The 55595-nt window shown below is 59.2% G+C and carries 58 protein-coding genes and 4 pseudogenes (2 of these 62 cut by a window edge); 34 read left to right on the forward strand and 28 right to left on the reverse strand.

What is annotated here, in order from left to right; translation table 11 throughout:
• From FQ320_RS15645 to FQ320_RS15700, 13 genes and pseudogenes are all read right to left on the reverse strand, one after another.
• Positions 1-418: the 5' end (the start) of an Ldh family oxidoreductase gene (locus FQ320_RS15645; RefSeq protein ID WP_148473892.1), read on the reverse strand. The gene continues 629 nt to the left of window position 1, outside the view; 418 of the gene's 1047 nt are visible here — the first part of the coding sequence; the start codon lies at positions 416-418; its stop codon lies off the left edge, out of view.
• 7 nt (positions 419-425) lie between these two features.
• The gene (locus FQ320_RS15650) at positions 426-1697 is read right to left on the reverse strand and encodes a TRAP transporter large permease (protein ID WP_255509547.1); all 1272 of its coding nucleotides are present in this window, start codon (positions 1695-1697) and stop codon (positions 426-428) included.
• A 19-nt stretch (positions 1698-1716) separates the two neighbouring features.
• Entirely contained in the window at positions 1717-2283 is a 567-nt protein-coding gene (locus FQ320_RS15655) for a TRAP transporter small permease (protein ID WP_148473896.1), read from the reverse strand.
• A 131-nt stretch (positions 2284-2414) separates the two neighbouring features.
• Entirely contained in the window at positions 2415-3398 is a 984-nt protein-coding gene (locus FQ320_RS15660; protein WP_148473898.1) for a sialic acid TRAP transporter substrate-binding protein SiaP, read from the reverse strand.
• Between the two features lie 488 nt (positions 3399-3886).
• Positions 3887-4710 (reverse strand): annotated as a pseudogene (locus tag FQ320_RS26850) (hypothetical protein); the annotation flags it as partial.
• Positions 4711-4866: 156 nt separating this feature from the next.
• Positions 4867-6003 (reverse strand): plasmid replication protein RepC, encoded by a 1137-nt coding sequence (gene repC, locus FQ320_RS15670; RefSeq protein ID WP_255509537.1) that lies wholly within the window; start codon positions 6001-6003, stop codon positions 4867-4869.
• Positions 6004-6154: 151 nt separating this feature from the next.
• A complete protein-coding gene (gene repB / locus FQ320_RS15675) occupies positions 6155-7123 on the reverse strand; it encodes a plasmid partitioning protein RepB (protein WP_255509538.1) in 969 nt (322 codons plus the stop codon).
• Positions 7123-8322: a plasmid partitioning protein RepA gene (repA, locus tag FQ320_RS15680; protein ID WP_148473902.1), complete on the reverse strand. Its 1200-nt coding sequence runs from the start codon at positions 8320-8322 to the stop codon at positions 7123-7125. The genes repB and repA overlap by 1 nt, the downstream gene beginning before the upstream one ends.
• 450 nt (positions 8323-8772) lie before the next feature.
• A pseudogene (locus FQ320_RS15685) lies at positions 8773-9046 on the reverse strand (recombinase family protein); the annotation flags it as partial.
• Between the two features lie 187 nt (positions 9047-9233).
• Positions 9234-9404 (reverse strand): hypothetical protein, encoded by a 171-nt coding sequence (locus FQ320_RS15690; protein WP_187393917.1) that lies wholly within the window; start codon positions 9402-9404, stop codon positions 9234-9236.
• A 538-nt stretch (positions 9405-9942) separates the two neighbouring features.
• Positions 9943-10072: pseudogene (locus FQ320_RS26855) on the reverse strand (IS630 family transposase); the annotation flags it as partial.
• A gap of 211 nt (positions 10073-10283) precedes the next feature.
• Complete coding sequence (locus FQ320_RS15695; RefSeq protein WP_148473905.1) at positions 10284-11693, reverse strand: dihydrolipoyl dehydrogenase; 1410 nt, start codon at positions 11691-11693, stop codon at positions 10284-10286.
• On the reverse strand, positions 11690-13081 hold the full coding sequence (locus FQ320_RS15700) for an NAD-dependent succinate-semialdehyde dehydrogenase (RefSeq protein WP_148473907.1): 1392 nt from the start codon (positions 13079-13081) through the stop codon (positions 11690-11692). The genes FQ320_RS15695 and FQ320_RS15700 overlap by 4 nt, the downstream gene beginning before the upstream one ends.
• A gap of 184 nt (positions 13082-13265) precedes the next feature.
• Between FQ320_RS15700 and FQ320_RS26780 the strand changes: the two genes are divergently transcribed.
• From FQ320_RS26780 to FQ320_RS15715, 3 genes are all read left to right on the forward strand, one after another.
• Positions 13266-13742 carry a MarR family winged helix-turn-helix transcriptional regulator gene (locus FQ320_RS26780; protein WP_305080835.1) on the forward strand — a complete coding sequence of 159 codons (477 nt, stop codon included), beginning with the start codon at positions 13266-13268 and terminating at the stop codon, positions 13740-13742.
• Between the two features lie 243 nt (positions 13743-13985).
• Positions 13986-14903 carry an acetamidase/formamidase family protein gene (locus tag FQ320_RS15710; RefSeq protein ID WP_222861616.1) on the forward strand — a complete coding sequence of 306 codons (918 nt, stop codon included), beginning with the start codon at positions 13986-13988 and terminating at the stop codon, positions 14901-14903.
• 121 nt (positions 14904-15024) lie between these two features.
• Positions 15025-15321, forward strand: a complete 297-nt coding sequence (locus tag FQ320_RS15715; protein WP_148473909.1) for a PRC-barrel domain-containing protein — start codon at positions 15025-15027, stop codon at positions 15319-15321.
• A 183-nt stretch (positions 15322-15504) separates the two neighbouring features.
• Here the strand turns inward: FQ320_RS15715 and FQ320_RS15720 are convergent, their stop codons facing one another.
• The 4 genes from FQ320_RS15720 to FQ320_RS15735 form a co-directional block, all read right to left on the reverse strand.
• On the reverse strand, positions 15505-17691 hold the full coding sequence (locus FQ320_RS15720; protein WP_148473911.1) for a xanthine dehydrogenase family protein molybdopterin-binding subunit: 2187 nt from the start codon (positions 17689-17691) through the stop codon (positions 15505-15507).
• Complete coding sequence (locus tag FQ320_RS15725; protein ID WP_148473913.1) at positions 17688-18671, reverse strand: xanthine dehydrogenase family protein subunit M; 984 nt, start codon at positions 18669-18671, stop codon at positions 17688-17690. The genes FQ320_RS15720 and FQ320_RS15725 overlap by 4 nt, the downstream gene beginning before the upstream one ends.
• Positions 18668-19177 (reverse strand): 2Fe-2S iron-sulfur cluster-binding protein, encoded by a 510-nt coding sequence (locus FQ320_RS15730; protein WP_148473914.1) that lies wholly within the window; start codon positions 19175-19177, stop codon positions 18668-18670. The genes FQ320_RS15725 and FQ320_RS15730 overlap by 4 nt, the downstream gene beginning before the upstream one ends.
• Before the next feature lie 129 nt (positions 19178-19306).
• Positions 19307-19570, reverse strand: a complete 264-nt coding sequence (locus tag FQ320_RS15735) for a DUF2934 domain-containing protein (RefSeq protein ID WP_148473916.1) — start codon at positions 19568-19570, stop codon at positions 19307-19309.
• Positions 19571-19862: 292 nt separating this feature from the next.
• Here FQ320_RS15735 and FQ320_RS26465 point away from each other — a divergent pair.
• Positions 19863-20018 (forward strand): annotated as a pseudogene (locus tag FQ320_RS26465) (IS6 family transposase); the annotation flags it as partial.
• A 171-nt stretch (positions 20019-20189) separates the two neighbouring features.
• Here FQ320_RS26465 and FQ320_RS15745 read toward each other — a convergent pair.
• From FQ320_RS15745 to FQ320_RS15760, 4 genes are read right to left on the reverse strand one after another with little or no spacing between them, the layout of a single operon-like run.
• On the reverse strand, positions 20190-20978 hold the full coding sequence (locus FQ320_RS15745) for a heme ABC transporter ATP-binding protein (protein WP_148473918.1): 789 nt from the start codon (positions 20976-20978) through the stop codon (positions 20190-20192).
• Positions 20978-22042 (reverse strand): iron ABC transporter permease, encoded by a 1065-nt coding sequence (locus FQ320_RS15750; RefSeq protein ID WP_148473919.1) that lies wholly within the window; start codon positions 22040-22042, stop codon positions 20978-20980. The genes FQ320_RS15745 and FQ320_RS15750 overlap by 1 nt, the downstream gene beginning before the upstream one ends.
• A gap of 4 nt (positions 22043-22046) precedes the next feature.
• Positions 22047-22916 (reverse strand): hemin ABC transporter substrate-binding protein, encoded by an 870-nt coding sequence (locus tag FQ320_RS15755; RefSeq protein ID WP_148473921.1) that lies wholly within the window; start codon positions 22914-22916, stop codon positions 22047-22049.
• Positions 22913-23968 (reverse strand): hemin-degrading factor, encoded by a 1056-nt coding sequence (locus FQ320_RS15760; RefSeq protein ID WP_148473923.1) that lies wholly within the window; start codon positions 23966-23968, stop codon positions 22913-22915. Before FQ320_RS15760 ends, FQ320_RS15755 begins: the two co-directional genes overlap by 4 nt.
• A 225-nt stretch (positions 23969-24193) precedes the next feature.
• Between FQ320_RS15760 and FQ320_RS15765 the strand changes: the two genes are divergently transcribed.
• From FQ320_RS15765 to soxA, 19 genes are all read left to right on the forward strand, one after another.
• Positions 24194-26233, forward strand: a complete 2040-nt coding sequence (locus FQ320_RS15765) for a TonB-dependent receptor domain-containing protein (protein WP_148473925.1) — start codon at positions 24194-24196, stop codon at positions 26231-26233.
• An 8-nt stretch (positions 26234-26241) separates the two neighbouring features.
• Positions 26242-26658, forward strand: a complete 417-nt coding sequence (locus FQ320_RS15770; protein ID WP_148473927.1) for a hypothetical protein — start codon at positions 26242-26244, stop codon at positions 26656-26658.
• Positions 26655-27344, forward strand: coding sequence for a MotA/TolQ/ExbB proton channel family protein (locus FQ320_RS15775; RefSeq protein ID WP_148473928.1), 690 nt, complete (start codon positions 26655-26657; stop codon positions 27342-27344). The genes FQ320_RS15770 and FQ320_RS15775 overlap by 4 nt, the downstream gene beginning before the upstream one ends.
• A gap of 28 nt (positions 27345-27372) precedes the next feature.
• The gene (locus tag FQ320_RS15780) at positions 27373-27717 is read left to right on the forward strand and encodes a biopolymer transporter ExbD (RefSeq protein WP_255509539.1); all 345 of its coding nucleotides are present in this window, start codon (positions 27373-27375) and stop codon (positions 27715-27717) included.
• A complete protein-coding gene (locus FQ320_RS15785) occupies positions 27714-28100 on the forward strand; it encodes a biopolymer transporter ExbD (RefSeq protein WP_148473930.1) in 387 nt (128 codons plus the stop codon). Before FQ320_RS15780 ends, FQ320_RS15785 begins: the two co-directional genes overlap by 4 nt.
• A gap of 449 nt (positions 28101-28549) precedes the next feature.
• Complete coding sequence (locus FQ320_RS26860) at positions 28550-28999, forward strand: cell envelope integrity protein TolA (RefSeq protein WP_370513078.1); 450 nt, start codon at positions 28550-28552, stop codon at positions 28997-28999.
• 339 nt (positions 29000-29338) lie between these two features.
• Entirely contained in the window at positions 29339-29503 is a 165-nt protein-coding gene (locus FQ320_RS15795) for a hemin uptake protein HemP (RefSeq protein ID WP_148473934.1), read from the forward strand.
• Positions 29504-30058: 555 nt separating this feature from the next.
• Positions 30059-30553 (forward strand): TRAP transporter small permease subunit, encoded by a 495-nt coding sequence (locus FQ320_RS15800; RefSeq protein ID WP_255509540.1) that lies wholly within the window; start codon positions 30059-30061, stop codon positions 30551-30553.
• The gene (locus FQ320_RS15805; protein WP_148473938.1) at positions 30550-32097 is read left to right on the forward strand and encodes a TRAP transporter large permease subunit; all 1548 of its coding nucleotides are present in this window, start codon (positions 30550-30552) and stop codon (positions 32095-32097) included. Before FQ320_RS15800 ends, FQ320_RS15805 begins: the two co-directional genes overlap by 4 nt.
• A gap of 39 nt (positions 32098-32136) precedes the next feature.
• On the forward strand, positions 32137-33204 hold the full coding sequence (locus FQ320_RS15810; RefSeq protein WP_148473940.1) for a TRAP transporter substrate-binding protein: 1068 nt from the start codon (positions 32137-32139) through the stop codon (positions 33202-33204).
• An 81-nt stretch (positions 33205-33285) separates the two neighbouring features.
• Positions 33286-33564 carry a hypothetical protein gene (locus tag FQ320_RS15815; protein ID WP_148473942.1) on the forward strand — a complete coding sequence of 93 codons (279 nt, stop codon included), beginning with the start codon at positions 33286-33288 and terminating at the stop codon, positions 33562-33564.
• Between the two features lie 28 nt (positions 33565-33592).
• A complete protein-coding gene (locus FQ320_RS15820; protein WP_148473944.1) occupies positions 33593-34042 on the forward strand; it encodes a (2Fe-2S)-binding protein in 450 nt (149 codons plus the stop codon).
• Between the two features lie 14 nt (positions 34043-34056).
• A complete protein-coding gene (locus tag FQ320_RS15825) occupies positions 34057-36231 on the forward strand; it encodes a xanthine dehydrogenase family protein molybdopterin-binding subunit (protein WP_148473946.1) in 2175 nt (724 codons plus the stop codon).
• A 72-nt stretch (positions 36232-36303) separates the two neighbouring features.
• Positions 36304-36579, forward strand: coding sequence for a cytochrome C (locus tag FQ320_RS15830; protein WP_148473948.1), 276 nt, complete (start codon positions 36304-36306; stop codon positions 36577-36579).
• 5 nt (positions 36580-36584) lie between these two features.
• Positions 36585-37841 carry an NAD(P)/FAD-dependent oxidoreductase gene (locus FQ320_RS15835; protein ID WP_222861617.1) on the forward strand — a complete coding sequence of 419 codons (1257 nt, stop codon included), beginning with the start codon at positions 36585-36587 and terminating at the stop codon, positions 37839-37841.
• Positions 37842-37860: 19 nt separating this feature from the next.
• The gene (soxX, locus tag FQ320_RS15840; RefSeq protein ID WP_255509541.1) at positions 37861-38262 is read left to right on the forward strand and encodes a sulfur oxidation c-type cytochrome SoxX; all 402 of its coding nucleotides are present in this window, start codon (positions 37861-37863) and stop codon (positions 38260-38262) included.
• Positions 38259-38705 carry a thiosulfate oxidation carrier protein SoxY gene (locus tag FQ320_RS15845; protein ID WP_148473954.1) on the forward strand — a complete coding sequence of 149 codons (447 nt, stop codon included), beginning with the start codon at positions 38259-38261 and terminating at the stop codon, positions 38703-38705. The genes soxX and FQ320_RS15845 overlap by 4 nt, the downstream gene beginning before the upstream one ends.
• A 4-nt stretch (positions 38706-38709) precedes the next feature.
• The gene (gene soxZ, locus FQ320_RS15850; RefSeq protein WP_148473956.1) at positions 38710-39030 is read left to right on the forward strand and encodes a thiosulfate oxidation carrier complex protein SoxZ; all 321 of its coding nucleotides are present in this window, start codon (positions 38710-38712) and stop codon (positions 39028-39030) included.
• Positions 39027-39785, forward strand: a complete 759-nt coding sequence (gene soxA, locus FQ320_RS15855; RefSeq protein WP_148473958.1) for a sulfur oxidation c-type cytochrome SoxA — start codon at positions 39027-39029, stop codon at positions 39783-39785. The genes soxZ and soxA overlap by 4 nt, the downstream gene beginning before the upstream one ends.
• An 83-nt stretch (positions 39786-39868) precedes the next feature.
• Here soxA and FQ320_RS15860 read toward each other — a convergent pair whose 3' ends face one another.
• The 3 genes from FQ320_RS15860 to FQ320_RS15870 all read right to left on the reverse strand — a co-directional run bounded on the left by FQ320_RS15860 (position 39869) and on the right by FQ320_RS15870 (position 42381).
• Positions 39869-40822, reverse strand: coding sequence for a glutaminase (locus tag FQ320_RS15860; protein ID WP_148473960.1), 954 nt, complete (start codon positions 40820-40822; stop codon positions 39869-39871).
• 197 nt (positions 40823-41019) lie between these two features.
• A complete protein-coding gene (msrA, locus tag FQ320_RS15865) occupies positions 41020-41682 on the reverse strand; it encodes a peptide-methionine (S)-S-oxide reductase MsrA (protein WP_148473962.1) in 663 nt (220 codons plus the stop codon).
• A 147-nt stretch (positions 41683-41829) separates the two neighbouring features.
• Positions 41830-42381, reverse strand: coding sequence for a cupin domain-containing protein (locus FQ320_RS15870; protein WP_148473964.1), 552 nt, complete (start codon positions 42379-42381; stop codon positions 41830-41832).
• A gap of 394 nt (positions 42382-42775) precedes the next feature.
• Between FQ320_RS15870 and FQ320_RS15875 the strand changes: the two genes are divergently transcribed.
• The 4 genes from FQ320_RS15875 to FQ320_RS15890 all read left to right on the forward strand — a co-directional run bounded on the left by FQ320_RS15875 (position 42776) and on the right by FQ320_RS15890 (position 46969).
• Complete coding sequence (locus FQ320_RS15875; RefSeq protein ID WP_148473966.1) at positions 42776-43762, forward strand: SIS domain-containing protein; 987 nt, start codon at positions 42776-42778, stop codon at positions 43760-43762.
• A 6-nt stretch (positions 43763-43768) separates the two neighbouring features.
• The gene (gene kdsA, locus FQ320_RS15880) at positions 43769-44599 is read left to right on the forward strand and encodes a 3-deoxy-8-phosphooctulonate synthase (protein ID WP_148473968.1); all 831 of its coding nucleotides are present in this window, start codon (positions 43769-43771) and stop codon (positions 44597-44599) included.
• The gene (locus FQ320_RS15885; RefSeq protein ID WP_148473970.1) at positions 44599-45402 is read left to right on the forward strand and encodes a 3-deoxy-manno-octulosonate cytidylyltransferase; all 804 of its coding nucleotides are present in this window, start codon (positions 44599-44601) and stop codon (positions 45400-45402) included. The genes kdsA and FQ320_RS15885 overlap by 1 nt, the downstream gene beginning before the upstream one ends.
• A gap of 244 nt (positions 45403-45646) precedes the next feature.
• A complete protein-coding gene (locus FQ320_RS15890) occupies positions 45647-46969 on the forward strand; it encodes a 3-deoxy-D-manno-octulosonic acid transferase (RefSeq protein ID WP_148473972.1) in 1323 nt (440 codons plus the stop codon).
• Positions 46970-47001: 32 nt separating this feature from the next.
• Here FQ320_RS15890 and FQ320_RS15895 read toward each other — a convergent pair whose 3' ends face one another.
• Positions 47002-47886, reverse strand: coding sequence for a glycosyltransferase family 2 protein (locus tag FQ320_RS15895; RefSeq protein ID WP_148473974.1), 885 nt, complete (start codon positions 47884-47886; stop codon positions 47002-47004).
• Positions 47887-48211: 325 nt separating this feature from the next.
• Here FQ320_RS15895 and FQ320_RS15900 point away from each other — a divergent pair, with 325 nt between their 5' ends.
• Positions 48212-48928 carry a hypothetical protein gene (locus tag FQ320_RS15900; protein ID WP_148473976.1) on the forward strand — a complete coding sequence of 239 codons (717 nt, stop codon included), beginning with the start codon at positions 48212-48214 and terminating at the stop codon, positions 48926-48928.
• A 160-nt stretch (positions 48929-49088) separates the two neighbouring features.
• Here FQ320_RS15900 and FQ320_RS15905 read toward each other — a convergent pair whose 3' ends face one another.
• Positions 49089-49829, reverse strand: a complete 741-nt coding sequence (locus tag FQ320_RS15905) for a glycosyltransferase family 25 protein (protein WP_148473978.1) — start codon at positions 49827-49829, stop codon at positions 49089-49091.
• Positions 49830-50564: 735 nt separating this feature from the next.
• Here FQ320_RS15905 and FQ320_RS15910 point away from each other — a divergent pair.
• The gene (locus FQ320_RS15910; protein WP_148473980.1) at positions 50565-51140 is read left to right on the forward strand and encodes an MTH865 family protein; all 576 of its coding nucleotides are present in this window, start codon (positions 50565-50567) and stop codon (positions 51138-51140) included.
• Between the two features lie 191 nt (positions 51141-51331).
• Here FQ320_RS15910 and FQ320_RS15915 read toward each other — a convergent pair whose 3' ends face one another.
• A complete protein-coding gene (locus tag FQ320_RS15915) occupies positions 51332-51550 on the reverse strand; it encodes a hypothetical protein (RefSeq protein WP_148473982.1) in 219 nt (72 codons plus the stop codon).
• An 18-nt stretch (positions 51551-51568) separates the two neighbouring features.
• Here FQ320_RS15915 and FQ320_RS15920 point away from each other — a divergent pair, with 18 nt between their 5' ends.
• The 3 genes from FQ320_RS15920 to FQ320_RS15930 are packed head-to-tail and all read left to right on the forward strand — an operon-like array spanning position 51569 to position 53541.
• Positions 51569-52231, forward strand: coding sequence for a hypothetical protein (locus FQ320_RS15920; protein ID WP_187393920.1), 663 nt, complete (start codon positions 51569-51571; stop codon positions 52229-52231).
• Positions 52228-53265 carry a prenyltransferase/squalene oxidase repeat-containing protein gene (locus FQ320_RS15925; RefSeq protein WP_187393921.1) on the forward strand — a complete coding sequence of 346 codons (1038 nt, stop codon included), beginning with the start codon at positions 52228-52230 and terminating at the stop codon, positions 53263-53265. The genes FQ320_RS15920 and FQ320_RS15925 overlap by 4 nt, the downstream gene beginning before the upstream one ends.
• The gene (locus FQ320_RS15930; protein ID WP_148473988.1) at positions 53266-53541 is read left to right on the forward strand and encodes a hypothetical protein; all 276 of its coding nucleotides are present in this window, start codon (positions 53266-53268) and stop codon (positions 53539-53541) included.
• Between the two features lie 19 nt (positions 53542-53560).
• Here FQ320_RS15930 and FQ320_RS15935 read toward each other — a convergent pair whose 3' ends face one another.
• Positions 53561-54364 (reverse strand): IclR family transcriptional regulator, encoded by an 804-nt coding sequence (locus FQ320_RS15935; RefSeq protein ID WP_148473990.1) that lies wholly within the window; start codon positions 54362-54364, stop codon positions 53561-53563.
• Positions 54365-54477: 113 nt separating this feature from the next.
• Between FQ320_RS15935 and FQ320_RS15940 the strand changes: the two genes are divergently transcribed.
• Positions 54478-55149 carry an amino acid ABC transporter permease gene (locus FQ320_RS15940; RefSeq protein WP_148473991.1) on the forward strand — a complete coding sequence of 224 codons (672 nt, stop codon included), beginning with the start codon at positions 54478-54480 and terminating at the stop codon, positions 55147-55149.
• On the forward strand, positions 55146-55595 hold the 5' portion of the coding sequence (locus FQ320_RS15945) for an amino acid ABC transporter permease (protein ID WP_148473993.1). The gene runs 201 nt beyond the window's last position; only the first 450 of its 651 coding nucleotides appear in the window; the start codon lies at positions 55146-55148; the stop codon falls past the right edge of the window. Before FQ320_RS15940 ends, FQ320_RS15945 begins: the two co-directional genes overlap by 4 nt.

The raw sequence follows: 55595 nt of genomic DNA on the forward strand, positions 1-55595 counted from the left end.
AGGTGACCAGCGCCAGCATCCCCCGTTCGGCGGCGCGCATCGCATAGGCCCCCGCAGGCCCGAAATGCGACGAATGGGTGATCCCCACCGCGCCGATCCCGGCCTCGGACGCCAGATCGCAGGCGTGATCCATCGCCGCATAGGTCGCGCGCGCGCCTTGCGCATTGTCGCCGTTCAGCATTCCCGATCCGGCGCGGGTGCGGGTGAACTGCAACTGCGGTGCCTTGTTCAGCCGCCCGCCCTGCAACGCCTGAGCATAGTGGCCGAGCAGCCGCACACCATGGCTGTCCACCCCGTGCAGCGTGCCGTGCATCATCGAGGCCGTGCAATCACGGGCGGTTTCGGTGTCGGCGCCCACGCCCGACAGGACAGCGCGGCAGAAGTCGGCCAGCGTTTCGGCAGGTACAGTCAGTGTCATGGAACCTCTAGCGATAAATCAGATTGGGCAACCACATGGTCAGACCCGGAACGAAAGTGACCAGCAAAAGCACGATCACCAGCGGAATAAGGAAAGGCGCAGTGCCGACGACACATTCTTCGAATGGGATCTTCGCCACCCGCGCCAGCACATAAAGAACCATGCCCACCGGCGGTGTCAACAGCCCCAGCATCAGGTTCAGCACCATGATCACCCCGAAATGCACCGGGTCGATCCCCAGCACGATGGCAATCGGCAAAAGCACCGGCACCATGATGGTGATCGCGGCGACCGTCTCCATGAAACAGCCCACGGCGAGCAGGATCAGGTTCATCAGGATCAGGATCACCCAGGGCTTGTCCGACACGGTCAGCAATCCGGCGGCGAACTGTTCAGGCACCCGGTTCGACGTCAGGATCCAGGCAAAGATCGCCGCGGCGCCGACCACCAGCAAAACCACCGCCGTGGTTTCGATCGTGTCGAAACTGACCCGCAGAAACCGTGGCACGGTCAGGGTGCGATAGACGACCACCCCGAGGAACAGCGCCCAGGCACAGGCGGCGACCGCCGCTTCGGTCGGGGTGAAGGCGCCGGTCAGGATGCCGCCAACGATGATCACCGGGGTCAGCAGCGACAGGAAAGCGCGCTGGAACGTTGACCACAGAACCGACCAGTAAAACTCCTGATCGCGGCCAAATCCACGGGTGCGCGCCATGATCGCGATCATGATCATCAGCGACACCGCCATCAGCATGCCGGGGATGAACCCCGCGACGAACAACTGGCCAATACTGGTGCCTGCGACGACTCCGTAGATCACCATCGGCAAGGACGGTGGAATGATCGGCCCAATGGTCGAGGACGCAGCAGTGATCCCCACCGCGAACTTGGTGTCATAGCCCGCGTCGCGCATCGCCTTGATCTCGATCGCGCCCAGCCCCCCAGCATCGGCCACGGCCGCGCCCGACATGCCGGCAAAGATCACCGAGGCGCCGACGTTCACATGCCCCAGCCCGCCGCGCATCCAGCCGACCATCGCCAGCGCAAAGTTGAAAATCCGCTCGGTGATCCCGGCGGTGTTCATCAGGTTGCCGGCAAGGATGAAGAACGGCACAGCAAGCAGCGGGAAACTGTCGACGCCGTTAATCATCCGGTGCGCCACAACCATGGTCGGCGGCGTGCCGTTGGCAAAGATGAAAACCGCCGAGGATCCGGCCAGCGCCACGGCCACGGGCACGCCGAAAACCAGCATCCCGAACAGCATTACGAAAAGCCACATGATGTCCAAAGGGGCGCTCCTAGTCGATTGCGCGGATATGATCCGCAAATTTTTCGGGATCGATCAGCTTGGACGTTCCGTCACGCAGGTGCACCCAGGTGTTCCAGGCGGAATAGAGCGCCATACAGACAAAGGCCGCGACAACGATCCAATAGACCGAGGATTTCGGGAACTCGATCGACACCATCATCTGCCGGGTGCGCCCGGCGATCTGCGCGCTGAGAACCGCGAGCATGATAAAGAACGAGGTGGTGATCACGTCGATCAGGAACTGTCCGATCCTGCGCCCGGTGCGCGGCACCCAGCGATAGATGAATTCAACCGCGATATGGCTTTGCTTGCGTGTCGCCATGATCGAGCCGATGAAGGTGACGCCGATCAGCAGGAACCGGGCGATCTCCTCGGTCCAGGCAACGGAGTCGTTCAGCACATAGCGGGTGAAGAATTGCAGGAACACGACTCCCGCCAGCACCCAGAACAAGATCAGGACGATGCTGTCATCCCATCGCTGATCTGACAGGTCGATCTTTTCTTCCTCAAGCACGACAGGCGCGGTGAGATGATGATCGTCGGGCGGAGTTTTCATCGCGTATCCCTGTGGGTCGGGTCTTGGAGATCGGAACCGGGCAGATCGGAATCAGGCTGGTCGAAATCGGGCATAACAAGATCGGGCAGGACGCATGACGCGCCCTGCCCCAGTCTTATAGTGACAAACCGTTATTCGATGGCTTGCAACCGGTCATAGGTTGCCTGATCCCAAGTCGCCGCCGGACCGTTGTGCAGCTTTTTCACCGCTTCGATGAACGGACCACGGTCAACTTCATTCACCGTCACGCCTTCGCCACGGAACCACTCGGCCAGCTCGCTTTCGGCCTTGATGATCGCGTCGGTGGCACAAACCGAAGTTTCCTGTGTCACCTTGGTTAGCGCCTCGCGGTCGGCCTCGTCCATGGTATCCCAGGTCGGACCACCAACGATGGTCAGCAGCGCATCGGTGATATGGCCGGTCAGGTTGATGTCCGACTGGACCTCATAGAACTTCTTGGCCTGAATCGTCGGCAGCGGGTTTTCCTGTGCATCCACGGTGCCCTGCTGCAACGCCAGATAGACCTCGGCAAAGGCGATCGGCGCGGGGTTGGCACCGACGGCCTCGGGGAACATCATGTAAAGCGGTGCGTTCGGCACGCGGATCTTCATACCCTTCATATCCTCGGGCACGAGGATCGGCTTGTTCGACGTCACATGCCGCGCGCCGTAATAGGTCATCGCGGTAATATGGTTGCCCGATGCCTCGGAATAGCCCTGCGACATTTCGGCGAACAGATCCGAATTGCGGAACTTGTCCCAGTGATCATAGTCACGGAACATGAACGGCGCGCCACCAATGGCGATCGGTCCAAAGGCGCGGCCAGCAAACAACTGTCCGGTATAGATGATGTCAACGGTGCCGAAACCCAGCCCCTCGTTGATGTCCACTTCCTTGCCCAGTGACGAGGCCGGGAACACTTCGATCCCGTAACGGTCATCGGTGGCGGCTTTCAGCAGGTCATTCGCAGCAACGGCGCAGGTGTGGTAAGGCTCGCTCGATTCATAGACATGGGCCCACTTCAGCGTGGTCTCGGCCTGTGCCAATGCAGGCATCAGGCCCAGCGTCACAGCCGCGGCAGCCGTCGCACACAGATAATTTGTCGTCAGTCTCATGGTGTCCTCCCCGGGATCAGTCTTGGCACCGGTTTGTTCTCCGGCGCTCAGATGTGTACACTGTATAAGTTGCGGGGGAGGTGGCAAGCGTGACCTTTAACGTGCGGGCACCTTTTTTGACCACGCGCGGACCGGAACAGCCGGGCAAGGGTCAGGCAGCGGGCAGAGCAGATCGGCCCCCTGCCCCGACGTGTCATTTTTTATTCTTTTATATCAAGTATTTGCGATATTATTATGCAATAACTTTTCCCGTGGGGAAGATCGCCGCCTTCCAGCACTTCGCGGGGGTCGCAGCATAGACATGTGCCAAGATGGACGCCTTCGTGGCTTTTCGAAGTTGCGACACAACCGGAACATCCGCCCCCGGCGGGTTGATCTCCCTCAGCGGCCTGTATCGATGCGCTTTCAGCAGGCCGATCATCCATGAGAAAGGCAGGAAGGTCAGAGTCGCTGACGCTCTCATTCACTTTAGCATCCACCCCCCCCTACCCTTCCACACTGCTTTCGCCGTGCTGTACCACCAGATCGCCTTGGCGCAGGACCTCGGGCAACCAACCGCTGCTCTTCCGCAGCCGCTCGGCCTTGGTCGCTATATCCCCTTTCTTGAGGTGATCCAGGAGCTGTTCAGTCCCCTCCCCTTTTGGCCTCGCGCACGGCCTCAATGATGCGGGCCTTGGATACAGGGTTCCGATAAGTGTCCACGAAGCAATGAGCCAACAGCGACAGTCGCGGCGCCTGATCGAGTTTCGTCAAATAGTTCCAGAGGCCGCGTCGTCGCCAAGCGGCAGATCGGCCTCCCAGACGGCGTGCCGTTCGTCCGCGCCCAGTGCCACCGGACTATTCAGATCGGCAACTTGCGCGGACCGTGTCCCCCCCAAGCAGCCCCGGGGCGCACCCGTCGATTGGAACCTATCGGTCATCAGCTTTGACAAGAGCAGCGTCAAAGCAACATCGGCAGAGCTCCCGATGGCCTCCCCGGAGGCGAGTTTCAGTCGCTGTTTGACGATCTGCGGCGTGACGAAGATGGCAGCTGCGATTTTCTCATCACCCTGCCCGTTCGCGCGCAGCGCAGCGAAGGTATCGAACTGGTCGAGCGGGTGCAGGGCTACACACCGCATGCTCTCGGTGAAAGTGTCGTTCTCGGGCAGGATGTCAGCCTGCGTCCCGGACGATGCCGGGGATGGGTGTTGTTTTAGTCAAACACTCCTGCTCAACAGCAGCGACAGAGCCGGAGGCGTCGCCCGCCAGCCGGGATCTCAAACTTGCCAGTCTTGATTCCGTTATCGTCGAGCACCGGCAGCACGCTCAGGTTCGGCGAAGGGGGCTGGATTAGTTTCTGGACTATTTTCGCCATCGGTTGTTCTCCACGATGGGTGTTAAACGCCACTCTCCGGTTCTCACTCACCGTCAAACCGTTCGAAATCACTCTCTTCCTCAAGCGATTGTTAGATGTCCACCGCGGTGGACGTCATGCCGGGACTCCTTCTGAGCGTGCCAGCTTTTCGAGTAAAAGAGATGGGTTGAACTGATGTACGCGTTTGCCGAGCGTAATGCTGTGAAAATACGCTCCAAAGTTCCGAATGCGGTTGCCGAGTTGGAGCATAATGAAGATCGCGCAAGAAGCTTTTTGACCACCGATGGCTGTCTTGGCTTTTTCGAATGTCGTGGGGTGTATGCCCATCATTGGTGCCAATGTCCCTGCATGATGTTCTACGTCTTCCCATGTCCTGAGACTGTTGGTTGCGAGTGCAGTTGCCTGGTCGCAAATGGCGGTCATGGTCTGAACTTCTGGTTTTGGCTCTCGTTCTAGATCTTTATCTTCTTTTTCTGACTTAGATAGATGCCGGTCAATATGCCCGTCGTTGGCGGACATATTGGTTGCGTCAGGCGCGTCCACCGTGGTGGACATGAGATCATATTCGGCCTCTGTCGTAGTGAGCAAGGCGCGATACTCGACTAAGGAGAGTTTTCTTCTAAGAGTTTTCCTGACCTCGGATGGAAAGGAGCTTTCAGGGCGAAACTCTTCTAGTTGGGCAAGTTTTGTCAGGATTTGTTTGCGAATAAAGATACAATCACGGCGTCGGTTCTCTACCTCTTGGGCCATTGCCATAAGCTCGTTCGCACGTTCGAACAAAGGTGAGAGAGACAGGCCATAGCTGATGCATCGGCCGTCTGAGGACCGAACACGATAGCGTTTGCGGTTTGGGCTGTCATGCCGTGTCATGAAGCCGAGATCGAGAAAGCGATCAATGTGTCTGCGAAGTGATCGCTCATCAATACCTCCGACACGACGGCAGATCTCAAAGTTTGAGGCAAACACTGTCTCACCATGGCCTGGCTTTAAAAAGCTGAGCATAGCTTGAAGTGTTTGCATGTGGTGTGGCCGAAGCCCAAACTGGGTGTGGGAGTCTCGGAGAGCGCGGAATATCACCCAGACGTCAGTTTCAGTCGTGGACGTTGCTTTACCAATGGCTTGGTAAGCCTCGCTGCGTTTGATGGACAGTTTTGTGAATGTCATGTTTTTATGAACGAGGGCGGTTTTGCCCACAACTTCCCCATCTCTTCCCGCAATTTGCGCGTGAAAAGGCAATAAAAAGACGTCCACCGAATCGGTGACTCTTGACTGCATTGTTGGAGATTGCTACATCATAGGTGCAAAACTGATGATGAGGGCTCTCCAGGGGAAACTTTGGGGGGCTCTTTTTTTATTGGCCTTCGTCTCTCTCCTCTGCTCGTGTTTCTCGTTGTAGCCGGGGTTAGGACCCCGGGCCTCTCTCATTCCGCCATTGGTTGAAGATCTGGCGAAGCATTGCTTCGGCGTTCTCTTCGACCCATTGACCGAATTCTGGGTTGTCCTTCCGCGTAATCTTGATGGCGACGGATCGACCATCGATGGCAAGCGTGGCAAGCGGAGTGCCGCTTTCATCTCTGACCACACTGGACTGACCCGGGATTTTTCGCTTAGCGACGCCACGCGCCATGCTGGAGGCCGCATCGAAGACGGCCTGAAACTTTTCAGGGCTTGTCGTATCGTTTTTCACCAAGGAGAGCGTCTCCCTTGCAATGTCCACCAAGGAAGCTTTCTTGGACAGCGCGGCCAGATCCCCCCATTGGCGCCGCCCGATGCCATGTGCCGGCCCAATGAGACGAAAGAGTTCGTCTGGCATTTGCTCAATCACCACGCGATGATTTGAGACACCTTGCCGTGTAAGTCCCAAAGCGTCCTGAATAACACCTGGCTTGTATCCCGCTTCCTGCATCTCTTTGATAAAGAGCGCCTTTTCGATGAAAGAGGGGTCGAGGCGGAGGTTGTTCTCTTGGCCTTGCGCGATCAGGGACGCGTCGTCGTCCAACGTTCGTACAATCGCTTTGACTGTCCCGCCAACCTTTCGGATGGCAGCGAGTCGGCGGCGACCATAAACGACACGATACCGGTCTGGCTGGTCCGAAGGCCGGACCATGATCGGCACCTGCTGACCATGCTTTCGAATACTTTCAGCAAGCTCATTTATACTGTCGTCTTCAAGCCCGAGACGGTCTCGCAGGCCCTCGATGTCAATCCGGTCAGGATCAATGTCGCGGATCGAATTGGCTGTGATCTCGCGCAAAGAGTCACGCAACCCGCCGACGGATCCGGGAAGTCTGGAAGATTTTACCGGGGCAGGGATGGAAGCCGTGACTTCGGGTTCCTCTTTCGGAGGCTGATTGAAGATATTGCGTGCCATCAGCGACGCCCCCATGCCATCTGAATCGTCTGCTCCAGCTCATCTGCGACGCTGTTTATACTCGTCAGCGCACGATCGAGCGTCTTTCGGATAAGCTGGTTCGGATCAACCTCGTAGATGGTCTGTTGTGTCATGCCGGCGTCAGAGATCGCGGTGGATTTCAGCATCGGTTCCGTCATGACTTGCCCCGCCAGAATCGACCGAAGGTATCCGGCCATCTGTGTCTGGGGGCCGTCGGACGGCTCATATCGTGTGACGAGGAACTTGACGAAGTCCCATGTCACGCGTCTCCCAATGGCTTCTTCGACAGCTTTTATTGTCTCGGACGCCAGTTTGAGGAATTGGCTCATCGAAGCAATGTCGAGCATGCCTGGGACGACAGTGACAAGCAGACCGGTCGATGCAGACAGGGCCGTCAATGTCAAAAAGCCCAATTGAGGTGGGCAATCGATCAGAACGATGTCGTAGTCGGCATCAACTTCTTCCAAGGCCAGAGCCAGGCGCTCAGCGAAAATCGGTTGGGCTCTGCGGGCAAGTGCATTCGCGGTCTCGGTTTCGTACTCGGAAAGCATCAACCCGGCCGGAACCATGTCGAGCTTGTGAAAATAGGTTTTCTGAATGACCTCAGAGAGCGGAACCTGATCTTCATACCGCAAGGCGTCGTAAATGGTGCCGCCGTCGGCGAACTCCAATTCAGGACGGATGCCAAAGAAAGTAGTCAGGCTGGCCTGCGGGTCGAGATCAAGTACGAGCACGCGATAGCCACGCAAAGCATAACGCTGCGCCAGGTGAATCGTCGCCGTCGTCTTGGAAGATCCACCCTTGAAGTTGACCACCGAAATCACCTGGAGGCGATCACCCTCGCGACGCCCGGGACGATAGGCGTCCGCGTTCTTGCCGGTGCGACCGAGGATGTCGCGCAGAGTATCTACTTCCTCGGCGCTGTAAAACCTATGGCCACGATTGTCGGTGTGAACGTCCGGGAAGCTCCCGTCTTTATGGCGATTGCGCAGGTTCGATGTGCTGACGCGGAGCACACTTGCGACCTCAGTCGAACTGAAGCGTCGTAAAGCTTTGCGCGCCTCGGGCTCAAACGCGATTTTCATCTGCCGATCGAGCGACTCGGCCAAATTGTCCGCGAAGGCTCCAATATCAGCTGAGCCAATACCTTGCGCAAATCCAGCGTTTCGATCATCCATGTTCTGCCGCCTCTCGTGGCCTTTTCGAAGGCTCTTTATCATTCTGACGATCGAAAGCACGCCTGACGCATTCCGTCGTCAGAATGGAAATGCCATGAACGCGGGCATCCGGCAAGAAGAATCTAAATGTAGTTCAGAAGTTATCCACAGGGCCAATTGTCTGCGCCCGTTCCGCGAAGATATAAGACCTTGAAACCATTATATAAACGGATTTCTGGGCACGCTGCAACCGGTACGAGGAATTTGACCCGGTGACAGCGTAACCTCCCTTCGTTGTTGAGGAATCTGAGATTTTATGGCTCAGGCGATGATGATTCTGGAAACGTGACGTGGTCTGTGGCTCTACGCACATCGATAATCAATCGACTACAGCAACCCCAGCTTTCTGGCAGGCTCCAGCAGCATCTTTACAGGCCACGCCGGGCGCATTCGACGGACATGTGGCACTCAATCCAGAGCTGTTTTGTTCAGTCGCTCCCATATAACCGTCCTGACGCGCCAGACGGACCTTGCGCAATGCTGCAGGATCCTTGGCTCGCTGACCAGAGCTTCAACCGACGCGGCCCTAGGTGCGCGCGCTGGCGAGCTCCTCTTTGGCACGATAACGGATTTGCGCGCGTTCGAACTTGGCCGCCGAACCCAGAACCTGGAGCGTGAACTTGCCCTGCAGGGGCGCAATATCGGCCGGGTCCAGCAGCAAGCGGAAGAAGGCGCCGCCTATTTCAGGACCTGCGATTGGGGCACGGGGGTCTGATCCTCTGTCGATACGCGGCAAAGCCGATCAGGGGCATGAAAACTGGCTATCTGCAAATCAATCAATGGGTACTAAACGACCGCTTAGTGGTGGTGGAGACTTATAATGCCGCTGCCTTTATCAAGCTCACTAGGAATCGGTCCCGTCGCATTTGGCATCAGACGTTCATTTTGACGCTGGTATGGCCGAGCTGTTTCAGAAGGGTTCCATCATCAACTGCGGCGCTGCTGGCAATGCCCGCGCGCCGGGATTGGCCGAAGAATATCGCAAGGCGATCCCGGTTCCCTACGAGATACTGCGGTTTCGCTGCCCTGTTTGCAGCGGCCATCTGAAGGCTTCGTTCTGGATGCGGGATGGACATCTGTGCGCCCAATGCCACAGATGCGATGGGTTGCTCAACGGCAGGGGAGGACGGTGGATCGCTTGTATGCAGACTTGGGCGGATTCTTTTCCTCCAAAGTAAGGCCTGAAAGATCATTCTTGACAGCCTCGACCACCACTCGCACCTTGAGCTTCTACCTTTGAAACTAGAGCGACAGTTCATGCGCGCAAGCATCCGCTCTCTATGTCCGATAAGGCAAGATTATAGGACATAGAAGAGATATACGATGTGGGGCGGTTAGCTATCTAATGTGTGGCTCAAAGCGCCGTGCATGAGGCCGGAACAAGAACCAGCAGCCACATTGTCTCAGGGCCCGCGTGGGCTCTTATGGGTGGATAGGTCGTCGCGACTAACGACGGTGCCAAGGTCGAGCACCGGTGCGAGCTGTGTTTCGATATAGGTGTCAAATGATGAGCCGTTGTTGCACCATTGGTTCAAGCACAATGGCGAATGCCGTTCATAGCACGAGTGATGACCAGCGCATTTTGCGTCAGTCCGGCGATGAACGTCTGTGTCTTCCATTTGCCGAAGGGTGCAGTTCCGTAAAGCCGCTCACCAGCCGACGCACGACCCCGAAGACGGGTCAGGTTCGTTTGGACGGCTGTCTCGTCCATTGCCCGGCAGGCGATTGCGGAGCAATCTGCCGAGAGGGGATGAAGCACTCCCCAAGCCAGTTTTACCAGCTTGGGATTCTGTCTGACGTTGAGAAGACCTCCCACACGCGTGTCGCCCCGAATGTTCCAGAATGCGTCACTCAGCTGGATAATGTCTTCAGCCGTGGTTCAACTGCTGTGATCGTATTTTAGTCGACCGCACCGAGTGCAATCAGGCACCCGGCGGATCATTGGATGCGCGTCCCGTCGGCAAGGCGACTGATGTCGCGGCACAGATTTCACGCAGCGCAGGCTTCAGCCCTTCCTCAAGTGTAGGATGATAAAACGGTATCTCCAAAAGAGCGCTTGCAGTTTCACCGCGCTGGATCGCTTGGACAAGAAAATGCGCCAGGTGATCGGCACCTGGGCAGAACAAATCTGCCCCGACCAGACGTCCATCAGATGCTGAGGCGTAAAGCTTGACCAGACCCTTTGCGCGCGCTTCGACCTTGGCGCGGCCCTGATCGGCATAAGAAGCGTGACCGGTGATTGTGGTGTCGTCCGGTCTTTCTCCCAATATCGCCAGCGGCGGATCAGTAAAGGTCAGCGCAAAAGCCGGTGTGCGCGTGGACGCCTCGACCGCCGGATAAGCGGCGGCGTTGCGCCCGGCAACGCTGCCCTCGTTTGACGCATCGTGCAGCACGGCTGCATCGGCGTTTGCGTCACCGGCGATAAAGACGGGTGCGTCGCCACATTGGAGAGTGTTGCGATCAAATACCGGCACACCATGATCATCAAGCTCGAGCCCCGTCACATCAAGCCCGAGACCGTGGAGCGCGGGTGGACGCCCAGTCGCGACAAGAACACGGTCGAACGTTCGCTCACCCTCGGAGCCACCCGTCCAAGACAGCCGCACGCCACCGTCCACTTTTTCTGTGACCACATCGACTCCAAGATGACACTTGAGCTCTTGCCCGATGATATCGATGAGAGCCGCCTGCACATCGGAATCCTGCGCGCCGCCAAGGGTTTTGGAATGGTCAAAGAGAACCGTATCAACGTCAAGTCGCGACATGGCCTGCGCCAGCTCAAGCCCGATCGCACCACCGCCGATTACTGCCAGCGACTCGGGAAGATCCTGCAATTCGAACACACTCTCATTGGTAAGGGCCAGATCGCCGAGGCTTTTGAACGGTTCCGGCATGCTCGCAATCGAGCCGGTTGCGATCACAATCGCCCTGGCGCTGACGGTGTCGCCATTATCAAGGGTAAGTTCCGTCTGCCCCGTAAAGCGCGCACGAGCCTTGATGCATACGCCGTTCGGCAGATCGTCGAAGGTTTGACGAGTCCCTTTCACGAACTTGTCACGTTCCTGTTGGACGCGGGCCATAACGGCGCGTCCGTCCACCGTGACCTCCCGCGTCGTGATCCCGAACACAGCTGTGCCACGAGCGTTGTGTGCAGCACCCGCCGCAGCAATAAGAAGTTTGGATGGCATACACCCCGTGGTCGCGCACAGTGTGCCGCGAAAGGCTTCATCGATTAAAAGGGTCCGCGCGCCTTCTGCGCGCGCGCGACGCTCGGCGGCGAGGCCGGCGGTGCCGGCCCCGATTATCGCGACATCCGTGTCATGATGGGTCAAGACTTCGCACCATTATCCATCATGTAGATGGACTTGGCGTTGACGAATTCTTTCATCCCGAAGCCGCCATGTTCGCGCCCGTAACCGGAATTCTTCACACCACCGAAGGGCATGTTCGGGATCGCGATGTTGTACCCGTTAAGCGAGATCATCCCGGTGTCGAATTGCTCTGCCGCCAGCTTGCGCGCGCGGTTCTCATCCTTGGAAAAGATGCCGCCGCCCAGTCCATAGCGGCTGTCATTGGCAATGCGCATGGCATCCTCGTCATCCTCGGCCTTGATGATCGAAGCGACAGGTCCGAACAACTCATCATCATAGGCGGGCTGACCGGGTTTCACGTCGACCAGCACGGTGGCGGGATAATAGGCCCCTTTGCGGTCGGGCACCTTGCCCCCAACGATCGCGCGCGCGCCCTTCTCGACGCTTTCATCCACTTGCACGGCTAGCTTATCACGCAGGTCGTCGCGCGCCATGGGCCCGAGACCGGTCTTCGCATCCGTCGGGTCACCCATCTCGATGGTCTTCATCTTGGCGGCGTAGCCCTCAACAAAGGCATCATAGTTCTTTGCCGTGACGATAAACCGTTTTCCGTTCACGCAAGTCTGGCCGTTGTTGTAAATCCGCGCCGTGACGCAGGCTTCGACGGCAATATCGAGATCGGCATCGTCCAATACGATGTAGGCATCATTCGACCCCAGTTCGAGCACGGTCTTCTTGAGTTGCTCGGCGGCCTTCTGCGCCACCGTCCGACCGGCCTTGTCACTGCCCGTCAGGGTCACGCCGCGCACCAGATCATTCTCGATGATCAGATCGGATTGGTCGTGGTCGACCAGCAGGACGGTAAAGAGATTCTTGGGCAGGCCCGCACGCTCCATCAAATCACGCAGGAACAGCCCCGACCCGGTGCAATTCTCGGCATGTTTAAGAAGGACACCGTTACCGGTCATCAGGTTGGCAATGGCGTAGCGCACAACCTGATAGCAGGGGAAGTTCCACGGCTGAATGCCATAGATGACGCCCAACGGCGCAAAGTGAACGACGCCCGTGCCACCGGGGATTTCGCGTTCTTCATCGGCCAGCGCCTCGGGGCCGTTATCGGCGGTAAACTGACAGATTTGTGCGCATAGGTCGATTTCCTGGCGGCTGTCGCCGATCAGCTTGCCGACCTCACGGGTCATGAGCTGGGCAAAATCTTCCTTGCTGTTCGTAAGTTCCTCACCGATTGCCCGAATGATCTTGGCCCGGTCATTCGCTGACTGCTGCCGCCAATCAAGAAATGCCTCGTGGCAGCTGCGCACGGCGTCCCGCGCCTCGTTGTTGGTCATGAGGGTGTAGGTTTCCAGCGTTTCTTCCGTCGCTGGATTGATGGTGGTGATCTGGGCAGTCATGAATGTCTCCACATTGTCTTCATCAGTGTTCTGTGGAAACAACTTATCGCAAGCACTCAGGTTCCTTATATAAAAGTATATTGTGTGCAATGGTTGTCTCGTGCCAATCGTCTGCTACTCACGGATTTTCCAGTTTCAGTGGAAATGATTTGGAATTGAGCGCACGACACAAGAGGTGACCAAGGTGACAACGAACGCGGATGCGACGAACGACCTTGCGCTGGAGATGCAGCTTTGTTTTCCACTCTACGCGGCGTCAAACCTTATTGCCCGGCTTTACCGACCAGTGCTTAAACCGCTCGGGCTGACCTATCCGCAATATCTCGTGATGCTGGTACTTTGGGAAAGTTCACCTCAGAGCATCGGTGGGCTCGGCGAGAAACTTCACCTCGACAGCGGGACGCTGACGCCCCTCATCAAGCGGCTTGTGGCGGGCGACCTTGTCAGCCGCAATCGCGATCCGTCCGATGATCGGCGCGTTCTGGTCTCGCTGACGGAAAAGGGGCGTGCGCTCCGGACAGAAGCGGCACGCGTGCCACAATCCCTTGTGGATGGCTTGGCGATCACGACGGGGGAACTTGAGCATCTGCGCGGCGAGGTGCAGAACCTCGTGCGGATCCTGACGGCTTCGGATGCAAGGACAGCGGCAGACAATCGATAGCACGAGACCACCATGACACCCCTAAAGTATATTTATCAGCATCCGGCTGTCTGCGGGTGGCCGAGAAGGCCAGGTACGAGCCGATTGAACAACGCAGTCGTGCCACCCAGATTGCACAATCACCGGGATATGCTAGCAAGTCGAAGGAAGATTAACGCCTGAACGGATTTGTCTCATGGTCGCGGACCAACAGGCGAACAGGTCAGGGGCACAGCCCAGAGTGGCGACGAAGGAGGAACTCTCTTGAAAGATGCACTGCGCTTCGAGCCGCTCGCTTGGTCAAACGTTCTCACCGAGATGCCAGCCGCGCTCCGTATCGCGAGTGGTGACATTGTCATCACCGAGACATTGGATGCTGCCGGGGTGAATGCGCGTGGCGAGAAAAAGGCGGATCGTCCAAACCCGATGAACGGGCCAATTTTCGTTGAAGGCGCAGAACCCGGTGACGCTCTGCGGGTCGAGATCCTGAAAATTGATCCGGCGCGTGACACCGGCTGGACCAGTGCCGCACTCTCGGCAAATGTTCTGGACCCGGAATATGCGCGCAACCTGCCACCCCGTGACCACGTCGAGTGGATCATTGATCGCCAGGCATCCACCGTAAAGCTTGAGAAGCCGCTGCCGGGGCTGGAAAATCTGATACTGCCCTATGCGCCGATGATCGGCTGCTTCGGCGTTGCCCCTTCGGGTGGACAGGCGATCTCGACGGCTTCCAGCAGCAACAACGGCGGCAATATGGATTACCGAGGCTTCACCGTAGGATGTAGTGTGAGCTTTCCGGTCTCTGTGCCCGGCGCATTGTTTTTCCTTGGTGATTGTCATGCGGCACAGGGCGATGGCGAGATTGCCGGAACTGGTGTGGAAACCTGCTGCAATGTAGAAGTCCGACTGACAGTAGAAAAGGGTCGCACGATCAGATGGCCACGTGGCGAAACCCAGGACCGCATCTTTACCGTCGGAAATGCCCGCCCCCTCGATCAGGCGCTCCAACATGCGACGACCGAAATGGTGATGTGGCTAAAATCCGACTACGGGCTGTCAGATGCAGCCACTGCGCATCTGCTCGGGCAGGCTGTCCGCTATGAAGTGGGCAATGTCTTCAATCCAGCATATACGATGGTCTGCAGCGTAGCGAAAAAATGGCTGCCACCAAAGCTCTAATCGCCAGTGTTGCCCACCTGACGTAGGATTCTCTCAACACCGGTGCCGGAACTTCGTCCCCCCCCGATCGTTCTTCTTCCAAACGGGACAGACTGTCCCAATCGGATAGGAGGAAAGAACCATGGACACTAATGCACCTACACCGCTGCGCCCGGAAGAACTGAGCGCGGACCTGATCGAAGGTGTAAATGTCTGCGGCCCGGATGACACTGATATCGGAACCATAGCACATCTGCATGGTCAGGGATCAACGGCTCAGGTGATTATCGATGTCGGTGGGTTTCTTGGTCTGGGCGCCAAGCATATAGCCCTGCCGCTCGCCAGCGTGAACTTCCTGCGTGATTACGGCGGCAAAATCCACGCCACCACAGAAGTAACCAAGGATCAGCTGGAAGAACTGCCCGAGCACAGCCATTAAACCGCAAGCTCCATTCGCGGATCTGGCGCGGCATATAGATGTGCCGCGCCCTCGTGTAAGGTCGAGATTTTCCAAATCCTCCGCCAAGGCCCTTGCGGTTCATGAATCCGTCCCGAGCCCTGCACTCCGGATGGTAAAAGTGCATGGACCGTCTATCGAAACTTTGCACCCTCCGCCGAAAGGTCAGAGATGAGCAATTATCTTATCCAAAGTCGCGGGATAATCACGCACCCGTACGTTGGTGGCGTTGAAGATGGCGTTGGTGATTGCCGCCGCGGCGCCGCAGATGCCCAGCTCGCCAACACCCTTGGCCTGTAACGGGCTGGCCCAGTCATCCCTTTCCTCCAAAAATTCGACCTCGATCTGCGGCACGTCAGCATTCACCGCCAGATGGTATTCGGCCAGGTCATGGTTGACGATGTGCCCGTCGCGCGGATCGTGGACCAGCTCTTCGGTCAGCGCCATGCCGACGCCGAAGGTCATGCCGCCCAGAAATTGTGACCGCGCGGTCTTGGCGTTCAGGATGCGTCCGGCGGAAAACACGCCCAGCATCCTGCGAACCCGGGTTTCGCCGGTCACCGCGCTGACGGCGACCTCGGCGAAATAGGCGCCAAAGGTGGCTTGGCGAACAGCCTCAGACGTCGCGCCGGGTTCGATGTGCCCCTCAGCGGTCAGGCTGTCGCCATCCAGAATATCCGACAGGGATTGAACACGGTTGTCGAACACGGCCTGACCGTCCTTCAACGTCATGTCGGCCTCTGCACAATCCAGCCTTTGCGCAAGCTGGCTGCGCAGGTTTTCGCATGCCAGAAACACCGACGTCCCGCTGGACGCCGCGCCCCAGGATCCGCCCGAGCCGGCGGCGGACGGAAAATCAGTATCACCCAGCGACGTCGACACCTGATTTACCGGCAGCCCCAGCATTTCGGCGGCGATCTGGGTCAGGATCGCATAGGTGCCGGTGCCGATGTCGGTCATATCGGTTTCAACGACAGCGCGGCCATCGGGGTTCAGCGTGACGCGCGCCTTTGATTCCATCAGCGCGTTGACCCGGGCAGCCGAGGCCATACCGATCCCGATCAGCCATTCACCTTCTCGCCGGGTACCGGGCGCCCTGCGCTCCGACCATCCAAAGCGCTCGGCGCCGCGGTCCAATGCCTCGGCAAAGCGGCGCGACGAAAACGGTTTGCCGGTTTCGGGATCTCTGTCAGGAATGTTGCGTTTGCGCAGCTCGACCGGGTCGATGCCCGCTACATGGGCCAATTCGTCCATGGCGTTTTCCAGTACCGTCACTCCGACCGCCTCGCCCGGGGCGCGGACAGATCCGGCGCAGGTGCGGTGGACGCGGGCGATGTGATGGCCGATCTCGCGGTTGTCGCCCGCGTACAGAAAACGGGTGGCCTGTGTGACAGGTTCGGAAAATGACTCGTCTGGCAGGTTCGAGACCCAGGCATCGTGGCCGATGCCGGTCAACTGACCGCCTTCGTCAAGCGACAGGCGCACCCGCTGGCGGGTCTCAGACCGGCGCATCGTCGTCTCGAACACTTGCTGGCGCGTCAGCGCCACGGCGACCGGACGCCCCAGCTTTTGCGCGGCGATGGCTGCGGCCACCGCCTCGGGCGCGATGCCCAGCTTCGCGCCGAAACCGCCCCCGACATAGGGCGACAGAATTCGGACGTTTTCGGGCGAAACGCCCAGGCTATCTGCCAACTCGTTGCGGTTGTACTTCAGCATCTGGTAACTGCCTCTGAGGGTCAGCATGTCGCCATCCCACATCGCAATCGCGGCGTGGGGCTCCATCGCCGCGCTGCTGTGGGCAGGCGTGCGATAGGTCACGTCGACGCTGTGCGCGGCATTGGCCATGGCGGCGGCCAGGTTGCCCTGACTGTGCTGCTTACCTTTCGGGGTCTCCAGAACGGCAGTCTCAGGGTCGGTCACGGCCATGTCGTCGACATCAATGATCAGGCCCAGACGTTGCGCCCCATGGCGGGCCTGCTCGAACGTCTCGGCCACCACGAGGGCGACGGGCTGCCCGACATAGGCGGCGATGTCGGTTCCTTGCACCGGCGCGGCGTCGGCGGTACCTTGGGCCGGATTGCGCAAGAGGCGTTCGTCAGTGATCACAGCCAGCACGCCCGGCATCGCGAGCACGACTTCAGCGTCGCTCCTGATCACGGGGCCGATGCCCGAGGCGCGGGCTAGCACGCCATGGCACATTCCGGCGACCTGCCATTCATGGGCATAGGTGGCAGTGCCTGTCACCTTAAGTGGCCCCTCAGGACGATCCAGCGGTTGGCCGATCACACCTTGGGCCATATGGTCCAGCCTGTGGCGGTGGTCAGGCTTGTCCATCTTCAGGTGTGCGGTCATGGCTGTGCCCTTTCGACGGCCTCGTGCAACACGGCAATCAGCGTGCGGCGGGCGAGCGGTATCTTGAAGTCGTTGCTGCCTTGGCCCTTGGCTTTGGCCAGCAGGTGATCGGCGACACGTTCGAACAACGCGTCCGAGGGTGTCTCTCCAAGCATCATATCGTTCAGCGCCTTGGCCGACCAAGGGCGCGGGGCCAACCCGCCGAAAGCAAGCGATGCCTGAGCAATCTTGCCGTCTTGAAGGTCGAGGACACAAGCCACCGAAACAAGGGCGAAGGCATAGGATGCCCGGTCGCGCACCTTGCGATAAATCTGCGTCGCACCGGCAGGGGGTGGCAGGATCACGGCGGTGATCAGGTCGCCGGGGTTCAGCACCGTTTCGCGGTCGGGCCGGTCGCCCGGCAGAACGTACAAATCGTCAAGCGGCAGTGTGCGTGTGTCACCCCCTGCCCCGGTGATTTCAATCAGCGCCCTCAACGCCAGCATCGCGACAGCCATGTCACTGGGATGGGTCGCGATACAGTGATTGCTGGCCCCGAGGATTGCGTGGATACGGTTGAACCCGCCGATCGCTGCACAGCCGCTGCCTGGATCGCGTTTGTTGCAAGGCGTGGAGGTGTCGTAGAAATAGTAGCACCGGGTGCGTTGCAACAGGTTACCACCCGTCGTCGCCTTGTTGCGCAGCTGGCCACTGGCCCCGGCCAACAGGGCGCGGGCAAGGACCGGGTAATCGCGCCGCACCGTTCGGTCGGCGGCCAGATCGCTGTTGGTGACAAGCGCGCCGATGCGCAGGCCTTGATCGGTCTGTTCGATCCCGCCCAGATCCAGCCGGGTGATATCGACCAGCGTATCCGGCGCGACGACCTCATGCTTCATCAGATCCAACAGGTTGGTGCCCCCTGCGATTATAGTGGCACCTTGGGCTGCAGCCGCGCTGGCATCATCGGGCGAGGCGGCGCGCAAATAATCGAAGGGTCTCATGCGCTGTCCGTTCCGGCTGCGTCGCGGATCGCGTCGACAATGTTGGGATAGGCCGAACAACGGCACAGATTGCCGCTCATCCGTTCGCCGATCTCGATATCGCTCAGGTCGGGATCGGCCAAAAGATCGTCACTGACATGGCTGGGCCATCCCGCCTTGATCTCGTCCAGCATCGCGGTGGCAGAACAGATCTGGCCCGGGGTGCAATATCCGCATTGAAAGCCGTCCTGTTCGACAAAGGCCCGTTGCAACGTCGACATTGCCTCTGGCGTGCCCAATCCCTCGATCGTGGTGATTTCGTCCCCGTCATGCATACAGGCCAGCGTCAGGCAGGAATTGATGCGCCGCCCGTTGATCAACACGGTGCAGGCACCACATTGACCGTGGTCGCATCCCTTTTTAGTGCCGGTGAGCCCCAGATGAAAACGCAACGCGTCCAACAGGGTGGTCCGGGTGTCGGCCTCCAAGGTGTGAGCTTGGGCATTTATTGTAAGCTTGGTCTGCATGCGGCGATCCTCGAATTGGCAACCGGGTGATAAGATACGCCTGTCACTTTGACTGCGCGCAGTGGTTACCGGTCGCGAGCGCATAGCCGAGCGATGCGGTTCACATCGCGCGGCAAACTTTGCGAAAGGTTACGTCTGTTCCCCGGATGCGGTCTTGCCCACGCTCTTTGCCAGAGCGGGTTCGGCGGTTTGGGCAGAGGAGGGGTCCTGCTTTGATACCGGCGTTGCCAGATCACGAGCGAAGCCCCGGGCGCTTGCCTCATCGCCGAAATCATCGCCCATTTCCTGTTCCGCTTTGTACCAGAATTGATCGGCCTGACCTTCGGGGCTGCCTGCCGATTCCCACAGGGCGTATGCTCGCTGCGAAATTCGGTCTTTGTCTCCCGTCTCCATGGCGCGGTCTCCTCTTCGCTGCGCGTGTGTAAATATGTAATGATGCACCTGCCGGGCTGGTTCCCTGCCGACACGAATTGGATCGGAAGCATCCTGCAAGAAGCGCGGTTCGCCGAAGCCGACCAGTCGTGGCCTGCGGCAGGGAGATCAGTCGTGGCCTGCGGCAGGGAAACGAGCGTGGCACAGTCCAGCTGCCACGCCACGAACATGACGATAGAAGCAGGTCCGATCCCGCAACGGCTATCGATATTGGAAAGGTGTTTGCTCGCTCTGACCGAGCTTTCCTCTTCGGATGAAGATCCCGACCAGCATGTCGCGCCTGAAAGGCTTACGTCATTCGCGAAAGATCATGGCCCAAGCCTTTTGGGCGTATCATCGCTTCGCCCTCAGCACGGGCGACGTCGAAGATCGGCTGGCGCAACGGGGCGTGAATGCCAGCCGTGAGACTTCCGGCATACCGCCATGCCCGTACCGACGCGTTCAACTTTTGACGCGATTATACCGCCGAAATGGTGGCCGGATCTGGCGCTGCCCGGCAATTCACGACTGTCAGGCAAAAACCTGGCAATAACAGTCGCATGACTCCGCTACTGTGCCGAAATCCCCTGCCGATCATAACCTATGGCAAGTGCCCCAGTGCAAGGTGCGGTAGAATATAGCTCTGGCCCGCCGCCGCCGGTGTGTTGACCTTCAGGGTGCATCCATATGCTTTTGAAAGCACATCATCCTGCATGACCACGCCAGGAGTGCCGGACAGCAACAGATTTCCGGCCTTAATGATGGCCATCTGATCGGCGAACATGGCCGACAGGTTCAGGTCGTGCATCACAGCAACCACACCGCCGCCACGCGATGCGAAATCCTTCATCAGCTGCATCACCAAAAGCTGGTGCCCGATATCAAGGCTTGCGACCGGTTCGTCCAGCAGCAGCCAGCGGGGGGTGCGGTCGACGATGGGGTGCCAGACCTGACACAGAACCCGGGCCAGTTGGGCGCGCTGCTGTTCCCCACCCGAGAGTTCCTGATAGAACCGGTTGCCATAACCCCCCAGCCCGACAGCGCTGAGCGCACGTGCGGGAATATCTGCACGTTCGTCCGAGATCCCGCGCAGCAGGCCCATGCGGACGACTTCGATCACGGTGAACGGGAACGCCAGCATGGTTGCCTGTGGGAGAACGCCGCGCTGGGTGGCCAATTCCCAAGGGTGCATGGTCACGGTGTCCTGACCGTTCAAACGGACGACGCCGGTGAAATCCACCTCGTCGGTGATTGCCTTGAGCAAGGTTGATTTGCCTGACCCGTTGGGGCCAACGATGGCGGTGATTTGTCCGGCTTTTGCGGTAAAGTCGATCCCGTGCAGGATTTCGACCTTGCCGATACGGGCGCGGATGTTTGTCGCTTCCAGCATCACAGGTCGACCAATCCACGGCGGCGCAGCAGGATCCAAAGGAACACCGGCGCGCCCAGAATGGCGGTGACGATGCCAATCGGCAACTCGGCGGGTGCGATGACGACGCGGCTGATGACATCGGCGATCAGCAGCAGACATGCGCCAAGCAATGCGGCGTTGATCAACAGCGGTTGATGATCCGGCCCCGTGGCCAACCGCAACAGATGTGGCACCACGATCCCGATAAAACCGATGCCACCAGACACAGCGACAGCCGCGCCAGTGGCTGCGGCGACGGTCAGGATGGCGGCGTTCTTTACCCGTTGCACAGGGATGCCCATGTGGGCGGCGGTGGCCTCGCCAAATGCCAGACCGTTCAAGCCGTTGCCCAAGGACGCCGCAACCACGATCGCAGTCACGATGACGGGGCAGGCAACCAATACTTTGGTCCATGTGGCCCCGGCCAGCGATCCCAGCCCCCAGAATGTCAGATCCCGCAACTGGGCGTCGTCGGCCATGTAAACAAGGATGCCGGACAGCGCGCCGGCCAATGCGCCGAGGGCGATGCCAGCCAGCAACATAGTGGCGACAGACGTGCGCCCCCTGCGGGTGGACACGCGGTAAAGCAGCATCGTCGACCCCCAACCGCCAAGGAAAGCGGCCAGTGGCACCAGCCAATACCCGACCAAGGCCATGACGCCCACGGGCAGCAGGCCACCCAGAACAATCGCCATGATCGCCCCCAGCCCCGCGCCGGCGCTGACGCCTACAAGGCCGGGATCGGCCAGCGGGTTGCGAAACAACCCCTGCATCACCGCGCCCGATACGGCCAGCGAGGCACCGACGCAGACGCCAAGGATCAACCGTGGCATCCGGATGTCCCACAGCACGACCTGTTCCATCTGGGTTAAAGGGTGTCCCGCGGCCAGCTTGTGCAGGGCACTCCATAGCGAGGTGCCCGAAGCGCCGATGGCGAGGCTGGTGATCCCGACGATCAGCAGCAACCCCGCCAGCCAGAAATGTGCCTGACGCGCGGTTCTGCGGCGGTCGCGGGGCGGGGCGATGTCTGCGATCATTGTCATGCGCTCAGCCGCCGTAGAGCGCGTGGTTCAGGTCAGTCGCCGCATCGGCAGTACGCGGCCCGAACCCCAGCAGGTACAAGCCGTCCATGCGGATCACCGCACGGCTTTTCGCAGCGGGCGTTGTCGCGATGGCGGGCATTTGCAGCAGAGCGTCGGCCGTGCTGTCATGATCAACCCTGCGCTCCATTATCAGGATCGCGTCGGGAGCTGCGGCAATTACCGCTTCGTCGGTCATTGGCTTGTAGCCGTCAAAACCTGTCACCGCATTCAGCGCGCCCGCCAGTTCGATCATTCCCGCAGCGGCCGTGCCGTTGCCCGATGCCATGATGCGGCCACCTTGGGTGCTGAGGACAAACAGCACACGTTTTTTGTCCCCCTCTGCGCGTTCACCAGACGCGCGTGTGACCTCTGCCAGACGTTTGCGCAGATCGTCGGCCAGGATTTGCGCTTTTTCCTCTTCGTCAATGGCTTTACCGACCGCAATGATCTTGGCGCTGATGCCTTCTGCGGAATAGCTATCCGGGACGATAATGAAAGGAATGCTGGCCCCTTCCAGCACGTTGATGGTCTCGATCGGCCCGGCACCATTTTCTGCGATGATCATAGCGGGGTCGGTGGCCAGCACGCCTTCGGGCGAGAGCGCACGCATATAGCCGACGTCGGGCAAATCCGCCGCCTCGGGTGGATAGCTGGACGTGGTGTCGCGGGCGACAAGACGGTTTTCAGCACCAAGCGCAAAAATAATCTCGGTAATTGACCCGCCGATGGAAACAATGCCACCGGGCTTTTCCTGTGCCGTCGCGGGCAACCCTGCCGCCACAAGGGCGGCGAGCGTCGCGATGCAAAACCCGGAGGCGAAACGACGCCGGATCATGCCGGCACCTTTGCGTCAAGGCCTTCGAGATTCGCCACCAGTTTGCCCCATGCCGGGCGGCAATCGCGACCTTCCTTGCCCACGCCGAACACCTGAAAGATCAACCCACCATCGGCGTTGAAGGCTTCGACAGACACCGCCGGGCCACGCTGGGTTGGCTTGTCGACGGCCCAGACTTCAGCGATGTGATCAAGACGCAGGTGCAGGTTGAACCGTGGATCAAGCACGTTCTGCCATGGCCCCATAGATTTCAGTGTCTCGATCGGGCCGGAATGAATCTGGATACAGCCGCGATTACCGGTAAACACCATGATCTCCAACGCGTTGGCGGCCACCTGTTGCAGCATCGCATCGACTGATGCGGGGGCCAGAGCCCGTGCAAAAGGTTCGCCCGCAATGCGGTAAGCCCCAAGGCGGTTCATCTTGAGCTTGGAGGTGAGGCGCATGAACTGATGGGTGTCCGTCATGCGCGCCCACTCTTTGTGCAGGATATCCAGTTTGCCGAGGTCCGCCTTTGGCGTCTCGTCAGGCTCTCGTGCGCCGACGATGATCGACTGGGACTGATCTTCGAGACACAGCTCTGCCTTTGCCCGGTCAAACGCGGCCACGTCAGAGCCATCACGCAGGAAAATCTTGTGGACGGCATCCCCGGCGGCATCAAACACCTGCAGGCTGCGCCGCGTGCCGGCGTCGGTTTCCTTTTCGACCATATAGGCGTACTGCCAGCGGCTTGGAAAAATGCGCAGGTCGATGTCTTCGGTCAGGACCATCGACGCATGCGCGCCGGATCTGTAGTTGTCATAGACGCCGACCTTTTCGTTCACACAGGAGGGGTTGCGCGTCAGGGCCATCACCTCGCCCAATGTCTGGGCCGCCCCGATGATCTTGTCGGGGTGTGAATCCACGCGAACGACGCCTTCGCCGCAATAGGCAGCGATCAACTGTGCTTCGCTGATGTTCAGTTTGTCGGCCAGATCGCGCTCTCTCATGCTGGCATGTTGCGCACGGAACGCGCGAATTTCATTTGGGGTCGGGGAATCGGTATCGGTCATGCAGCACCTCTTGCCTTGTCATTGATGTGTGATTTTGGCTGGCGAGGTGCACGGCGACACCGGCTGGCAAAGGTTCAGTCAAACACTCAACCTTTATAGTTGACACTTTTAGTCGGTCTTTTTAAAAGTCGCAAGAACGTCAAACACATTGGCGCAAAAAACACCCATCGCCTTCGCCAGCCAATCGCAAGCAACCGGCCTTCTGACATGCTTGCGAGGATTCTCATGAATACCACACCTGCCGGAACACGCGCCCTTTTGTTCGGCACCACCAGCTTGATCATATTTACGTTCAATGTCGGCGCTCTTGCGGCTCAGGAGACAGAGGGCGGCTTTCTCGGAACATTGGTTCTTGGTGAGAGCAAGCGCCAAGTGCAGACAGATACCGCCGTTCCGGTTACGTATGTCGATCAGGACGAAATCGACGACCGTCAGGCCGGCACAGTGGCAGAACTGATTGACTCCGTTCCCGGCGTCAGTCTGGTCAACGGCTCCACCCCCCAAGGTTCAGGGATCAACATCCGTGGGTTCGGGGCCAACAGTACCTTTGGCACAGATAGCAAAGTGGCAGTGCAGGTGGACGGAGCCAGCGTCGGCGCAGAAAAGTTGTACCGCATTGGGACACAGCTTTTTACCGATCCGTTCCTTTATAAATCCGTCAGTGTGATCCGCGGCACCGTTGGAAGTTTTGAATACGGCTCGGGTATTGTCGGCGGTGTGGTAAAGCTTGAGACCAAAGATGCGTCCGATCTGACAGGGGGTGAAATCGGTTTTGCTCTTGGCCAGACATTGGAATTCAGCAGCAATGGCAACGGGGTTGCATCCTCCAGTGTGCTGGGGTGGCAGCCGACGCAGGACATGGAAATTCTGTTGAATTACACGTGGCGCGATCAGGACAACCAGAAAGACGGTAGCGGCGGTACGATTGGCAACAGCGCCTTTACCCTGCCATCCGGTTTGATCAAAGCAAAATATACCTTTGGTCAAAACCGCGACCAATCATTGACGCTCAGCTTTGCCAAAACCACAGCCAGTGACCGCGATGTGCCCTTCGACAGCTTTACCACCACTTCGGATTCATTCGGCACGGTGGACCGCGACACGGATTCGACTACTGCGGTGTTAAAGTACAATTTCAATCCGATCAGCAATGACTTGATCGATCTCGATGTGATCCTGTCCCATGCTGATCAGCAGATTGACCAACGTTACGTGCCAGGCAGTTCGCCGTTCGAAGGTACGCCTGCCGGGGCCGGTATCATAGGCCTGGTTGGTGCCGATCACCGCTATCAGACAACAAAGCTGGCGTTCAAGAATACCAGCCTTTTCGACACCGGTGCGGTCCGTCACGATCTGCGCACAGGGCTTGAGTTCATTCGCCGCGAACGGCTCGATGCGAGTACTGCGGCAGGGGGTGTCGACAGGCGTGTGGCTATTTTTGCAGTGGATGATATGCGCATTGGCGATGCGTGGACTGTCACGCCGGCATTGCGTTACGAAACCTCAAAGATCACCGGCTCTACGGCCCCTAACGATGGCATTCATAAAAATGACGCTCTGATGGGCGGAGTGTCCGTCCGCTATGCCTTTGGCAGTGGTTTGGCTTTGTTTGGCAATGCAGCCTACACCGAAGGCCTGCCGATCATCGACGATCTGTCAACCGCGTCCGCCATCAACCAGTCGGAAAAGTCGCGCACCTTCGAGATTGGCGCGTCGTATGACCGGACGGATCTGTTCCAAAGCGGTGATACCTTCGCGATCAAAGGCGTAATTTATCAAACCACCCTGAACGATGTGACCAGCTATCTCGTGCCCGGCGTGCGCCCCCCTGCCCCGACGTTGGACAAGATCGAAACCGAAGGTCTTGAGCTGGAACTTTCTTACGCAATGGAAATCGGGCTTTACATGGACCTCAACGCCAATCTGGTGAAGGGAACAGAATTCGGCCCCGGTATGCCCGCGACCGACTGGCGTAGTTCCCCTGCCGACAGCGTGAGGGTCACGTTGGGCAAAAAGTTCGGTGACGAACTGGATCTCAGCTGGGAAGTCGTGGCGAACAAGTCGATTGATACCGGCACAGCGGCTGCGTCGGGCTTTGGCATCCACAACCTGCGCGCCACCTATATTCCGCAAGACGGGGTTCTGAAAGATACTCAGATCCGCATTGGCGTCGAGAATGCGTTTGACCGCGATTACACCCCGCATCTTTCCACTCGTCCGGCACCGGGCCGCAATATCAAACTTTCCTTGTCCCGCGTGTTTTGAGGTTCACCATGCGCAAATCAAAACATTTCATCGCGGTCTTCTTAGTGCTCTGCTCACCGGCGCTGGCGGATGAACCGTCGCCAGGTCTTTCGATCGAGCTCAACGCACAAGCGCCCTCGGATGCAGGCTGTTTGCTGACTTTCATGGTGAGCAACAGCCACCCACAAGACATCGAAAGCGCGGTGTTCGAAACGGTGTTGTTAAACACGGCAGGCCAAGTGGATCGGTTGACGTTGTTTGACTTTGGTAGCCTGCCGGTGGGCCGACCAAGGGTGCGACAGTTTCAAGTGGACGGGCTGGCCTGTGATGATCTGGGTCAGGTTCTGATAAACGGCGCCGGCACCTGCAAGGTGGCAAGCGCGGATAGCAACCTGTGCAGCGCGCTGGACGTCAGTTCGCGCACCGGCACGGAGCTGATCGGATGAACGTGCTGCATACCCTTCAACAGACCTTTGCCAAGGTGTTTGATCTTGGCGGACCTGTGGTGGCGGTGCTGATTGCAGTCTCGATCCTGACCACGGGCGTGGTTTTCTATAAGATATGGCAGTATCAGCAAGCGGGCGTTGGACGTCACAAGGCCTTGCAAGGGTCTGTGACGGCTTGGGACCATGCCGACCGCAGCCAAGCGGCCAACCTGTTGGAAAACAGCACAAGCTATCTTGCACCGACCTTCCGTATGGCCATGGAACATCACAACACCCCCGATATCCGCGCGCGGGTCGAGGCCGAAGCCGAGGCGCAGTTTGCCCTTTTGGAGCGCGGCTTTCGATTGCTGGATTCTGTCGCGCAACTGGCGCCGCTGCTGGGCCTTTTCGGCACCGTGCTGGGCATGATCGAAGCCTTTCAGTCGCTTCAGGCCGCCGGAAGTCAGGTTGATCCGTCGTTGCTCGCGGGTGGTATCTGGGTTGCCCTTTTGACAACTGCCGTGGGCCTCGCAGTCGCTATGCCGACGTCAGTCGTCCTTTCGTGGCTGGAAGGCCGGATGGCATCTGAACGGATACTGGCAGAGCGCGGATTGGCGGCGATCCTGACACCGACAGGGCAGAGCCCCTCTGGATCTTTGCCCCTGTATGTTCAGGCCCACAGCAAGCCCGTCGCACATGGCGCTTAGACCTGAATTCCGCCGTCGGGCGCTTTCAATGACGTCTCTGATCGATGTCATTTTTTTGCTGCTGCTCTTTTTCATGCTGTCTTCGACGTTCTCGAAATTCGCCGAAGTCGAGTTGGCGGGCGTTGGCACACAAGGGACTGGCAGCACCGATCAAACGCTGTTTCTACAGGTCACGCCGGACGCGCTTCGCTTGAACGCGGCCCCAGTGGAAATTGAAGCGCTTTCTGCCAACCTGACTGAAATACGGGGACAGGATGACTCCAGGTTGCTCCTCAGCCTCTCGGGTGATGTCACGTCACAGCGCCTGACAGATGTCTTGGTGATCCTGCGCGCACAGCCAAATCTCACCCTGCGTGTTCTGGCACTAAAATGAGACGTGCCCCAAAGCGCCGCCCCAAGGAACCGACCATCGCGCTGATCAACATCGTGTTCCTGATGCTGATCTTCTTCATGGTCGCAGGTAAGCTGTCACCCTCTATGGACCGTGACATCACACTGGTCGAGACGCAGACGTTGGAAGGGCGGGAGCCGCCCGATGCCTTGGTGATCGATAAAACTGGCCAATTGCGTCACCGTGGCATCGTTTTGACATCTGCCGCGGCGTTCCTAGATCGCCCTGACAACCGGCTGCGCGATGTTGTGCGGTTGCTGCCGGATCGTGACCTTCCCGCCGCAAAATTATTGCGCATCTCTGCAGAGTTACGGGCGGCAGGCGCGGAGCGGATCATGATCGCAACCGAAAGGGCAATTCGATGATCGTCCGTTCCCCTTCGATTTTTGCGGCTATTCTGGTGGCTTCCTCCGCCGTGCATCTGGCTGCCATGACGATGATTTGGACAGAGCCGTCGGTCGAGATGGAAGGCGGCTCGCCTGTTGCGGAGTCTTCGCTTGGGTCAAGCTTTGCGGACATGGCACAAGGCGTCCAACAACCTGTAAAGCCGGTGACAGAAGTCAGCGCACCTGTGGCGCAGACTGCCCGCCGCCCGGTTGCTGTCGAAGCGGTTTCAGCCCAACCACCTGCACAATCTGCTGTGGCAACACCAAAGGCCACGGCAACAACCGGAGCATCAAGCGTCAAGACGGCGACCAAGCCTTTGGCGGTGGATGCGGTTCCACAGCAGTCCCTCCCCACCGCGCGAACGGAAGCTCAACCTGTCCGCCCGGAGACCGCCGTTTCAGCCTTACCTGAAACGCTCGCTCCGCCGATGTCTGTCAGACCGCAAAAACGCGTCGAACGCCCGGATCCTCCCAAGGTTACACCAGCGCCACATCCTGCCAAGCCCAGAGGAAATGCAGATCGGAATGCCAGGGCAGGGACGCAAAGTGGCAACGCCGCAAAGGCATCCCAACCGCGTCAGGCCAGCAAGGAAAGAACGCAAAAGGCACAAGGCAACGCTGCCGCATCAAACTATCCTGGGCAGGTCATGCGGCGCATATCACGCGTGCCGCGCCCGCGGACCTCGGCAAGAGGTGAAGCCGTGATCACATTTACGATCGCAGCCAATGGAAGCTTGGCCTCAGCCGGTGTGGCCGGGTCGTCAGGGTTTGTAGCGCTGGATCAAGCTGCTTTGGCTGTGGTGCGCATGGCACAACCGTTTCCACCCCCCCCGACTGGGGCGCGGCGGAGTTATTCGATCAAGATCAAAGGTCGGTAAACGTGCTTTCCTGTCAGCTACCGCCGTTTACAGACCGGAGATTAGATCGCAATTAGTCTGAGTAATTTAGCCGGGTTGACTTATCGCACTATTTTACTCAGGATTGCAAAACGTCAAGCCACCCCGAATCTGAAGCAGGGGAAGCCCGACATATTCAAGATGTGAGGACTTCCAGATGACTCTTCCTGCCGCGGAACAAAAATTGACCCCTGATGATCGCGCTGACAGACGCGCGATCTCCATTGAACTTCGTGAAATGCTTGGCCATGCGGCAGCCATCGACGGAATGTCGGTTGAGTGGATTTTCGATCACTTCCAACGGCACCGGGAGCGGCATTGATGAGCTTTCACACGCCGCCGCCAAAACGCGTCCAGTCCAGCAACCTTCCAATCTATTCGGCCAAGGAGTTGACCGAAGGCGGCGAGTTGGCGCAAATCTTGTTGGACGATCAGACCTACACACTGCGCATCACGCGGGCCAATAAATTGATATTGACCAAATGACCGCACAACGCGAAATGCACTCACGCCGCGCCGGTTGAATACATAAATTCGACGCGTGTCTGTCGTTGGGACCCATGGACAGATGTGAGGGTTTGAATAGGGTAGGATTTCAGGTTCATCGTTTCGATTGGGCGATCGAAAGCTGCTGCCGACAAGGTGGTTACCTTAAACGGGCCTGATGAAAACAAATCCGATCATACAGGGTTTGCGCCGCCGCGCGAACATTGCAAGCGGTTTGAACTTTGGCAAAGCCCCGAGGGTCATCAAAATCTATTCTCCGGGTGGTTTGATCGAAGAAGACTGGACGGTGTGGCCAGAGCACAATGAAGACCCGACCCGGAGCCGGTGATGTATTGGGTTCCATCAGCACATATTGGTTCAGCGGTTGCGGCGGGGATGGCCTTTGGTTTGTCCATTTGTTAGAACGCGTTGAAGTAAGGGCATTGACCGGGCCACTGGAATTGCACACGGACCGGACCGCATTCGGGTTTATGTCTTGTGGCAATCTGACCCCCAAACACGTCAAGGGCGACACAAAGACTGATGGGGGAACAGGTGCGGAGCGGCTTTTTATCGGTCTGTCGTTGGCTTGACCGGATCACCACCGGGCTTTGCGCCACCGCCTGCGCAGTTTTGACCGGTGCCGTTCTGGCCATTGTGATTCTGCGGTTTGGTTTTGATACGGGCTTCATCCGGTTGCAGAACCTTGCCGGCTATGCCTTTGCAGTGCTGATGATTCTGTCGCTGCCCTATTGCCTGCGGCGTGGCGGCCATGTCCGGGTCGAAGTTTTTTCCGAACGTATGCCTGCGGGATATGGTCGTGCTGCGGATCTGGCGGCGCTGGTGATGTTCCTGATCCCGGTGTTTGGCTTGATGGTCTGGGCCTGGCTGCCCGATCTGGCCTATAGCTGGAAGATCCTTGAGGGCGCGATCGAGACCGGCGGGTTAGGTGGCGTATTCCTCATCAAGACCGTGCTGCCCGTTGCAGGTGTGCTGATGATCCTGCAGGGGATCGCCGTTCTGCTTGATCCGACGTTGACCGCAGAATGATCGCACATGAGGCCTATCTTGCCGCCATGATCCTGGCGCTTTTTGCCGGAATCCTCAGCGGTATTCCGGCGATGCTGGCGATTGCGGGCGTGCCTTTGGTGATGGCGGTCATTGGCAGCCTTACGGGCGTGTTCGACATTGGTTTCCTGAACTTTTTTCCGGCGCGGGTTTATGGCGTCATGTCGAACCCCCTGCTCATGGCGGTGCCGCTGTTCGTTCTGATGGGTGTGCTGCTCGAGAAATCGCGTCTGGCAGAAAGCATGCTTGAGGTTTTGGGGCGGATGCTGGGCGGGACGCCGCGCGGTATGGCGCTGTCGGTGCTGGCGTTTTCCGCTATCATCGCCGCCTCGACCGGGATCGTCGGTGCGACGGTGGTGATGCTGGTGCTGATCGCGCTGCCGACGATGCGCGAGGCAGGAATTCCAAATCGGCTGTCGGCCGGGATCATCTGTGCAAGCGGCACACTGGGGCAGATCATTCCGCCCTCGATCCTGCTGGTGCTGCTTGGCGATCAGATCGGCAACACTTATCTGGAGGCCCAACAGAAGGCCGGCAACTTTGCCCCCGATCCGGTTTCGGTGGGGGATCTCTTTGCCGGGGCTTTGTTGCCGGGGCTGGTGCTGGTCGGCCTATATGGGATCTATATTTTCGTGCGTCTGCGTCCGTCGGCGCGTGGGGCCGTTGCGCCGCGCGCCGCCAAGCCGGTTCAGGTCGAAGAAATCCTGTCAAGTTTTGCGCCACCTCTGCTGCTGATCCTGTCGGTACTCGGTTCGATCCTCGCCGGAATCGCCACCACCACCGAGGCGGCGGGTCTGGGCGCAGTCGGCGCGCTGATGCTGGCGGGTTATCGCTCGGGCGGATCGGGCTTTGGACGCATCCTTGTGTTGACCTCGGTCACCGCCGCCTTCGCGTTGATGGCGCTGCGACTGGCCAGCGATGCGCGCACCGAGGTCGCGAGCCTTGGCGTACTGGCGGCAGTGCTCGCGGTGCTGCTGGTGCTTGGCGTGATCGTTGCGGCGATGCGGCTCTGGGCCAGCGGCGTGTTGCAGGGTGCGGTGGGCGATACGCTGCGTATCTCGGGTATGGTGTTCGGCATCGTGGTCGCGGCTTCGATGTTGGCCTTGGTGTTTCGCGGCTTTGGCGGCGAAGAACTGGTGATCGAGGCGATGGCGGCCGTGCCCGGCGGCACATGGGGGGCGCTGACGCTGGTCATGGTGGTGGTGTTCCTGCTCGGGTTTATTCTCGAGGCGGTCGAAATCATCTATATCGTCGTGCCGCTGCTTGGCCCGCCGGTGCTCGGCGGTGACATCTCGCCGGTGTGGTTCGGCGTCTTGCTGGCGATGAACCTGCAGACCAGCTTTCTCACGCCGCCATTCGGCTTTGCCCTGTTTTATTTTCGCTCGACCGCGCCGCGCGACATCACCACGGCCGACATCTATATGGGGGCCGCCCCGTTTGTGGCGCTGCAACTGGTTGGGCTGGGTTTGCTGATCGCCTTTCCGGCGCTCGCCACATGGCTGCCAAAGCTGGTATTCGGCGGCTAGGGTTTTTCGACTTTATCAACTGGGAGAAGGATACCGATCATGAAACGCAGAACTTTCCTCGCCTCGGGCGTGGGCGTCACTGCTGCCGCTGGCGCGCTTGCCAGCCCCGCCATCGCGCAAGGCAAAATCGAGTGGAACCTGCCGACCGCCTTTCCAAAGAATGCGCCGGGCGTCGGCTCGAACGTGGTGAACTTCGCCGCAAAAGTCGCCGCAATGTCCGATGGACGTCTCAGCTTCAAGGTGTTCGGGGCCGGTGAACTGGTGCCGCCCTTCGCCGTCGAGGATGCCGTGCAGCAGGGCAATGCACCTGTGGGCCACGGGCCAACCTATTACGCCGCAGGCAAGAACCCGGCGCTGCATTGGTTCACCGCTGTGCCCTTCGGCATGACAGCGGGCGAACAGGTCGCATGGCTGAAATTCGGCGGCGGGCAGGAAATCTGGGACGACATCTATGCTCAGCGCGGTCTTGTGCCGTTCTATTCGGGCAACTCGGGGACACAGTCGGGTGGCTGGTTCAAGAACGAGATTAACAGCGTCGAGGACCTCAAAGGTCTCAACATGCGCATCGCAGGTCTCGGCGGTGAAGTGTTCCGCAAACTCGGCGTGAACGCGGTTCTGATGCCTCCGCCGGAAATCTTTCAGGCGTTGCAATCGGGCGCCATCGATGCCGCCGAATGGGTCGGTCCGATGCTGGATCAGGCGTTCGGGCTGCAAAAGATCACCAAGCTGTGCTACCTGCCTGCCCTCACCGAACCCGGCGCCGGGCTGGCCATTGTCTTCAACAAGGATGCCTGGGCCGAACTGACTCCAGACCTGCAAAGCATCTGCGAGAACGCAGCCTATGCCGCCGCGCTGGAGAACCATGCGAATTTCGATTATCATAACGCGCAGGCAATGACCGCATTGCGCGCCGATGGCGTCGATTTCCGCGCATTCAACGACGATATCGTTGCTGCGATGCGGACGGCCTGGCTGGAAGTGCAAGACGAACTGACGGCGGCCAACGAAGATGTGGCACGTGTGCGCGAAAGCTATGACACCTACCTTGCAAGCGCCCAGGATTACGCCCGCGCAATGACTCTGCCGATGCTCGCCGGGCGCGGCTGAACCACGAACAATCGGTCAGGCCGAGATTTCGGCCTGACCCCTGCGCCAACCAGATGCAACCAAGTCACCCGGGTTCCGGACTTGCGCGATATCGACGACATTCCAAACTCATCACCAGTCGATCCGGGCGGTTTGCAGATAGGTCAAACTGTTCAGCAATCCCATCTATCCCTCAGCATCACCCCGCCTTTCTACAGCGCCCGCGCTGCGAGCCCTGTTGACGACCCACGGCTTAAACGCAAGCGACAGCGGGTCGAGACGTTCACCAACAACCAAGCTGATGAATCGTCAGGTGCGGTTGCAAAGAAGTGGACAGGTATCGGGGAGTGTCCTAGCGTCACCTTTGGGATGAAGCTTTGATGAGACCCGATCGGGAGGAGATATTCAAATGAAGTTGATGGTGAATGGCAGTGTTCGGGATGTCGATGCCGAGCCGGATACGCCCTTGCTCTGGGTGCTTCGCGAACAGCTCGGCATGACCGGGACAAAATTCGGCTGCGGTATCGCCGCTTGCGGCGCATGCACCGTTCACCTTGACGGGATGCCGGTCCGCTCCTGCTCGGTCCAGTTGCAGGATCTCGACGAAACGCAAGAGATCGTGACGATCGAGGGCCTGTCCCCTGATCGCTCGCATCCAATCCAGCAGGCCTGGGTCGAGCTTGACGTGCCACAGTGCGGCTATTGCCAATCCGGTCAGATCATGGCCGCCGCAGCACTTCTGGCGGAAACGCCGGACCCCACGGATGACGACATTATCGCCGCGATGACCAACATTTGCCGCTGCGGGACGTACAACCGTATCAAGGCAGGTATCAAACGCGCAGCCGAGCTGAGCTGAGGGAGGATGAGGCAATGACGATACAGACAAAACTTTCGAGACGCTCATTTCTTGTGGCCTCCGCTGCCGGGGGCCTGAGCCTTGGTTTTACCCTGCCTTTCGCGGGACAGGCGGCTGCGCAAGCGGCCGGACAACTGCCAGAGGTGAACGCCTGGGTTGTGATCCGGCCTGACGACACCGTGGTAATCCGGATTGGCCGTCAAGAAATGGGTCAGGGCACACTGACCGGACTGGCGCAGATCGTGGCGGAAGAACTCGATTGTGACTGGGACAAGGTGACCACCGAATATCCAACCCCGGGCGAAAACGTCGCCCGCGAACGGGTTTGGGGCGACTTTGGCACCGCCGGCAGCCGCGGCATTCGGGCCTCACAGCAATATATGCGCGAAGGTGGTGCAGCGGCGCGGATGATGCTGGTTCAGGCGGCGGCAAACCGCTGGGACGTGGACGCCACGAAGTGCACCGTCGCCAATAGCGTGATCACCGGACCTGACGGCCAAACCATCAGCTTTGGCGAGGTGGCCGAAGATGCGGGCAAGCTCGATCCGCCCTCAGAGGTTGCGCTGAAAGATCCTTCGGAGTGGAAGCTGATCGGCCAGCCGGTGAAGCGGCTTGATACAGTCGGGAAGGTCGACGGCAGCCAAGTCTATTCAATCGATCATGTGATGGAGGGTATGCTGAACGCCGCCATCCGGCGCGCTCCGGTCCTTGGCGCCAAAGTGGCGAGCTTTGACGCCGAAGCCGTTTCGGCGATGCCCGGAGTAAAGCACGTCCTTCAGGTGGGCGATGACGCAATTGCAGTGGTTGCCGATACCTGGTGGCGCGCCAAGACCGCTCTTGAAGCGGTGCCAGTGGAATGGACCGATGGTGAGGGAACAGGTTTTGACATGCCACGCATCTACGCGATGCTGGAGGACGGCCTGACGGCAGAAGAGGCCTTCGTCGGCAACCAGCAGGGCGACGCGAAAGCGGCAATCGAAGGCGCGGCGCAGGTTGTCGAAGCCACCTATCACGTGCCCTACCAGCATCACGCCACGATGGAACCGATGAACGCCACCGCGATCTGGACCCCCGAGCGTTGTGAAGTCTGGACCGCGACACAGAACGCCGAGGCAGCTCTCGCTGCGGCATCTACCGCTGCGGACCTACCCATCGAAGCCTGTGACATCCACCGGATCAACCTTGGCGGCGGCTTTGGTCGCCGGGCCACGATGCAGGATTTCGTCACGCAGGCCGTCCTGATCGCCAAGCAGATCCCGGGTACACCGATCAAGATGATCTGGTCGCGTGAAGAGGACATGCTGCACGGGACGCTGCATCCGATCACGATGTGCAAGATGACCGGTGGCCTTGATGCCGAGGGCAATCTTGCAGGGCTTCACATGCGGATCTCGGGACAGTCGATCCTTGCCGGCGTGCGGCCCGAAGGGCTGCGTGAGGGCATGGACCCGATCATGTTCCAGGGGCTCAATCACGATGGAGACGAAGGTCGGCTTGGCTATACGATCCCAAATCTTCTGGTCGATCACGCGATGCGCAATCCGCCGGTCATGCCAGGCTTCTGGCGTGGGGTCTGTAACAACCAGAACGCGTTCTACCTTGAAAGCTTCATCGACGAACTGGCACATGCCGCCGGTCGCGATCCGCTGGAGTTTCGGCGCGCGCTGATGGCCGATCACCCAAAGCATCTGGCGGTGCTGAATGCGGTGGCCGATGGTATTGGATGGGATACCCCTGCTCCGGAGGGGATGTATCGCGGTCTTTGTCAGCACATGGGCTATGGCAGCTATGTGGCTGCGGCGGCCGAGGTGTCAGTGGATGATAACGGACGCTTCAAGATCCACCGCATTGTCGCGGCGACAGACTGTGGCACCGCGGTTAACCCACAACAGATTGCCGCGCAGATCGAGGGCTCGTTTTCCTTTGGCCTGTCCGCGTCGATCTACGGAGAGATCACCATCACCGATGGCAAGGTGAATGAGGAGAACTTCGATACCTATCCGGTTGTGACGATGCACGAAATGCCGGCGGTGGAGTCGATTGTGATGCCATCCGGTGGCTTCTGGGGCGGGGTGGGCGAACCGACGATCTTTGCGGCGACCCCCGCTGTGGTCAACGCAATCTTCGCAGCGACGGGCAAGCGTATCCGCAATCTGCCTTTGTCGAATAACGGCATGTCCCACGTTTGACTGTTGGCAGGTGGGCAGGAACGCGCCCGCCTGCTTTTAAATTCGCTGCGGGTCTTGAGGAGGGAAATGCCAATGCTCGCCGTTTGCGCGCGTGTTATTGCTTTGGCCGCCACGTTGGCGGGAACCGGTGCTCTGGCGGACAGTTTGCCGCCAGCGGGCGCAACCTCCTGTAGCGGCTGTCACAGCGCGCAGATGCTCAGCCTTGACGCGCTGAGCGCCAGTGAGATTGTCCGCGCGCTGGAGGAATTCCGCAGCGGCACGCGGGACGCAACGCTGATGGACCGGATCGCGTCGGGGTTCACAGAGCCGGAATCCGTCGCAATCGCCGCATGGCTGAAGGGGGAATGACTCTCATGTCGACAGACCGACGCAGCTTTCTTGCAACCTCAACCGCGCTGGCACTTTCCGTGCCGTTTGGGGCCAGTGCACAACCCGCCGCGCGCATTGTCGTCGTCGGCGGTGGCTATGGCGGGGCGTCCGCCGCCCGGACGCTCAAGGCGCTTGGCCATGACGTTGTCCTGATCGAGGCATCCGACGCCTTCGTATCCTGCCCCTTCAGCAATACCGTGCTTGGCGGTTTTGGCGAAATGGCTGACATTACCTTTTCCTATGATCGCCTTGCGGCGGCGGGGATTGATGTGATCCATGCCCGCGCCGCAGATGTCGACGCGCAGGCACAACAGGTGATCCTGACCGACGGAACAAAAATAAGCTACGACAGGCTCCTGTTGTCTCCCGGCGTCGACATGAATTTCGACGCGCTTGCGGGTTACGACGCGGCGGCGGCCGAGATCATGCCACACGCCTGGAAGGCCGGGCCGCAGACCGCACTGCTGCGCGCTCAGATCGAGGCGATGGAAGACGGTGGCACGGTCGCAATCTCGGTGCCCGCCAATCCGTTTCGCTGCCCGCCCGGACCCTATGAGCGGGCCAGTCTGATTGCCTATTACCTGAGCACCGCCAAGCCACGCTCAAAGGTGCTGATCCTCGACGCCAAAGATCAGTTCTCCAAGCGTAGCCTGTTCGAAGAGGCTTGGGCGGCGCTTTATCCGGGCATGATCGAATGGGTGCCGCAAAGTTCGGCGGGTACCGTCACGTCCGTCGAACCCCAAAGCATGACGCTGGTGACCGACTTTGCGCGCCATAAGGTGGCGGTGGCGAATGTCATCCCGCCGCAGCGCGCGGGCGCGATTGCCGTCGCGGCGGGCGTCGCGGACGAAACCGGATGGTGTCCGGTGTCCCCAAGCAGCTTCGAATCCACGCTCGTGCCGGGCATCCATGTCATCGGTGACGCCTGTTTCGTCGGCGCGATGCCCAAATCCGCCTTCTCTGCCAATGCTCAGGCCAAGGTTGCAGCCTATGCGATCGACGCAATTTTGCGCGGCGATTCCCCGATGGAACCGCGCCTGATCAACACCTGCTTCAGCCTTGCCGCCCCGGATTACGGCTTTACGGTCGCTGGGGTCTACCGGCCGGTTGACGGGCGTCTTGCAGACATTGACGACGCGGGCGGTACCAGCCCACTGGAGGCCACCCCGGAGATACGCGCCCAAGAGGCAGATTATGCCCGCGCGTGGTTTGCAACAATCACCGCCGAGGCATTCGGTTGAGATGTGGGGAAAAGTTGCATTGGCTGCGGCTGTCCTGACGGCCAGTGGCGCAGTGGCGCAGGGCTTACCGGACCCGCTGACCGATACGCCCGGCGATCCGACACGCGGGCGTGCCGTGGTTGTTGACCGACAACTTGGCCTCTGCCTCCTCTGCCACACTGGCCCGTTTCCGGAGGTGCCGTTTCACGGCGATCTCGCGCCGGATCTGACCGGCGTCGGAACACGGCTCTCGCCTGCCGAAATGCGCTTGCGGCTGGTGGATAGCCGCGCCGTGAATGCTGAGTCGATCATGCCGCCGTATCACAGTCTCGATGGGTTGACTCGGGTTGCCGCCCTTTGGGAAGGTAAAACCATTCTCGATGCACAGCAGGTCGAGGATGTGGTCGCATTCCTCACAACCCTGACGGAGGAACCCGAATGACTTTGACCCGCCGTTCCACATTTGCCCTCGGCCTTGGCCTGCCGCTCATGCTTGTCACCCGCCCGCTGTTTGCCTCGCCCGAAACGATGGGCGCGGCCATCGCCACCTTCACTGCGGGGGCAACACCTGCCGAAGGGCGGGTCTCGCTTGATATCCCGCTTCTGGTCGAGAACGGAAACAGCGTGCCGATGACGGTGGAGGTCGACAGCCCGATGACCGCCAATGATCATGTCACCGAAATCGCAGTGTTTAATGAGCGCAATCCGCTCCCTGATATTGTGCGCTTTCGCCCCTCCCCCGCGCTTGGACTGGCGCGGTTTCAGGTCCGCATCCGGCTTGGGGATACGCAGAAGATCACCGCCATCGCACGGATGAGCGATGGATCCCTCTGGTCTGCCGCGATGACCGTAATCGTGACTGCACCCGCTTGCATCGAAAGCTGATACCATGGCTGATGTCCTTGTGAACATTCCCGAATCCGCAGCACCCGGCGAGATCATAGAGATCAAGCTGCTGATCTCGCACCCGATGGAAACCGGGTTTCGCCCGCTTGCCGATGGAACTTTGCAGCCACGCGACATCATCACTTCCGTGCGCTGTCTTTATGGCGGAGAGACGGTGCTGGAAGTCGATCTGCATCCGGCCATTTCTGCCAATCCGTTTCTGGCCTTTCATCTGCGGGTGGACCGCAGCGATGAGATCGTTCTTGAGTGGACGGATTGGTACGGAGAGGTGCAGCGCGAGGTCAGGCAGATAGAAGTTGTATGACAAAGGTTTGCACGACTGCGCTGGTGATTCTGATGGCCGGCCCAGCCCAGTCTGATGACCGGCGCTCGGGATTTGAATTCATGGGGCCCACGACCCAGTCGATGCAAACCGACGACATGGCCAATCCGGGCATGTTGGCGGTGCTTGCAGGTGAGCGGCTTTGGAACGAGCCGGCAGGACTCTCTGAGCAGTCATGCCAGACATGCCACGGTGATCCGGAGGGGGAAATGCGTGGCGTTGCGGCCCGCTATCCCGCCTTTGATGAGGTTGCAGGAACGGCTGTCGATATTTCCGGGCGCGTTAACCTTTGTCGGACCCGGCACCAACGTGCTGACCCATTGCCGCACGAAAATGCCGACCTTCTTGCGTTGGTCACGCTGATTGGCCTGCAATCTCGCGGTCTTCCGATCCAGCCCGATCCCGACCCGCGTCTCACGGAATGGCGCGCGCGCGGTGAAGCTTATTATGAAACCCGGGTCGGACAGCTCAACCTGTCTTGCGCACAGTGTCACGATGAAAATGCTGGCGGTCATCTGGGCGGCGCGCCGATCCCCGAGGCCCATCCGACAGGCTATCCGATTTACCGGCTTGAATGGCAAGCCATGGGATCTCTCCAGCGTCGGTTGCGCGGGTGCTTCACGGGCGTTCGCAGCGAACCTTGGCCGTACGGTTCGGACGGCTATATTGCGCTCGAAGCCTACCTGATGCAGCGAGCCGCCGGAATGACCATGGAGACGCCGGCCGTCCGTCCGTGACCACCCCACGTGAAAAGGCGGCTTTGCCGCAGCTTGCGACTGACGCCAGCGGTCTTTTCTGGCGTGCCTTGGACCGATGTGCCCTAATGTGGTGCGAAGACCGACCAACCGGTGCGGTCAGCCAACATTTCCAACGCCAGTGACGCCAGTTTTGAATTGCCGACAGCGTTCAGCCCCGGCGACCAACATCCGATTGACGCCCGCCCCGGTGCCACCGCCAGAATACCGCCGCCGACGCCGCTCTTGCCCGGCAGGCCAACGCGAAAGGCGAATTCGCCGGACCCGTCGTAATGTCCGCAGGTCAGCATCAGGGCATTGATCTGCCGTGCCATGCGCCCGGAGATCACCCGCGATCCGCCCGGCCTCAGGCAACCGTCAAACGCGAGGAACCGCCCGGCCATGGCAAGCTGGCGCGCGCTCATCACGACGGCGCACTGGTGGTAATAGACGCCCAGCGTCATCGCCGGCTCACAGGTCACGTTGCCGAAATCGCGCATGAAATTGGCCAAGGCGGCGTTGCGAAACCCGGTCGCCTCTTCGGACCGGGCCACGTTCTCGTCGATAAGAATCTCATCATCGCCCGCCGTATATCGAATGAACTCAAGGATATGGGCGATCGCCTCGCGCGGCTCATAACCTGACAGGATCGCGTCGGTGACGGCGATGGCGCCGGCATTGATGAAGGGATTACGCGGAATCCCCTGTTCATGCTCAAGCTGGACTATGGAATTGAACGGATCGCCTGACGGCTCGCGGCCCACACGGGTCCAGAGCGCCTCGCCCATTTGACCCAAGGCCACTGCCAAAGTGAACGCCTTCGACACGCTCTGGATCGAAAACGGCATATCGGCGTCCCCCGCCGCGATGACCTCGCCCTCGGGGGTGACAATGGCCAGCGCAAACCGGTGCGGATCGATGCAGGCCAGTTCCGGAATATAAGCGGCGACATTGCCGCGGTCCTCGCTCGCGGCCATTTCGGCGGCGATTTCGGTGACGATGGTGCGCAGGGCGCTGGTGCTGAGAACAGACTTGGCCATGGCGCGTTGCCTACCGCAGCGGACGCCGCGCGGCTACAGGTTTCAGCATCGTGCGTTCAGCCCTCGGGCGGCCAAGGGGGGGGCGCATCGGCTTTCGCACAGGCTGCAGTCCGATCCGGCAAAGGCGGGCTTTTGGCATGGTCCGCCCCTGTCCAATCCATCCTGATCTGGATTAGCCAGAATTTTACCCTCTGAAGTTAGTGATGAATAAACGGAGCATCGATACCCCAGAGTTGCTCTACCCGAGAATCCCGCCCACACCCTTTGCGGTAAAAATCATACGCACTGCTCTGACTTTTGGGGCCACCGCGCGTCAGAACAAAACCGTCACCTTTGTAGTAGTTCTGGTGATAGTCTTCGGCCCGGTAGAACGTCCCAGCCTGGAGAAGGGGCGTCACAATGTGTTGGCCCAATTCCTGCTGCGCTGCCGCTTTGGCTTCGGTCGCGATCTTCGCCTGTTCCTCGGTGCCCACGAAAATGGCTGTGCGATACGAGTCGCCCCGATCGCAGAACTGACCCCCAGCGTCTGTCGGATCAACGCTGCGGAAAAACAGGTCCATTATCTCGCGATAGCTGATCTGGCCTGCGTCGAAGGGGATCATGACAGCTTCATAATGTCCGGTGCCGCCTGCCCCAACCTGTTTGTAGGTTGGGCTTTCCGTCGTCCCGCCCGTGTAACCGGAAACCACATCACCCACGCCGGGTACGCCTTCAAAATCAGACTCCACGCACCAGAAGCATCCGCCAGCAACTATGGCGGTCTGCTCTTGGGCTGATGCGTCCTGCGGGGTCAGCACGGATATCGCACCGGCACCTAATATGAGCACCACGACTTTAAGGCGGTTTAGCGCGTGAAACATGATCTTTCCTCCTGCTACCGGCAGCATGGACTCATATATCGCATGATCAAGCGACACGCGCATTTGTCACGGCAGTTTGATTGCCATTCCGTAGCGGGCCAGTACAGGCGGTAAGAATTAGTTCCTTTGATGCAGTTGACGATCCGCCTAGCCGAGATTGTCGCGGACGTCGTTCAGATCCGCATCGACCGAAGACGGTGTTTCGATCCATTCCCGCATCGGCTTGCCCGTCACCGGGTCTTGTGACGGGATGGGGAGCATCATGATACGCTTTGAAGCTTCGCGGCTTGCCACCTCGTCGATCAGATCCTCACGCATGTTGTCCCAGTCACGGCCGTCAGGATAGCCCCCAACGACAAGCACGTCGTCCGAATTGCCGGTCATGGCATGAGAGACGCCAGCCGGCATGACGACCACGTCACCGGCCTCAAGCCGAACCCGCTCCCCGCCCTGTCCGAACAGGTCAAGTTCCATCCAGCCAGCCGCCACGCCAAGGCATTCATGCGTGGTAGAGTGGAAATGCGCATATCCGTAGATCCCGGGATAGCGCCAGTTGTTGAGCCAGCCGTTGTCGCGAAACCGCTCTTTCACGGCGTCCTCGCCACCGCCGGGAACCCCGCCCCGGTAGACAAGCAGCGGAAACCTGCTGTTGGGCAAGAGACCACTGGGCCGAGATGTATATTGTTCGGGGTTCGCCATTATGTTTCTCCTTCGATGGCAGTCGTTCCATGTCCCGGATGCTGCGTGGCGTCGACGCTTCTGTCAATCGAAGCAAGCCTGTTTCGGCAGGTATGGAATTGTTCAGGCCGTCGATCTGGTGCCGCTTACGTTTCACGGTTCGAGAGGGGTGCGCCATATCCAGCCACGGCTTGCCGCCTTACCAGTCTAGCCGTTTATCGCACCAAGCCATCCGCAGACTCGCAGGAACCACCGCTACCGCCGAATGCCGCCAAGCAAAATCGGCGCAGGGGGATTGAGCTCCCATCACAAGCAAGCGCATGCGCACAAGCGATCCCTACCGGCGGGACGATGAAGCGTGCATTTAGCATGCATTACCTGTATCACCCGCGCTGTGACAGCTGGGATCAACGCTATGGCACAGTACATCGCATCGAAGCTTGCCGATATCACGGATGCGCACGCGACCGTGGCGGCGCGCGTTCTGCAAACCGAGGGCGAAGCGCTTCTGTCGCTGTCGCGCTGCCTGCCTGCCGATCTTTCGCGCACCATTGACGCCATTCTGGCGATCAAGGGCCGTGTCATCCTGTCGGGCATCGGCAAATCCGGCCATGTTGCGCGCAAGATTGCGGCCACGCTTGCCTCGACCGGCACGCCAGCGTTTTTTGTTCATGCGGCCGAGGCCAGCCACGGCGATCTCGGAATGGTCACTCCCTCGGATATCTGTGTCCTTCTGTCAAACAGCGGCGAAACCCCGGAATTGCGCGATCTGGTGGCGCATTGCACGCGCTTTGCCATTCCCTTGGTTGGGATGTCGCGCAACCCCGACAGCGCGCTGATGCGGGCGGCAGATTACCGTCTCACCATCCCCGATCTGCCCGAAGCCTGCACAATCGGCATGGCCCCGACCACCTCGACCACGGTGATGCTGGGACTGGGGGATGCGCTGGCTGTCGCGTTGATGGAAGCGCGGCGCTTTCAGGCCGAGGAATTTCGCACGTTTCACCCGGGCGGCCGTCTTGGCGCCCAGCTTGCCCCTGTGCGTCAGGTCATGCACCCGGCCAAAAGCATCCCGATCGTGGGCGAAACGACGCCAATGGCAGAAACCATCCTGACGATGACGGCGGGAGGGTTCGGCGTGGCTGCGGTCATCGACCCCGCCGGAGACCTGATCGGCGTCGTATCGGACGGTGACCTTCGGCGGAACCTGATCGACCTGATGGATCGCACCGCCGGTCAAGTTTGTACCCGCACCCCGGTCACTGTGACCCCCGACACGCTTGCCGCCGAAGCGCTTGCGGTTCTGAACCGCAACAAGATCGGCGTGCTTATTGTTTGCGAAGGAACCCAGCCTGTGGGCATCCTGCATCTTCACGACCTTCTTCGTATCGGCGTTATGTGAGGCCCAATGACACAACAGATCGTCCAGATCGCCAAGATCTCCATCGGGGGAGCGCACCCGGTCGCGCTGATCTCCGGCCCCTGCCAGCTGGAAAGCCATGCTCATGCTCGCATGATCTGCGAACACCTGCTTGAGGCCTGCGCGCCAACAGGTACGGGCCTGATTTTCAAAGCCAGTTACGACAAAGCCAATCGCTCCAGCCTTGGCACCAACCGGGGTCTGGGCATGGAGAAGGGGTTGCAGATCCTGTCCGACATCCGTTCGGAGTATGGCGTGCCCGTTCTGACCGACGTTCACGAACCCTTGCATTGCGCCGAAGCGGCGAAGGCTGTGGATGTGCTTCAGATTCCTGCGTTTATGTGCCGCCAGACCGATCTTCTGCTGGCTGCGGGGGAAACCGGGCTCGCTGTGAACATCAAAAAGGGCCAGTTTCTGGCACCATGGGACATGCGCCATGCGGCCGACAAAGTGGCGAGCACTGGAAACACCCGCATCCTTTTGTGTGAACGCGGCACGTCCTTTGGCTATAATGCGCTGGTGAATGATTTTCGCGGTCTGCCGATCATGGCGGAAACAGGCTGGCCGGTGGTGTTCGATGCCACCCATTCGGTTCAGCAGCCTGGCGGGTTGGGTGGAAGTTCGGGCGGGCAACGGCGGTTCGCGCCCGTACTTGCGCGCGCGGCTTGCGCGGTGGGGGTCTCTGCGCTTTTCATCGAAACGCACGAAGACCCGGACAATGCTCCCAGCGACGGACCGAACATGATCCCGCTGACCGAGATGCGCGCCCTGATTGGGCAGCTTTGCGCTTTTGACAAACTGGCGAAGGAGGCGGAGTGATGGAGGCCTGCATCATCATTCCGGCGCGCTATGCCAGCGCGCGCTATCCCGGCAAACCGCTTGCGGTGTTGCGCGGAGCCAGTGGCACGCCACGCACGTTGATCGAACGCAGCGTCATGGCGGCCCGCGCCGCGTCGCAGGATTCCCTCCCCGTTTTTGTCGCAACCGACGACGACCGTATCGCAACTGAGGCCCGGCGCATCGGCGCGGAGGTCATCCCAACGTCAGAGACCTGCCGGAACGGCACGGAACGCGTCGCCGAAGCCGTGGTTCGCGCTGGAATTACCTCGGATATCGTAATCAACCTGCAAGGTGATGCGCCGCTGACCCCGCCGCATTTCGTAACCGCGCTGATCGAGGCGATGCGCGCGGACCCAACCTGTTTGATGGCCACTCCCTGTCTGCGGTGCGACGCCGAGACGGTGGAGAACCTTCTGGCTGACCGGCGGGCGGGCCGCGTCGGGGCGACGACCGTCGTGAGCGATCGTGAGGGCCGGGCGTTGTACTTTTCCAAAGAGGTACTGCCGTTTACGAACGGACAGGGCGCGGTCGACGGGGTTGTTCCGGTATTTCACCATGTGGGGCTTTACGCCTATCGCCGTGCTGCACTGGCCGACTATGCAACTTGGGCACCGGGGCCACTTGAAAAACTGGAAGGGCTGGAACAATTGCGTTTCCTTGAAAACGGCCACCCCATCCGCATGGTCGAGGTTGCCGCCCCCGGGGCCGTCTTCTGGGAACTAAACAACCCCACCGACATTCCGCTGATTGAAGAGTATCTCGCGCGGATCGGGCAAGACTGAACCTGTCCCCATACGCACGGAGTTGAAGGTGACCGTGTCTTAATATCTCGCGATGCGAGGGAGTGGATTGCCCGGCGATTTGTCATAGGGATCGAAGTTCGAGCGAAACGGTGAGAATCGCTTACCATCGACCGGAACCAAGCTGCACAGGCCCATTCCTGCGCCGCCAATACCTGTTTAACTTGGCGACTGGGGCTCTGTGGGGTCACTTTGAAAGCCCATGCGCTTCTTTTAAGCGTCCTTTATGTTAGGAATCGGTTTGAGCATTCCACTGTCGATTTATCTGACAGCAACCAATCTTGTCGCACCGCTTTGGCGTATTTCCCTGCGCCGGCGCGCTCGCCGCGGTAAAGAAGACCCTGACCGTTTGAATGAAAGATTGGGACGAGCGTCTAAAGCGCGCCCGTCGGGACCGATGATTTGGTTTCATGCGTTGGGAATCGGCGAAGCCATGGCGGTTCTGTCGCTGATCGAGGCTTTGCGGCAAGAAAGGCCGGAGCTTTCCTTCCTCCTGACCACCAACACCCGCACCGGTGCAGATGGTCTGGCGCGCATCGGTTTGCCGATGGGTGTTATCCATCAGTATGCGCCAATCGACAGCAAGGCGGCCGTCACTGCGTTTCTGGATCATTGGCGTCCCGATGCCTTTGTGTTGGCCGAGTTAGACCTGTGGCCGCGGATGCTGCATGCTCTGGCCTCACGAGCGGTGCCGATGGCCATGGTAAACGCCCGCCTGACCGACAGGCGATTTAAGGGAAGGATGCGCTTGCGCGGGCTTTTCGCACCGTTGTTCCCGTTGTTTCGCACAATTCTGGTGCAGGATCAGATCTCGGCTACACGGATGGTATGTCTTGGCGCACACGAAGATCAAGTCACAGTAGCGGGCCTTTTGAAAGCTGCCGCCGATCCTTTGCCAGCCGATGAGACCACGTTGGCGGCTCTTCGCCACGCAATCGGAGCACGGCCTGTCTGGCTTGCCGCCGCGACCGAAGAACGCGAGCATGAGCCAGTCCTGCGCGCCCACGCCTTGGCGCGCAATGCGATCCCTGACCTTCTTCTGGTCCTCGCACCCCGGCAGCTGACCGCTGCTGATAGCGCCGCCCGCGCCATTGAAACTGCCTTCGACTCAACGCTGTCCCGGCGCAGCCTTGGGGAACTTCCCGGTGCGAAAGACGCGGTTTTCCTGGCGGATAGTATAGGTGAGATGGGGCTTTGGTATCGTGTGGCGCCTATATCGTTTGTCGGCCATTCACTGAATGTGCCGGGCGACCCACCCTTGCCGGGCAAAAACCCTTTTGAGGCGGCTCTTTTGCGCTCGGTCGTGCTACACGGTCCCTCAACCGGTGATTTTGCCGAAAGTTACTCCGCTTTGGTGGAAGCAGGGGCTTCGGTGCCAATAGAGGACGAGGCTGACCTTGCCCGCGAGGTGGTGCGCCTGCATTCGAATGAGCTTGAATGTACAAACCGGAATGATGCCGCCGAAAAGGTGATTGGTTCGGCGCGCGCGGCGTTGCCTGTTACACTTGAAGCAATTCTCAAACTGATGCGTCTCAAGGCAAAGTCTTAACGAGGGGCAGTTCTGCGTGAAAAATCAGCCCTTCACCTTTTACGCGTCGCGGCCCCTGCCACAACCTGCGCCAACGCCCGCCAACGCGCCGCTCCGGATTGACGGACGGCGATAGCTAACGCGCCTTTGACGTCTCCTGCTCGGGCGCGATACTTCGCCACGCGGGCGGAAAATATCCCGCACTCCACAGGATGATTTGCCAATAGGATGGCATGTTTCTCCAAGATACTTTGCCAAGCCGCCGCGCGTTCTGCGGCGCGCGTGCTTGTAGTGGTACTGGGCCGGTCCGTCGCCCCCTGCGCTGAGCGAGCCGCCTCCAGCTTCACCCCGCTCTGCGGCTCGTACCACGGCATTAGATCCGCTCCGGCGAGAGTCAGGCAAAAATCGGTGTCTTCATTGATGCGCAGTTCTTCATCGAGACCACCAAGACGACGAAACACCCCGCGTTCAATCCAGAAACCGGTGCCAAGACCCGCAAGTCGCTGCCGCAACGGCACATCTGGTCCAAGCCTGCTCGGGTGTTCGGGCAGACCATGATAAGCGCGGCTATCGCGTGCGCGAGAGAACCCCCAGACAGTCTTGCAGGCGCCGGACTGTAGCTGCGCCAGAATACGCTGAATGTAATCCGGCTCCATCAGATCGTCATCGTCGAGAAAGAACAAAAGTTCGGATTGCGCCTGCGCCGCGCCGTAGTTGCGTGCGGCTGAGGGGCCTTTGGGGCCGGGATTTATTTCGACACGCAGGGCCGAAAAAGAACAACCGGCCAAAGCCTGCCACACGGGGAATTCATCGCCGTCATCCACAACCAAGACGGTCCCAGACCGCTCCGCCATCGCCAGCGCCGCAAGTGCCGAGGCCACAGATTGCCGGATGCTTTCCGGCCTGTCTCGACTGGGGATGATGACGGTGCATTCCATCAAACGGGTGCCTTCCTGAAGAAGTTAGACTATCAATCGGATGTTCTGGGCCCATGTCCCACAGTTGGCTGGAAAAAGCTAGAAGACGAACTTGAGCGCCCCGTTGCTCCGCTCCTCTTCAGTGTCGGTCAAAAGCTTGCCCATGATCGATGGAAGTATAGACGCCGCTCTCGGAACTGTTTCATCTAATCCGTAACCGAGGCCGTGAGCATTGCTCGATTTTTCCCGGCATGCGAATGTTGGCGACAGCGCGATCTGGGTGCACTGGAGCAAGACTACTCCGAGGCCGGAACCTTAATGCTAGCAGTTTCAAAAGGAAGTCACCTTGAAAGATTCAATCGTACTTAGCCCGTACATGTCAAATATTTCACCACGTATTCTCTCTGCGCAGAGACGGGTCTTTGATGCTTTTGAAGTGCCACTTGAGCAGGTTAAAATAGATGGTCAGCATCATGGTCACTGGATGACAGAAACGGCTCGCTCTGCCCAAGATGAGATAATAGTATTCTGTGACATTGATGCCTTTCCCCTGAATCGAAACGCATATGATAAAGCGGTCAAATCTGCCCGCGACGGTAAGTTGTTTGGTCTTGCACAGGTCGCAAATCACTTGCGCCCAGCAGACATTTACGCAGGTCCGATGTTTATGTCGTTTTCCAAGGAGATGTATAGAGAAATCGGGGAGCCTACGTTAGAACATGACGAAAAAAATGACCCTGCCCAGAACTTGACGGATGTCGCGGTGGCAAATGGTAAAAACATTGATTTATGCTACCCTACGGCGGCTATTTACCCTAAGTGGCCTTTGGCTGACAGGGGCGTATTCGGAATTGGTACTTTTTATGGAGAGCGTGAGTTTTTTCATCTATTTCAATCACGCGTACCTACGAATATCAATCTGCTCACTGCTGTGGCGGATGATGTATCGCAACGGAGATCACTTGATTTTTTAAAATATCTTGACATTATAAATTCCGCTCAGGGCAACCCTCGTCTATTTAATAAAATGCTTGGAATGCTCGGGATCTCCAAAACACATTAGATAGCTTGTTGAGGAAGTATCAGGCCTTCGGACTCAGCAGGATGCTTTATACCTAAAACATTTAGTGTTTGGGAAAGTCACTTAAAGATATTTATAAAGCAGGCGGCGTATCGTTCCAAATGAATGCTACATTGCGGCCGGGCTCGATGGCCACGAAACATCAGCTGATCCGGGTCGAGCATCGCTTGATGAACCAGCGCCGCCAATGTGCGCCGCTGGTCCAGCGTTGCCTCGCTCGTTCCAGGCTGCCCCGGTGCCGGGGCATCTGGCTGCGCACGGCGTTCAGGTGCGAACCACCGGTCATCGGATCAGGATGATCAACGATGCGTGGAGCCATCGCCACCGCCCCGAGCGCGACTATATCTCCTGGCCAATCGGCAGGGCTGCGAACCGGGCTGGCCGCTTTCAATAGTGTCTGTGCTGCATCGGCGGAAATTGAATAGGCCGTCGTCAGGCAAGATGGGAGTGTAAGCCGTCGCATCCCCACGCCTGGCATGAGTTCAGAGGCCGAGCCTGCAACCCGCGCATGAGAGTGATCCAGCATCATCAGCGCGGCACGTTCATAGAGCTTGTGCTCAATGAAAAAAGCAAATTGTGCGCCAACGATCGCATCATCTTCCAACACCACGGCACCGGGCAGAGCGCGTATGCCGATCTGGCGGTAGATCTCACGATGTGAAAGCGCGCAGGCGAACTCACCGTCTGTCAGATCGCGCCCGATTTCGCGACTGGCAGAAATGCGGTCAATCTCGCCATGCCAGCGGTCCGGAAGGCCTGTGCGCCCGTCGATCCCAGGGAACACTTCATAGCTTACTCCCATACCCGCAAGGGCCTGCAGCAGGGGCGCGCGGCGCACTTCCTCGCCAGGAAGAGATAGTACAAAAACCGGCCAGGATTTCATAGGTAAGCGCCCTTTCTGCTTCCTTTGCGGAGAGTTCGGATCGCAAGGCGTTCGTCAAAGGTTGATCTGCCCTAGTTACCCAGCCGCATCGGATCTTTCCAGAGGGACCTGCGATTTTGCCCGGGTGGATATGCTTCCGATGCTCATCCGGGAAGTCATAAACGGCGAGCCCGACTGAGCTCCTCCCCGATGTCTGGACAGGTGCTGACCTCGGACACACCTGGGGCCAATTTCTTCCGGCTTCCTCATGATCAGCCTCAAAGGCGGTCCCTATAGTTATACAACCCGCTCAGCCGAAACCAGCGCACCAGCCCCCTCAGAACTGACCATCCGACAATGCGCCAACGCGAAAACGTTGCTGTTTGGTGAAAATTCAGCTATACTTTGGTTGGGCGCCGGTATGGAAAGCCGCCGCTGTTATCGATTCTGCGAGTGCGATTTCAATTCCGGGCCCGAACGGCTCGGGAGATCCGTCGCTATCGTCAATTCGGAGCAGTGCGACGCCGGGCTCATTTAAAATAGGAGGCCCGCATGTCGTGGATTAGTGGAAATTGTCAAAACGACCGGCACTATTCCTGCACTTATGAAGAAATTAACCCACCAGATATTTTTAATCCGGCCCGCTGGTGCGTCGACTCTGACGACCGCTGTTATAGCTTTAATGACGGAGGCGGGCTTATTTCTGCAGTTGATAACTGGGCTCCGGAAGATGACGGTTGGTAGGAGGCACCAATAATGGAACTCGATATTCGAAAGCACCCGGACTATACTGAAGCTCTTGCGCGACTGAAGAAGGTGAAACTTCGCCCCCTCGTGGCGCCAAGCGAACTTGCCGAGATCGCATTGGTGACAGAAGCTCTACCAGACCTCGATTTTCCGATCAACAGCGCCGGGGAATTGCTCGATCAGATTGGAGATGGCAAGCGGCTGTCCATTGTCGGATTCAAGAGTGATCCGGTACGGATGATTAAATACATGCCAGCATACTATTTTCCAATCTCCACTTACGAGAACTTCGTCGAGAAGATGGCCGAGTTAATCCGCACCAATCGGCGAGACTTCGACACGGACAAGGTCAAGGAGAAGATCAGGGAGAAATCTTGTGGGATCGACTTTCCGATCAAGGAGCGGGAGGCGCTGATGCGGGCACTGGAAAAGACACCCTCCTTCAACGTGGCAGGCCAAAAGATGGATACCGCCGCTGCAATCAAAGGACTTCCGGACAGCTTTTTCCCTGTGGAAAATCAGGATGACCTGGAGATAAAGGCGCTCCGCTTGCTGCGACGCCGTCCATTGATTGAAGCGGATTGACGTCCAAAGCGACAATGTCGTCGGGACACGAGTGGCCGATCGGGCTTTTGCTCGATGAGGTCTGGCTCAGGGCACGTCGTGCTGTGGTGAACTCCCTCGCGGATGTTGGTCTGTGGCCAGACGCGGCGGAGCAACTGACCTTTACGACAGCGAAAAGGTTGCGCGGCAAGGAGCTGCGCGACAGAGTTTTGCTACCCGCTCTGCGTGAAGAGGATCGGCGCTGGATTGTCTCGCCGGCAATATTTGGTGCGTCGAACCGACGTTTCCGCGCAAAGACGCCCTCTGCCCTCGCTTTCGGTCTGGACATCAGCAAAGGGATGCAAATGATCGCTGGCCGTCCGGTCCGGCAGGACGTTGCCGAAGCCTGCGCTGTCTTCAACTTCGGAATTTCGATCTTCGACCTGTTGCACGACACGCAATCCGACCTTGTGGCAGATTTTACGGCGCAGTTCGACCAAAGCGTCCTGTCCCGGCTTAACTCTGATCCGGACTTTCCCCGCAGGCTGGTCGAGAATTCCGCCGGGAGCGATGTTCCCGAGTTCCGCTTGATTTTGCAGACGATCGCGGCGGTCTATCAGCGCCTTCATGCGCTGGATATTGGCCATTTCGATCAGGTCGCAGAACTGCTGGCGGCCGCCTATGATGCAGAGATCAAATCTGCCAGTTTGGCCGCGGGTCAGAGCATCGCGGAATTGAGACAGACGTCACGGGAGAAGTCGACGCTGCCCTTCGCGATCATCAGCGCCATCGGCGATCCCGACCTCGGGTCGGGCACGCAATCCACCGCACATGGCCAGATCGTGGACAGCATCGGAAGTATCTTCTGGCGCATAGACGACTTGGCGGACATCGTCAGTGATGCGCGGAGTGAATCGCTTAATTCCCTGCTTGTCGAGGCGCGCAGGGATGAGAAGGCAGAGATCGCATCGACCCTCACGGGCCTTCTTGAAGGAAGCCGTATCGAGGCGTCAGCACAGGAGGTTCGAGACGCGCTGCTGCATGTCCGCTCCGTCGTCGATGAATGCGGCGACGGATCCGCGAAAGGCTTTGACAGGGTGCTCGCCTGCTACGTGCGGGCATGGCTGGAATGACCCAGGTCGCTCTGTCCGATATCGATCGATCGATTGCGGCCGCCGCCGGATTCATTGCCGATGCCCGATCCCCTGACGGTCTCTGGCGCGATTTTCATACTCTGGCGGGCGAAAGCTGCGATTGGGTGTCGAGCTTCGTCGCCTTTAATGTTGGCGATTGCGGCCTTCTACGGGACATCGTCCGAGACACCTTGCCGGCAATCTTGCGCAGGCAGCGTCCGAGCGGGGGATGGGCCTATAACGAGCGTGTCCCCACGGATTGCGACAGCACAGCGTGGGTCGTATTGGCGCTGACGGCATCGACGGTGTGGAAACCATCGCTTGTTCTTCGCGCACTCGCCTTTCTGACCCGGCACAGCACAGATGGTGGTTTCGCCACCTATGCAGCCGAAGATGGGATTGAAGAATTTATTGGCGCAAGCGCGGACCAGACAGAAGGATGGAGAAGCGATCATCTTTGCGTAACCGCCGTCACAGCACGCGCGTTGCTGCAGAATGGCTTCAGAAACGATGAGCGGGTCCGCACCGCGATCACCGCACTGACTCACGCTCAAGGCGACGATGGCACATGGCGATCCTACTGGTGGGCTGGCCATGCGTATGCGACGGCCCAGACACTTCGCGCACTGGCCGCGGCGCGCGCATTACCGGTCGACACTTGGCGGCACGCGACCGAAGGTCTTTTACGCTTGCAGCACGATGACGGAGGCTTCGGTGACGATGGAACAGAACCACATGCCTTCGCAACATCGATGTCCTTGACCGCCCTTCTCACGCGTCCGGACCCTGCCTGTGACAAGGCGATCGACTACGCTGCGAGTTGGTTGCTAACATCGCAGCGGGGCGGATCGTGGGGCGGGTTCCCGATACTGCGTATCCCTTCACCGATGGCGATTGATGCAACTGCGGGAGAATATTCCGTGGACCGGCTTGGAACGGGTGTCACTGTGCGCGACGAAAAGCACATCTTCACGACTGCCGCTTGCTTGGCCGCCTTGACCGAATACAGGACGGCAACGCTTGGCAGGAGATAGGTGCAGAAATTCGGGATCAAAGAACGGATGTCGCGGGCGAAGATCGTGATTTTCGCGAATCCGCCCACGAGAGGAAGATCCTACCCCGGTAAATACGCTCAATCGAGCCCGACATTGCTTATCGCAACACCCTTCAGCGGTCCCGACGCTTCAAACCATCCCAAGGTGGTCTATCGAATCCGGGTGGTCGGACAAAACCTTATAGGTCGTCACGGCTATTCACCTCCGGTTGGTGTGCCGCTGGACGAACATATATCATCTGGCCGCATCGCCTGACGGATTTTCCGCAGTCCGTTCAGTCGAAGGTGATCTGTTGCTCGGGCGAATAGGCGTGAAACAGTTCCGATATCTCGGAGCATGCGGATTTCTGCTTGGCGATCAGGGCGTCGAAATCTTCGGTCGCGTTGCGGCGCGAGACGACGACGGTGGTCAGGCAGGCGTCGGCCGCCCCATTTGGCGCGAGGATCGGGCAGCAGGCATCGGTTACTCCGACAATGTCGCGGCTTTCGTGGACGATGGAGCCTGCCGCCCGCACTTCGCTTAACCTGGCGAAAAGCGGTTCGAGAGGCTGGGTGCGGGTCGTCGAGGCCAGACATTCAGCGATCATCCGGTCCCGGATATCGGGCTTTTGAAACGCCATCAGCACCAGCCCGGAATGGGAATCCACCAGCGGACGGCGATATCCGACGCGCAGGGAAAAGTTCATGTCGGACCCACCCGAGCTTGCCACCAGTATCACCGCCTCGCCGCGACTGGGGACAACCAGATGCACCGCCTGCTGCACCTCTGCTGCAAAGCGTTCAAGCACCGGCGCGGCGACGCCGACCAGATTGCGCACCCGTGTCGTCTGCATCCCAAGGGTGAACAGCTTGTTGGACAGCGTCAGCTGGTCAGAGGCGGAATCGCGGGTCAGATAGCCGCGCGCCAACAGCACATGCACCATGCGGAAAATCTCGCTTTTCGAGCGTCCGATCTCGTCCGCCAGATCTTTCATCCCCATCGGTCGCCCATGACGGGCGAGCAATTCAAGGATGTCGAGCCCCTTTTCCAGCGCCGGGGCCGAATAGGTGCTGCGCGCTGTTTCTGTTGGATCAGTCATTGTGTCGCTTCACTCATAACGCTTGACTTCATATACGAAGCGACTTTAGCCTCTGACTCATCGATAGGGAAGCCTTGTCGGGCACCCTGTGGTTCGCGGAACAGGTGAGGCAATTGAACTATTCCTTTAAGTTCGGGGCGATCTGGAAATATCAGGACCAAATCCTCGAAGGGATCGTCCTTACCCTTCAGCTGTCGATTGTCACGATGATCATGGGGCTTGCGATTGGCCTGCTGGTCGCATTGGCGGGCAGTTCACCGCGCCGGACGCTGCGTCTTCCGGCACAGATCTATGTCGAGGCGATCCGAAACACGCCGCTTCTGGTGCAACTGTTCATCGTGTTCTTTGGCCTGCCCTCGATCGGGATCAAACTGGGCGCCAACACCGCCGCAGTAATCGCGTTGACCATCAATATGGGCGCATATGGCGCCGAAATCATCCGCGCCGGGATTGAATCGGTCCGCCGCCACCAGATCGAGGCCGGGCGCGCCTTGGGGCTGACCGCCTATCAGACGTTTCGCCATGTGGTGCTGTTTCAGGCGATGAAAGCGATTTACCCCTCGCTGGCCAGTCAGTTCGTGCTGCTGATGCTGGCGACCAGCATCGTGTCGGCCATCGGCGCAAGCGAGCTGTTTCATCAGGGCGCTTTCATCGAATCCCGGACCTATCGCTCGTTCGAGGTCTATACCCTGATCACCCTGACCTACCTTCTGATAACACTGGGGCTGCGAACCGTATTCGCTGGAATTTACTGGGTGATTTTCGTGCGCAGGCCGGTGCGATGATCCGCGAATTTGCCAGCGCCGATGTCTTCTACCTGCTTTTGGCCGCACGCTGGACCATTGGTCTGGCGCTGGTGGCGGCGATTGGCGGCGGTCTGCTGGGGCTGCTGATCGCATTGGCGCGAATCCTACCATTTGCGCCGCTGAACTGGCTGGCCATCGGCTATATCAACATCATTCAGGGCACACCGCTGCTGGGACAGTTGTTTGTGTTCTTCTTTGGCCTGCCCCTGCTGGGGTTTCCGGTGGGTGCATGGACGGCGGCGGCGATATCTCTGTCGCTCTATGCCAGCGCATTTTTGGGCGAAATCTGGCGCGGCGCGTTGCAGTCTGTGGCGAAACGCCAATGGGAGGCGGGCGCGGCCCTTGGCCTGACCTATCGGCAGAGATTCACCCATGTGGTGATCCCGCAGGCCGTGCGGATATCGATTGCACCGACCGTCGGATTT

It is taken from the genome of Oceaniovalibus sp. ACAM 378 (assembly GCF_008085915.1).
In the GTDB taxonomy this organism is placed as follows: Bacteria; Pseudomonadota; Alphaproteobacteria; order Rhodobacterales; family Rhodobacteraceae; genus Oceaniglobus.

Bases quoted from the DNA above. Each gene is read 5' to 3' on its own strand.
- FQ320_RS15650 (WP_255509547.1), bottom strand. From the start codon at position 1,697: ATGTGGCTTTTCGTAATGCTGTTCGGGATGCTGGTTTTCGGCGTGCCC.
- FQ320_RS15655 (WP_148473896.1), bottom strand. From the start codon at position 2,283: ATGAAAACTCCGCCCGACGATCATCATCTCACCGCGCCTGTCGTGCTT.
- FQ320_RS15660 (WP_148473898.1), bottom strand. From the start codon at position 3,398: ATGAGACTGACGACAAATTATCTGTGTGCGACGGCTGCCGCGGCTGTG.
- repB (WP_255509538.1), bottom strand. From the start codon at position 7,123: ATGGCACGCAATATCTTCAATCAGCCTCCGAAAGAGGAACCCGAAGTC.
- repA (WP_148473902.1), bottom strand. From the start codon at position 8,322: ATGGATGATCGAAACGCTGGATTTGCGCAAGGTATTGGCTCAGCTGAT.
- FQ320_RS15690 (WP_187393917.1), bottom strand. From the start codon at position 9,404: ATGGCCGCTGCAAACAGGGCAGCGAAACCGCAGTATCTCGTAGGGAAC.
- FQ320_RS15700 (WP_148473907.1), bottom strand. From the start codon at position 13,081: ATGACTGCCCAGATCACCACCATCAATCCAGCGACGGAAGAAACGCTG.
- FQ320_RS15715 (WP_148473909.1), top strand. From the start codon at position 15,025: ATGGACACTAATGCACCTACACCGCTGCGCCCGGAAGAACTGAGCGCG.
- FQ320_RS15720 (WP_148473911.1), bottom strand. From the start codon at position 17,691: ATGACCGCACACCTGAAGATGGACAAGCCTGACCACCGCCACAGGCTG.
- FQ320_RS15725 (WP_148473913.1), bottom strand. From the start codon at position 18,671: ATGAGACCCTTCGATTATTTGCGCGCCGCCTCGCCCGATGATGCCAGC.
- FQ320_RS15730 (WP_148473914.1), bottom strand. From the start codon at position 19,177: ATGCAGACCAAGCTTACAATAAATGCCCAAGCTCACACCTTGGAGGCC.
- FQ320_RS15735 (WP_148473916.1), bottom strand. From the start codon at position 19,570: ATGGAGACGGGAGACAAAGACCGAATTTCGCAGCGAGCATACGCCCTG.
- FQ320_RS15745 (WP_148473918.1), bottom strand. From the start codon at position 20,978: ATGCTGGAAGCGACAAACATCCGCGCCCGTATCGGCAAGGTCGAAATC.
- FQ320_RS15750 (WP_148473919.1), bottom strand. From the start codon at position 22,042: ATGACAATGATCGCAGACATCGCCCCGCCCCGCGACCGCCGCAGAACC.
- FQ320_RS15755 (WP_148473921.1), bottom strand. From the start codon at position 22,916: ATGATCCGGCGTCGTTTCGCCTCCGGGTTTTGCATCGCGACGCTCGCC.
- FQ320_RS15760 (WP_148473923.1), bottom strand. From the start codon at position 23,968: ATGACCGATACCGATTCCCCGACCCCAAATGAAATTCGCGCGTTCCGT.
- FQ320_RS15765 (WP_148473925.1), top strand. From the start codon at position 24,194: ATGAATACCACACCTGCCGGAACACGCGCCCTTTTGTTCGGCACCACC.
- FQ320_RS15770 (WP_148473927.1), top strand. From the start codon at position 26,242: ATGCGCAAATCAAAACATTTCATCGCGGTCTTCTTAGTGCTCTGCTCA.
- FQ320_RS15775 (WP_148473928.1), top strand. From the start codon at position 26,655: ATGAACGTGCTGCATACCCTTCAACAGACCTTTGCCAAGGTGTTTGAT.
- FQ320_RS15780 (WP_255509539.1), top strand. From the start codon at position 27,373: ATGACGTCTCTGATCGATGTCATTTTTTTGCTGCTGCTCTTTTTCATG.
- FQ320_RS15785 (WP_148473930.1), top strand. From the start codon at position 27,714: ATGAGACGTGCCCCAAAGCGCCGCCCCAAGGAACCGACCATCGCGCTG.
- FQ320_RS26860 (WP_370513078.1), top strand. From the start codon at position 28,550: ATGTCTGTCAGACCGCAAAAACGCGTCGAACGCCCGGATCCTCCCAAG.
- FQ320_RS15795 (WP_148473934.1), top strand. From the start codon at position 29,339: ATGAGCTTTCACACGCCGCCGCCAAAACGCGTCCAGTCCAGCAACCTT.
- FQ320_RS15805 (WP_148473938.1), top strand. From the start codon at position 30,550: ATGATCGCACATGAGGCCTATCTTGCCGCCATGATCCTGGCGCTTTTT.
- FQ320_RS15810 (WP_148473940.1), top strand. From the start codon at position 32,137: ATGAAACGCAGAACTTTCCTCGCCTCGGGCGTGGGCGTCACTGCTGCC.
- FQ320_RS15820 (WP_148473944.1), top strand. From the start codon at position 33,593: ATGAAGTTGATGGTGAATGGCAGTGTTCGGGATGTCGATGCCGAGCCG.
- FQ320_RS15825 (WP_148473946.1), top strand. From the start codon at position 34,057: ATGACGATACAGACAAAACTTTCGAGACGCTCATTTCTTGTGGCCTCC.
- FQ320_RS15830 (WP_148473948.1), top strand. From the start codon at position 36,304: ATGCTCGCCGTTTGCGCGCGTGTTATTGCTTTGGCCGCCACGTTGGCG.
- FQ320_RS15835 (WP_222861617.1), top strand. From the start codon at position 36,585: ATGTCGACAGACCGACGCAGCTTTCTTGCAACCTCAACCGCGCTGGCA.
- FQ320_RS15845 (WP_148473954.1), top strand. From the start codon at position 38,259: ATGACTTTGACCCGCCGTTCCACATTTGCCCTCGGCCTTGGCCTGCCG.
- soxZ (WP_148473956.1), top strand. From the start codon at position 38,710: ATGGCTGATGTCCTTGTGAACATTCCCGAATCCGCAGCACCCGGCGAG.
- soxA (WP_148473958.1), top strand. From the start codon at position 39,027: ATGACAAAGGTTTGCACGACTGCGCTGGTGATTCTGATGGCCGGCCCA.
- FQ320_RS15860 (WP_148473960.1), bottom strand. From the start codon at position 40,822: ATGGCCAAGTCTGTTCTCAGCACCAGCGCCCTGCGCACCATCGTCACC.
- msrA (WP_148473962.1), bottom strand. From the start codon at position 41,682: ATGTTTCACGCGCTAAACCGCCTTAAAGTCGTGGTGCTCATATTAGGT.
- FQ320_RS15870 (WP_148473964.1), bottom strand. From the start codon at position 42,381: ATGGCGAACCCCGAACAATATACATCTCGGCCCAGTGGTCTCTTGCCC.
- FQ320_RS15875 (WP_148473966.1), top strand. From the start codon at position 42,776: ATGGCACAGTACATCGCATCGAAGCTTGCCGATATCACGGATGCGCAC.
- kdsA (WP_148473968.1), top strand. From the start codon at position 43,769: ATGACACAACAGATCGTCCAGATCGCCAAGATCTCCATCGGGGGAGCG.
- FQ320_RS15885 (WP_148473970.1), top strand. From the start codon at position 44,599: ATGGAGGCCTGCATCATCATTCCGGCGCGCTATGCCAGCGCGCGCTAT.
- FQ320_RS15890 (WP_148473972.1), top strand. From the start codon at position 45,647: ATGTTAGGAATCGGTTTGAGCATTCCACTGTCGATTTATCTGACAGCA.
- FQ320_RS15895 (WP_148473974.1), bottom strand. From the start codon at position 47,886: ATGGAATGCACCGTCATCATCCCCAGTCGAGACAGGCCGGAAAGCATC.
- FQ320_RS15905 (WP_148473978.1), bottom strand. From the start codon at position 49,829: ATGAAATCCTGGCCGGTTTTTGTACTATCTCTTCCTGGCGAGGAAGTG.
- FQ320_RS15910 (WP_148473980.1), top strand. From the start codon at position 50,565: ATGGAACTCGATATTCGAAAGCACCCGGACTATACTGAAGCTCTTGCG.
- FQ320_RS15925 (WP_187393921.1), top strand. From the start codon at position 52,228: ATGACCCAGGTCGCTCTGTCCGATATCGATCGATCGATTGCGGCCGCC.
- FQ320_RS15935 (WP_148473990.1), bottom strand. From the start codon at position 54,364: ATGACTGATCCAACAGAAACAGCGCGCAGCACCTATTCGGCCCCGGCG.